Annotated in this window: 58 protein-coding genes and 2 tRNA genes (2 of these 60 running past the window's edge); 33 read left to right on the top strand and 27 right to left on the bottom strand. The window is 61.8% G+C overall.

Annotated elements, in window-relative coordinates; all coding sequences use genetic code 11:
• The 15 genes from FNU76_RS09095 to FNU76_RS09165 form a co-directional block, all read left to right on the top strand.
• Window positions 1-4 carry the final stretch of a type II secretion system F family protein gene (locus FNU76_RS09095; protein ID WP_144277906.1) on the top strand. It extends 1,199 nt beyond the left edge of the window, so the window shows 4 of its 1,203 coding nt (coding positions 1,200-1,203); its start codon lies off the left edge, out of view; the stop codon is at window positions 2-4.
• Entirely contained in the window at window positions 4-1,626 is a 1,623-nt protein-coding gene (locus FNU76_RS09100; RefSeq protein WP_144277907.1) for a hypothetical protein, read from the top strand. Before FNU76_RS09095 ends, FNU76_RS09100 begins: the two co-directional genes overlap by 1 nt.
• The gene (locus tag FNU76_RS09105) at window positions 1,623-2,237 is read left to right on the top strand and encodes a hypothetical protein (protein ID WP_144277908.1); all 615 of its coding nucleotides are present in this window, start codon (window positions 1,623-1,625) and stop codon (window positions 2,235-2,237) included. The genes FNU76_RS09100 and FNU76_RS09105 overlap by 4 nt, the downstream gene beginning before the upstream one ends.
• A gap of 9 nt (window positions 2,238-2,246) precedes the next feature.
• The gene (locus tag FNU76_RS09110) at window positions 2,247-2,786 is read left to right on the top strand and encodes a hypothetical protein (protein ID WP_144277909.1); all 540 of its coding nucleotides are present in this window, start codon (window positions 2,247-2,249) and stop codon (window positions 2,784-2,786) included.
• A 56-nt stretch (window positions 2,787-2,842) separates the two neighbouring features.
• Window positions 2,843-2,918, top strand: a tRNA-Phe gene (locus FNU76_RS09115).
• Between the two features lie 270 nt (window positions 2,919-3,188).
• On the top strand, window positions 3,189-4,238 hold the full coding sequence (locus FNU76_RS09120; RefSeq protein WP_144277910.1) for a hypothetical protein: 1,050 nt from the start codon (window positions 3,189-3,191) through the stop codon (window positions 4,236-4,238).
• A gap of 404 nt (window positions 4,239-4,642) precedes the next feature.
• Window positions 4,643-4,717: transfer RNA gene (locus FNU76_RS09125), tRNA-Thr, on the top strand.
• A 310-nt stretch (window positions 4,718-5,027) separates the two neighbouring features.
• The gene (locus FNU76_RS09130) at window positions 5,028-5,396 is read left to right on the top strand and encodes a cyanovirin (protein WP_144277911.1); all 369 of its coding nucleotides are present in this window, start codon (window positions 5,028-5,030) and stop codon (window positions 5,394-5,396) included.
• 220 nt (window positions 5,397-5,616) lie between these two features.
• Complete coding sequence (locus FNU76_RS09135; protein WP_144277912.1) at window positions 5,617-6,159, top strand: GbsR/MarR family transcriptional regulator; 543 nt, start codon at window positions 5,617-5,619, stop codon at window positions 6,157-6,159.
• Entirely contained in the window at window positions 6,156-6,548 is a 393-nt protein-coding gene (locus tag FNU76_RS09140) for a thiol-disulfide oxidoreductase DCC family protein (protein ID WP_144277913.1), read from the top strand. The genes FNU76_RS09135 and FNU76_RS09140 overlap by 4 nt, the downstream gene beginning before the upstream one ends.
• A gap of 107 nt (window positions 6,549-6,655) precedes the next feature.
• A complete protein-coding gene (locus tag FNU76_RS09145; RefSeq protein ID WP_144277914.1) occupies window positions 6,656-7,120 on the top strand; it encodes a DUF2269 family protein in 465 nt (154 codons plus the stop codon).
• Window positions 7,121-7,197: 77 nt separating this feature from the next.
• Window positions 7,198-8,649 carry a TIGR01777 family oxidoreductase gene (locus FNU76_RS09150; RefSeq protein WP_144277915.1) on the top strand — a complete coding sequence of 484 codons (1,452 nt, stop codon included), beginning with the start codon at window positions 7,198-7,200 and terminating at the stop codon, window positions 8,647-8,649.
• 8 nt (window positions 8,650-8,657) lie between these two features.
• Window positions 8,658-9,176 (top strand): DUF4166 domain-containing protein, encoded by a 519-nt coding sequence (locus FNU76_RS09155; protein ID WP_144277916.1) that lies wholly within the window; start codon window positions 8,658-8,660, stop codon window positions 9,174-9,176.
• Between the two features lie 98 nt (window positions 9,177-9,274).
• The gene (locus FNU76_RS09160) at window positions 9,275-10,534 is read left to right on the top strand and encodes a glycosyltransferase (protein ID WP_144277917.1); all 1,260 of its coding nucleotides are present in this window, start codon (window positions 9,275-9,277) and stop codon (window positions 10,532-10,534) included.
• Window positions 10,531-11,016, top strand: a complete 486-nt coding sequence (locus FNU76_RS09165; protein WP_144277918.1) for an HIT domain-containing protein — start codon at window positions 10,531-10,533, stop codon at window positions 11,014-11,016. The genes FNU76_RS09160 and FNU76_RS09165 overlap by 4 nt, the downstream gene beginning before the upstream one ends.
• An 18-nt stretch (window positions 11,017-11,034) precedes the next feature.
• On the opposite strand, the gene FNU76_RS09170 is transcribed toward FNU76_RS09165, so the two are convergent.
• Entirely contained in the window at window positions 11,035-11,796 is a 762-nt protein-coding gene (locus FNU76_RS09170; RefSeq protein ID WP_223879274.1) for an AraC family transcriptional regulator, read from the bottom strand.
• A 127-nt stretch (window positions 11,797-11,923) separates the two neighbouring features.
• Here FNU76_RS09170 and FNU76_RS09175 point away from each other — a divergent pair, with 127 nt between their 5' ends.
• The 8 genes from FNU76_RS09175 to FNU76_RS09210 all read left to right on the top strand — a co-directional run bounded on the left by FNU76_RS09175 (window position 11,924) and on the right by FNU76_RS09210 (window position 21,277).
• Window positions 11,924-12,865 (top strand): 4-hydroxyproline epimerase, encoded by a 942-nt coding sequence (locus FNU76_RS09175; RefSeq protein WP_144277919.1) that lies wholly within the window; start codon window positions 11,924-11,926, stop codon window positions 12,863-12,865.
• Complete coding sequence (locus FNU76_RS09180) at window positions 12,862-14,010, top strand: NAD(P)/FAD-dependent oxidoreductase (RefSeq protein WP_144277920.1); 1,149 nt, start codon at window positions 12,862-12,864, stop codon at window positions 14,008-14,010. The genes FNU76_RS09175 and FNU76_RS09180 overlap by 4 nt, the downstream gene beginning before the upstream one ends.
• Window positions 14,007-14,309, top strand: coding sequence for a (2Fe-2S)-binding protein (locus FNU76_RS09185; RefSeq protein ID WP_144277921.1), 303 nt, complete (start codon window positions 14,007-14,009; stop codon window positions 14,307-14,309). The genes FNU76_RS09180 and FNU76_RS09185 overlap by 4 nt, the downstream gene beginning before the upstream one ends.
• Complete coding sequence (locus FNU76_RS09190; protein WP_144277922.1) at window positions 14,299-15,585, top strand: NAD(P)/FAD-dependent oxidoreductase; 1,287 nt, start codon at window positions 14,299-14,301, stop codon at window positions 15,583-15,585. Before FNU76_RS09185 ends, FNU76_RS09190 begins: the two co-directional genes overlap by 11 nt.
• On the top strand, window positions 15,582-16,475 hold the full coding sequence (locus FNU76_RS09195; RefSeq protein WP_144277923.1) for a dihydrodipicolinate synthase family protein: 894 nt from the start codon (window positions 15,582-15,584) through the stop codon (window positions 16,473-16,475). The genes FNU76_RS09190 and FNU76_RS09195 overlap by 4 nt, the downstream gene beginning before the upstream one ends.
• Window positions 16,472-18,055 (top strand): aldehyde dehydrogenase (NADP(+)), encoded by a 1,584-nt coding sequence (locus tag FNU76_RS09200; protein WP_144277924.1) that lies wholly within the window; start codon window positions 16,472-16,474, stop codon window positions 18,053-18,055. The genes FNU76_RS09195 and FNU76_RS09200 overlap by 4 nt, the downstream gene beginning before the upstream one ends.
• Window positions 18,056-18,171: 116 nt before the next feature.
• Window positions 18,172-19,314 (top strand): branched-chain amino acid ABC transporter substrate-binding protein, encoded by a 1,143-nt coding sequence (locus FNU76_RS09205; RefSeq protein WP_144277925.1) that lies wholly within the window; start codon window positions 18,172-18,174, stop codon window positions 19,312-19,314.
• 157 nt (window positions 19,315-19,471) lie between these two features.
• Window positions 19,472-21,277 (top strand): aminopeptidase P family protein, encoded by a 1,806-nt coding sequence (locus tag FNU76_RS09210; RefSeq protein ID WP_144277926.1) that lies wholly within the window; start codon window positions 19,472-19,474, stop codon window positions 21,275-21,277.
• A gap of 105 nt (window positions 21,278-21,382) precedes the next feature.
• On the opposite strand, the gene FNU76_RS09215 is transcribed toward FNU76_RS09210, so the two are convergent.
• Complete coding sequence (locus FNU76_RS09215; protein ID WP_144277927.1) at window positions 21,383-21,763, bottom strand: Rid family detoxifying hydrolase; 381 nt, start codon at window positions 21,761-21,763, stop codon at window positions 21,383-21,385.
• A gap of 230 nt (window positions 21,764-21,993) precedes the next feature.
• Here FNU76_RS09215 and FNU76_RS09220 point away from each other — a divergent pair, with 230 nt between their 5' ends.
• Window positions 21,994-24,087, top strand: a complete 2,094-nt coding sequence (locus FNU76_RS09220) for a hypothetical protein (RefSeq protein ID WP_179958406.1) — start codon at window positions 21,994-21,996, stop codon at window positions 24,085-24,087.
• An 8-nt stretch (window positions 24,088-24,095) separates the two neighbouring features.
• Here FNU76_RS09220 and FNU76_RS09225 read toward each other — a convergent pair whose 3' ends face one another.
• The 15 genes from FNU76_RS09225 to FNU76_RS09295 form a co-directional block, all read right to left on the bottom strand.
• Entirely contained in the window at window positions 24,096-24,854 is a 759-nt protein-coding gene (locus FNU76_RS09225; protein WP_144277929.1) for a substrate-binding periplasmic protein, read from the bottom strand.
• A 47-nt stretch (window positions 24,855-24,901) separates the two neighbouring features.
• Window positions 24,902-26,125 (bottom strand): radical SAM family heme chaperone HemW, encoded by a 1,224-nt coding sequence (hemW, locus tag FNU76_RS09230; protein WP_373279719.1) that lies wholly within the window; start codon window positions 26,123-26,125, stop codon window positions 24,902-24,904.
• Window positions 26,126-26,177: 52 nt separating this feature from the next.
• Entirely contained in the window at window positions 26,178-26,390 is a 213-nt protein-coding gene (locus FNU76_RS09235) for a hypothetical protein (RefSeq protein WP_144277931.1), read from the bottom strand.
• A 49-nt stretch (window positions 26,391-26,439) separates the two neighbouring features.
• Complete coding sequence (gene rdgB, locus FNU76_RS09240; RefSeq protein ID WP_144277932.1) at window positions 26,440-27,033, bottom strand: RdgB/HAM1 family non-canonical purine NTP pyrophosphatase; 594 nt, start codon at window positions 27,031-27,033, stop codon at window positions 26,440-26,442.
• 5 nt (window positions 27,034-27,038) lie between these two features.
• On the bottom strand, window positions 27,039-27,548 hold the full coding sequence (locus FNU76_RS09245; RefSeq protein WP_144277933.1) for a hypothetical protein: 510 nt from the start codon (window positions 27,546-27,548) through the stop codon (window positions 27,039-27,041).
• A gap of 5 nt (window positions 27,549-27,553) precedes the next feature.
• Complete coding sequence (locus tag FNU76_RS09250; protein ID WP_144277934.1) at window positions 27,554-28,213, bottom strand: retropepsin-like aspartic protease family protein; 660 nt, start codon at window positions 28,211-28,213, stop codon at window positions 27,554-27,556.
• A complete protein-coding gene (gene dusA / locus FNU76_RS09255) occupies window positions 28,210-29,232 on the bottom strand; it encodes a tRNA dihydrouridine(20/20a) synthase DusA (protein WP_144277935.1) in 1,023 nt (340 codons plus the stop codon). Before dusA ends, FNU76_RS09250 begins: the two co-directional genes overlap by 4 nt.
• A 132-nt stretch (window positions 29,233-29,364) precedes the next feature.
• The gene (locus tag FNU76_RS09260) at window positions 29,365-30,069 is read right to left on the bottom strand and encodes an RES family NAD+ phosphorylase (RefSeq protein ID WP_144277936.1); all 705 of its coding nucleotides are present in this window, start codon (window positions 30,067-30,069) and stop codon (window positions 29,365-29,367) included.
• Window positions 30,047-30,421: an antitoxin Xre/MbcA/ParS toxin-binding domain-containing protein gene (locus FNU76_RS09265; RefSeq protein WP_179958407.1), complete on the bottom strand. Its 375-nt coding sequence runs from the start codon at window positions 30,419-30,421 to the stop codon at window positions 30,047-30,049. The genes FNU76_RS09260 and FNU76_RS09265 overlap by 23 nt, the downstream gene beginning before the upstream one ends.
• A gap of 95 nt (window positions 30,422-30,516) precedes the next feature.
• Complete coding sequence (locus FNU76_RS09270; RefSeq protein ID WP_144277938.1) at window positions 30,517-31,095, bottom strand: NAD(P)H-dependent oxidoreductase; 579 nt, start codon at window positions 31,093-31,095, stop codon at window positions 30,517-30,519.
• Between the two features lie 54 nt (window positions 31,096-31,149).
• Entirely contained in the window at window positions 31,150-31,557 is a 408-nt protein-coding gene (locus FNU76_RS09275) for a MerR family transcriptional regulator (RefSeq protein ID WP_144277939.1), read from the bottom strand.
• A 156-nt stretch (window positions 31,558-31,713) separates the two neighbouring features.
• Complete coding sequence (locus FNU76_RS09280) at window positions 31,714-33,309, bottom strand: hypothetical protein (protein ID WP_144277940.1); 1,596 nt, start codon at window positions 33,307-33,309, stop codon at window positions 31,714-31,716.
• 236 nt (window positions 33,310-33,545) lie between these two features.
• A complete protein-coding gene (gene rph / locus FNU76_RS09285) occupies window positions 33,546-34,262 on the bottom strand; it encodes a ribonuclease PH (protein WP_144277941.1) in 717 nt (238 codons plus the stop codon).
• Window positions 34,263-34,371: 109 nt separating this feature from the next.
• Window positions 34,372-35,289, bottom strand: coding sequence for a PP2C family protein-serine/threonine phosphatase (locus tag FNU76_RS09290; protein ID WP_144277942.1), 918 nt, complete (start codon window positions 35,287-35,289; stop codon window positions 34,372-34,374).
• On the bottom strand, window positions 35,286-36,266 hold the full coding sequence (locus FNU76_RS09295) for a serine/threonine protein kinase (protein WP_144277943.1): 981 nt from the start codon (window positions 36,264-36,266) through the stop codon (window positions 35,286-35,288). The genes FNU76_RS09290 and FNU76_RS09295 overlap by 4 nt, the downstream gene beginning before the upstream one ends.
• 144 nt (window positions 36,267-36,410) lie before the next feature.
• On the opposite strand from FNU76_RS09295, the gene FNU76_RS09300 reads away from it, so the two are divergent.
• Window positions 36,411-37,277 carry a YicC/YloC family endoribonuclease gene (locus FNU76_RS09300; protein ID WP_144277944.1) on the top strand — a complete coding sequence of 289 codons (867 nt, stop codon included), beginning with the start codon at window positions 36,411-36,413 and terminating at the stop codon, window positions 37,275-37,277.
• A 124-nt stretch (window positions 37,278-37,401) separates the two neighbouring features.
• Here FNU76_RS09300 and FNU76_RS09305 read toward each other — a convergent pair whose 3' ends face one another.
• From FNU76_RS09305 to kaiC, 3 genes are read right to left on the bottom strand one after another with little or no spacing between them, the layout of a single operon-like run.
• Window positions 37,402-40,083, bottom strand: coding sequence for an EAL domain-containing protein (locus tag FNU76_RS09305; RefSeq protein ID WP_144277945.1), 2,682 nt, complete (start codon window positions 40,081-40,083; stop codon window positions 37,402-37,404).
• Between the two features lie 29 nt (window positions 40,084-40,112).
• On the bottom strand, window positions 40,113-40,406 hold the full coding sequence (locus FNU76_RS09310) for a circadian clock KaiB family protein (protein WP_144277946.1): 294 nt from the start codon (window positions 40,404-40,406) through the stop codon (window positions 40,113-40,115).
• 12 nt (window positions 40,407-40,418) lie between these two features.
• A complete protein-coding gene (gene kaiC / locus FNU76_RS09315; RefSeq protein ID WP_144277947.1) occupies window positions 40,419-42,146 on the bottom strand; it encodes a circadian clock protein KaiC in 1,728 nt (575 codons plus the stop codon).
• A gap of 601 nt (window positions 42,147-42,747) precedes the next feature.
• On the opposite strand from kaiC, the gene gmk reads away from it, so the two are divergent.
• From gmk to trmB, 7 genes are all read left to right on the top strand, one after another.
• On the top strand, window positions 42,748-43,362 hold the full coding sequence (gene gmk, locus FNU76_RS09320) for a guanylate kinase (protein ID WP_144277948.1): 615 nt from the start codon (window positions 42,748-42,750) through the stop codon (window positions 43,360-43,362).
• 59 nt (window positions 43,363-43,421) lie between these two features.
• On the top strand, window positions 43,422-43,631 hold the full coding sequence (rpoZ, locus tag FNU76_RS09325) for a DNA-directed RNA polymerase subunit omega (RefSeq protein ID WP_144277949.1): 210 nt from the start codon (window positions 43,422-43,424) through the stop codon (window positions 43,629-43,631).
• Window positions 43,632-43,805: 174 nt separating this feature from the next.
• On the top strand, window positions 43,806-45,980 hold the full coding sequence (locus FNU76_RS09330) for a RelA/SpoT family protein (protein WP_144277950.1): 2,175 nt from the start codon (window positions 43,806-43,808) through the stop codon (window positions 45,978-45,980).
• 305 nt (window positions 45,981-46,285) lie between these two features.
• On the top strand, window positions 46,286-46,489 hold the full coding sequence (gene thiS / locus FNU76_RS09335) for a sulfur carrier protein ThiS (protein ID WP_144277951.1): 204 nt from the start codon (window positions 46,286-46,288) through the stop codon (window positions 46,487-46,489).
• A 7-nt stretch (window positions 46,490-46,496) separates the two neighbouring features.
• A complete protein-coding gene (locus FNU76_RS09340; RefSeq protein ID WP_179958408.1) occupies window positions 46,497-46,964 on the top strand; it encodes a GNAT family N-acetyltransferase in 468 nt (155 codons plus the stop codon).
• The gene (locus FNU76_RS09345; protein WP_144277953.1) at window positions 46,961-47,743 is read left to right on the top strand and encodes a thiazole synthase; all 783 of its coding nucleotides are present in this window, start codon (window positions 46,961-46,963) and stop codon (window positions 47,741-47,743) included. The genes FNU76_RS09340 and FNU76_RS09345 overlap by 4 nt, the downstream gene beginning before the upstream one ends.
• Before the next feature lie 16 nt (window positions 47,744-47,759).
• Window positions 47,760-48,437, top strand: a complete 678-nt coding sequence (trmB, locus tag FNU76_RS09350; RefSeq protein ID WP_144277954.1) for a tRNA (guanosine(46)-N7)-methyltransferase TrmB — start codon at window positions 47,760-47,762, stop codon at window positions 48,435-48,437.
• A gap of 49 nt (window positions 48,438-48,486) precedes the next feature.
• Here trmB and FNU76_RS09355 read toward each other — a convergent pair whose 3' ends face one another.
• Genes FNU76_RS09355 through wrbA form a run of 5 tightly spaced genes read right to left on the bottom strand, consistent with a single transcriptional unit; the run spans window position 48,487 to window position 51,888 of the window.
• Window positions 48,487-49,191 carry an SPOR domain-containing protein gene (locus FNU76_RS09355; protein ID WP_144277955.1) on the bottom strand — a complete coding sequence of 235 codons (705 nt, stop codon included), beginning with the start codon at window positions 49,189-49,191 and terminating at the stop codon, window positions 48,487-48,489.
• A 3-nt stretch (window positions 49,192-49,194) separates the two neighbouring features.
• Complete coding sequence (locus FNU76_RS09360) at window positions 49,195-49,941, bottom strand: type III pantothenate kinase (RefSeq protein WP_144277956.1); 747 nt, start codon at window positions 49,939-49,941, stop codon at window positions 49,195-49,197.
• Window positions 49,938-50,909, bottom strand: a complete 972-nt coding sequence (locus FNU76_RS09365) for a biotin--[acetyl-CoA-carboxylase] ligase (RefSeq protein WP_144277957.1) — start codon at window positions 50,907-50,909, stop codon at window positions 49,938-49,940. Before FNU76_RS09365 ends, FNU76_RS09360 begins: the two co-directional genes overlap by 4 nt.
• A gap of 2 nt (window positions 50,910-50,911) precedes the next feature.
• Window positions 50,912-51,292, bottom strand: a complete 381-nt coding sequence (locus FNU76_RS09370) for a DUF2069 domain-containing protein (protein ID WP_223879276.1) — start codon at window positions 51,290-51,292, stop codon at window positions 50,912-50,914.
• On the bottom strand, window positions 51,289-51,888 hold the full coding sequence (wrbA, locus tag FNU76_RS09375) for an NAD(P)H:quinone oxidoreductase (RefSeq protein WP_144277958.1): 600 nt from the start codon (window positions 51,886-51,888) through the stop codon (window positions 51,289-51,291). The genes FNU76_RS09370 and wrbA overlap by 4 nt, the downstream gene beginning before the upstream one ends.
• A 74-nt stretch (window positions 51,889-51,962) precedes the next feature.
• On the opposite strand from wrbA, the gene FNU76_RS09380 reads away from it, so the two are divergent.
• Window positions 51,963-53,231 carry a YihY family inner membrane protein gene (locus FNU76_RS09380; RefSeq protein ID WP_144277959.1) on the top strand — a complete coding sequence of 423 codons (1,269 nt, stop codon included), beginning with the start codon at window positions 51,963-51,965 and terminating at the stop codon, window positions 53,229-53,231.
• Here the strand turns inward: FNU76_RS09380 and FNU76_RS09385 are convergent.
• Together FNU76_RS09385 and bioA are read right to left on the bottom strand one after the other, a co-directional pair.
• Entirely contained in the window at window positions 53,228-54,805 is a 1,578-nt protein-coding gene (locus FNU76_RS09385; RefSeq protein WP_144277960.1) for a cyclic-di-GMP receptor FimW-related protein, read from the bottom strand. The genes FNU76_RS09380 and FNU76_RS09385 overlap by 4 nt on opposite strands.
• A 77-nt stretch (window positions 54,806-54,882) precedes the next feature.
• On the bottom strand, window positions 54,883-55,543 hold the 3' portion of the coding sequence (gene bioA, locus FNU76_RS09390) for an adenosylmethionine--8-amino-7-oxononanoate transaminase (protein ID WP_144277961.1). The gene runs 659 nt beyond the window's last position; the window shows 661 of its 1,320 coding nt (coding positions 660-1,320); its start codon lies off the right edge, out of view; it ends in the stop codon at window positions 54,883-54,885.

Below are 55,543 nucleotides of genomic sequence, written 5' to 3' on the forward strand. Positions count from 1 at the left end.
CTGATGGCCATCGAACGCTTCTATCTCTTCGTCACCGACATCGCCCTGACGCTTTGGCAGGGCGAGGCCGACAAGCTGGCCCAAGCCATCCGCTTCAGCGCCGATAGCAGCGGCGTGGCCGAGTTCGAACTGCTGATCGCCAGCCACCCCACCGTGCAATGGTTCGTGCTGCTGGACTTGCAGGAAGAAGACTACCGCATCGAGACGATCCCGCACGTCAATGCCCGCGACCACAAACTGGTCGTCCGGCGGCGGCTCGACCAGCTCTACCGCGAATCGCGCTATCGCAGTGCGACCCTGCAAGGTCGCGAGGAGGGCGGCCGGCGCGACGATCGCCTGTTGTTCGCCGCCTTGACCAACCCCATGCCGCTGGACCTGTGGCTACGACCCCTGCTCGAGCGGGACGCCAGAATCGTCGGCGTCTATTCGGTCGCGCTGCTGACCGCCCACCATATCAATCTCGTCCCGGAAATTCCCGCCCGCGCCCTGATCGTCAGCCGCCAGAGCGGCAGCGGCCTGCGCCAGACCTATCTGGCGGACGGCAATCTGCGTTTCTCGCGGCTGACCGCACTGGAAGAAAACGGTCCCGATGGCCTGGCGGCCCAACTCAGCGCCGAGGCTGCCCGCGCCCGCCAATTCCTCGCCAGCCTGCGCGCGGTGGAACGCAACGAGGCCTTGCAGGTGGTCACCCTCTGCGGCACCCAGGAACTGGCCGCCCTGCGGGCCGCCTGCCCCGATACCGAGTTGATCCAATTCAGCTTCCTCCCCCTCGAGCAGGTGGGCGCCGCCCTGGGCGTGTACACGGAAGCGGAAGTGGAGACGGTTGAACCGCTGTGGCTGCGCTTTATCGCCGCCAAGCGACCTGCCAATCAATACGCCACCGCCGACCAGCTCAAGCCCTACCAGGCCTGGCAAGCCGGCCGCGCCCTATGGGTCATGGCGGTACTGTTGCTGCTGGGCGGCGTGCTTACCGCCGCCTCGCTGAGCCAATCCGCCCATCAGTTGGACCAGCAGGCGACCGCGCTGGATCAGCGCCGCCTGAACGCCGAGCGCACATACCGCGCCAATGTGCCGCAGGTGAAGGAGGGACAACTCACCCCCACCGGCATGAAAAATGTCGTGAACGCCTACCAGCAATTGGTCGAACGCTGGCCCACGCTCGCCGCCAGCCTGATCGACATCTCGGCGGTGGTGAACCGCTATCCGATGCTGGAATTGGACGCGCTGGCCTGGCAGGTCAGCGACAACCCCAGGATCGTCCCCGCTGGCTTCGCCGGCACCGATGCCGACAAGCAAACGGTGGCCGAACCGGAACCCGCCGTGGATGCCGACGGCAACCCCGTGGCGGGTGCCGCGCCACGCTATGTGATCATTGCCATCAAGGGTCGTTTGCTCGACTACGAACACCGCTATCGCGAGGCCCTGGCCCTGGTCGATGAGTTGGCCAAGGCCTTTGTGCTGCGTCCAGGCGTCAGCGTGGAGAAATTGCAGCTACCTATCGATGTCCGCCCGGAGAGCGCGATCGATCTGGCCAATGACAAGGTCAACGACATTGCCGGCGCGCCTTTCAGCTTGAAGATCGTCCTGCCCCTCCCCGCCCGGACCACCGAGGAGGCCCCGGCATGAGCTGGCAAAAACAAGACTTGCGCAGGGTTCGCGCCCCGTTGCTGGCCGCCGGCCTCAGCGCCTTGCTGGCGCTCGCGCTGACAGGCGGGGCCTGGTGGCTGCGCGACCGGGCACAACAACGCAGCTCCCTCGCCGCCAATACCACGGGCGAGGCGGAAACACGCGCCAGCGCCGCCATGGCCGACCGTGCCAACCTGGCCGCTTACCAAGCCCGCTTCGACCAGCTCAAGCAACGGTCCGTGATAGGTATGGAGCAGCGCCTGCCATGGGTGGAGTACTTCACCAGCCGCAGCGAGAGCGGCAATCCCGCCGAGCTGGAATTGAAGATCGAACCGCGCCGCAGCCTGGAAGACCCGCCCGAATCACCCGAGCCCCTGGAAAACCTCCAGTTCTACGCCAGCAAATTGATACTCAGCGCCAAACTCCTGCACGAAGGCGATGCCATCCAACTGCTGCAGCGGCTCCATGACCTGCAGGGCGCCGCCATCATCCGCCTGTGCGAGATCAAGCGCGCCCAGGGCGCGGCCAGTGTCCGGCCCTACCTGCTGGAAATGGAATGCAGCGGCGATATCATCACCCTGGATGCCCCGCCGGCCGAAGCCGCCCAATAGAGAACCGCCATGCGCCCCCCCCTCTCCTGCTGCGCCGTTTTGCTGAGTACGCTCGCCTTTGCCGCCGAGCCGGCGGCACCCGCCACGCCCGCCCTGAACCGCCTGTTCTTCACGGCGGCGGAACGAGACGAGCTGGACCGCATAAGGGTGGGCGTGCTCGATAACAGCGACGCCAGACATGCCCGCACCCTGGAGCTCAATGGCATCGTCCAGAAAAACGGCGAACCGCCCCTGCTGTGGATCAACGGCAGCCGCTACAAGGGCCACGATATCGCCGGCGCACGGATCGCGCCGGCCGCCCTCTCCGCCAGCACCATGCTGATCAGCATGCCGGCGCCCGATCCGCGCGAGATGGTGCTGAAGGTTGGCCAGACACTGGACCCGGCGGGCGGCAATCTGCGCGAGGTCTACCAGCGCCCGCCGCAGGAACTCAACCAGCTGCTGCAACTGCTGTCGCGCCGCGGACCGCCGCCCCCGCAAAAGGCGGAAGGCAAAGACAAGGGCAAGGCCCCGCCAGACGGGAAAAACACCCCCCCGAAAAAATCTTGAGCGAAAGATACTTGACGCACTCGCGGCTTTCCGGTTTAATGCGCGCTCTTCACGAAGGCCAGTTAGCTCAGTTGGTAGAGCAGCGGATTGAAAATCCGCGTGTCCGTGGTTCGATTCCGCGACTGGCCACCAGTATCTATAAGGCCTCCCGACCGGGAGGCCTTATGCATTCCACCTTTGCGAATCGTCATTTCCTGGCGGCGGACCGCCCTCCTTTTAGCCCACCCCGGCATCGCGCGCGGCCGCTACCTGCCACGGCCAGTTCATCGAGTTTCACTTCGTCGAAAACCGAAAGTTCAGGCTATTTTCTGGTGGCGCCGCAGCATGGCAAGAAACTAGTAAGTAAGTTGCCGTATACGTGAACGCATACAGGCGCAACTCTACTGCGAAGGAGTCCTTGTCATGGGCATTTCAGCGTTCCATACCGCAACACCCAATTGCAGATCATCGGAACCCAGACCCACCGGCGGAAGACCATCCGGCAAGTCTTGTTTCAAATCGTATCCCTCCGAAATCGCAGACATAATCGCCTCGATGTTCACCCCCCCAACCATGCCCAACATCATGAACTTCGGCAAGCCAAGCAGGATTTATACGGTTTATAAGTATTTGCCGATCACGATCGGTCTTACCCCCATAGGCGTTGGCTTGGTCGGCGTGGTCCAATTTTTTAGCATCATGCGGGAAATCGTCGCCAGCAATAAGAAGTACGACACGGGCGAGAAGATCTTTATGCAGCAAGATGAGTCCCGGCATTCCCCAATAACCGCCGCCACAGGGCGCTCAACCCAATTGGCGAATAAGCAGCCACTTTCCGTCAGCACGCCCCCGGAAGCGCCCGCGCCAAGGCATCTGGATCACTTTGCCCCGATCATACTGACGCCGCTTGATCTTCGGAACGCGCTTAAGGCTCGGAACACGCTTCTGGGAATGAAAGCACCACTCCTAAAGGTCGATGCATGCCCGATCCGCTTGCAGGAGAACAGGCCTGCACCACAGCCAGGTGGGTCGTATGAAAACCTATATAAGCTGATGAAGGGGGATTCCACCAGCGCTGGCCGCTCTCGCCAACCGGCCAGTGTAGTGCAGCGTGCAGCCGGCGTCGCCAGAGAGGTGGGCGAAATTCGCAGCCAGCCCGTCAGCGGCGAAAGAATTGCGGCATTAAAGTATGGCGCCGCTCAAGCATGTAAGCGCATCTACCATCTATATGACTACACCCTTAAGCATTTGCAAGACAAGCACGATAATGCGCTCATCACACAAAGGGAACTAGATATTTGGGCGAAAATCCGTCTCGCGGTGGCTGCAATCGGTATTGCCGCCCCAGCCGTTTGCCTGGGCTTGACCGTATCCGGCGCAGGCGCAGCTGTTGGCGCGCCAATATTGGTGGGGATAGGCGCGGCGGTTGCCGGCTGGTTGGGCTACAACGCCATTAAGGGAATTCAAATTTGAAGTGCAATGCTCGCTAAATCATGCACTTGTGTACGTCCGGTCGATTGAACCGCTGCTGCCACCGTTCCTGGCGCAGCGAGCAACCCTGCTTGCTTACCTCACGGACCTGTAAGCAACAAGGCACCATGCCCTGCCATGTAGAACGCTTGGCCACACGCATCTCCTCATTAAAGAGTGGACGCTTGGGCCATGATTCGACTATGATGCGCGTCGTTCTTGGCCCAGTACGGAACTTTATCCCTCAGCAATGGGGATTTCCGTTAACTTGCGGTCCGCTGTGGTGAGGTCTACTTCACCGCCAGCATCCAGATTTTGAACGGTCTCCTGCACGGGAGGCCGTATCTTCTTCCGGGTTGTGCCACTTTGCTGTTGTCCATGCAAAATCGTGCCATGACCCGTTGGGAGCCCATGTAGCTCAGGGGTAGAGCACTCCCTTGGTAAGGGAGAGGTCGGCAGTTCGAATCTGCCCATGGGCACCATCCTTCCCCATTTTGTTCGTCATCGCCATACGTCGTTTCGGCAGTGTTCGCTGTTGGCCACTCTCTTCGTACCCACAGCGCCCAACCGGCAATGCATTGCGCCGAAGCGTTCCTCGGGCGATTAAACGCGGCGCTTCACTAAGATATCCCTACCAGATCGGGTAGCTTTCGGCAGGATTTCCATAGTCTATTGTAATTGATAATTATTTTGCCTTTTGATCCGGCTTTATTCGGTTTTTTACCATTTGTGCCGCTGGTAATTAAATTGCAATAAAAATGCGGTACTGATTATTCATTTTGGGGAATTAAAATGTCTCGATTTGTTCCAGCAGGTAGCTATCAAAAAACCGCCTCGCAGATCAATGTCAATCTGTACGGGAAATCGCAACGTCGCGATCAGTCGTGGATCGCGGCTGGCGCCAATATCACCAACCTTTCCGGCGGCCTGCAAAATCTGGATGGTTCTTTGCAGCCAGAGAACGATCCTGCCCCTACCACGGGTTTCGTACCCAATGGCAGCTACCGGCAAACCACCGAAAATGCTTCGGTGGTGCTCTCCGCTTATTGCCAAAAGCGTGACGGCAGCTGGCAATGGGCCACGCTGGACATCACCCGCTACGTCCAAGGCAGCGGTGATATCGCCAATATCAATGGCGAGCTGATGATCCAGAACGCCTGATCAGGGCAAGCCTGCCGGGACTTCAGCGCCGGGCAGGACGCCCATTGCGCGGGAGCGGTGCCTGGACCCAGGCGGCCTCTCTCGTGCCACATGCCCCTCCGGGGCATTTTTTTCGCGCAAAACCACCATCCGGCCAGACGTGTGGCCCCGCAGGAACTTGACGCATTCGCTCGTTTCGTATTTAATTTCTGTAATTACAGAAATTATCGAATGCGCCGACATGAACCTCACGCCAACCACTCAAAAATACATCCTCCACTGGGGCGAGATGGGTACCCGCTGGGGCGTGAATCGTACCGTGGCGCAGATCCATGCCCTGCTGTTTCTCAGCAACCGTCCCCTGCATGCCGAGGAAATCTGCGACACCCTCAACCTGGCCCGCTCCAATGTCAGCACCAGCCTCAAGGAGTTGCAAAGCTGGGGCCTGATCCGCGTCCATCATATGCTGGGTGACCGCCGCGACCACTTCCTGGCCCATCAGGATGCCTGGGAAATCTTCCGCATCATCATGGAAGAGCGCAAGAAACGCGAACTGGATCCGACCCTGACCGTGCTGCGCGAATGCGCATTGGAAGCCGCCCAGGATCGCGAGTTGGAAGCGGCCACCCGTGAGCGCATGGATGAAGTGCTGGCCTTCCTGGAAATCCTGATGCGTGCCTATGACGATTTCAAACACCTGCCACCCGCAACCCTGCAGCGCTTCTTGAAGACGGGCGGCAAGATCGCACGCTTTCTCGGTACTGACGACAAGGAAGACATATGACCGACCTGACCCTATTCTTCGATAGCCGCTGCCCACTCTGCGCCGCCGAGATGCGTCGCCTGGCCCAGCGCGACCGCCACGGCCGGCTCGGTTACATCGATATGCGCGGTGAAGGTTTCGATGCCGCGGCCTACGGTACGACCCTGGCCGCCATGGATGCCGAGCTGCACGGCTTACGGGCCGATGGCCGGATGCTGGTCGGCATCGATGCCGTCGCCGCCGCCTATGCCGCGGTGGGCTTGGCCTGGTTGACCTGGCCGCTGCGCTTCGGCTTGTCCCGGCCACTGATGCGCACGCTTTACCGCTGGTTCGCCCGCAACCGTTACCGCGCAAGCCAGCTTTTGGGCTATGGCTGTAAAGATGGCGTCTGTGCCGCGCGCGTCCGCTGATCGTTTTTTTAACTTATTATTTCTGTAAATTCAGAAACAACCGAATGGAAAATCATGCCCACTCTTTCCCAACTCCATTGGTTGTAACTGGATAACAGGAGCAAATCATGGACTATCTCGCGCTCAAATGGCTGCACATCCTCTCGGCCACCTTTCTATTCGGTACCGGCTTTGGCACGGCCTTCTATATGTTTGTGGCCAATCGCAGCGGTAATGTGCAAGCCATCGCGGTGGTCAGCCGCTGGGTGGTCAGGGCCGATTGGTGGTTCACCACCCCGGCGGTGATCGTCCAACCGCTGAGCGGCTATGCCCTGATCCGCCTGGCCGGGTTCCCGCTCGATGCCTACTGGATCGTAACCTCGCTGGCGCTCTACGCCCTGGCCGGCATCTGCTGGTTGCCGGTGGTATGGCTGCAATTGCGCATGCGCGATATGGCGGCGCAAGCCGCACGGGATGATACCGCCCTGCCGCCACGCTATTGGTTCTATGAACGGTGCTGGACCGCCTTGGGTTTCCCGGCCTTCGGCGCCCTGCTGGTGGTCTATTGGCTCATGGTCCATAAGCCCATGTAGTACCGCCCAAGTAGATATTTAAAAGCCGCTGCCGCAGGCGGCGGCCGTGACTCCACACGTTTTTTGAGATCGCAATCATGCTGACCACGCCGCTGGATTGGGTATTGAATCTTCTGCTGTTGCAGGGCCTTATGGGCGCCTTCGACACGCTTTACCATCATGAACTCACCGAGGGTTTGCCCCGCCGCATCGGCGCCCGCACGGAGTTGTCCATCCATGCCGTTCGCGCCATGCTGTACGGCTTGGTATTCGCCGGCATGGCCTGGTTTGAATTCCATGGTTACTGGACCCTTGCCATCGCCGCGCTGGTATTGGTGGAAATCGGCCTTACCCTGTGGGACTTTGTGCAGGAGGATGCCAGCCGCAAATTACCGGCAACCGAACGGGTGCTGCATACCGTGCTTGCCATCAATGGCGGCGCATTGTTCGGCTTGTACGCCTGGCAATTGGTCGACTGGTTCGCACTGACTTCCACCCTGCAAGTAGCACCGCATGGCTGGAAAACGGCGGTGTTGAGCCTGATGGCTGCCGGCGTGGCGGCATCGGGCCTGCGTGACGGCTGGGCCGCCTACCAATTGGGGCGGCTGCGCGAACAACTCGGCGGTGCGGCCAACCCTTTCGCCGCGCTACCGCATCAACGCATCCTGGTAACCGGTGGTACCGGTTTTATCGGCGAAGCCCTGCTCGGCCAATTGCTGGCTGCCGGTCATGCCGTAACGCTGCTGGCACGCGATCCACTTAAGGCCGCCTATCAGTTCCAAGCCCGGGTTGGCTGTGTAAACACCTTGGAACAACTGCATGCCGGCGAGCGCTTCGATGCCATCATCAACCTGGCCGGCGCGCCGGTCGTCGGACCACGCTGGAGCCCGGCACGCAAGGCAAAACTGCTGGCCAGCCGCCTGGGCTGCACCGAGGGACTGTTGGCCTGGCTAAAGCGGGCCGAGCATAAGCCGTCCGTTTGGATACAGGCTTCCGCCATCGGTTTTTATGGCGTGCGGCCTCCCGCCGAAGCCCTGGACGAAGACAGCAGCCCGGGCGAAGGGTTTATGAGCGAGCTGTGCCGCCGCTGGGAAGATTGCGCGCAAGCTGCAACCGGCCACGGGCTACGCCTGGTCACGCTGCGATTGGGCCTGGTATTCGGTCATGGTGGCGCCTTGCCGTCCTTGCTGCGGCCTTTCCGCCTGGGCCTGGGCGGGCGCATGGGAAACGGTCTGCAGATGATGAGCTGGATACATCTGGATGATGTCCTGGCCCTGGTCGCTGCCGGGCTGGGCAATGGCCAAATGCAAGGCGTCTACAACGCCGTCGCGCCGGAATCCGTCAGCCAGGCCGAATTCGCCCGGATGGCGGCACGACTGCTGCACCGCCCCAACTGGATGCCCGTGCCGGCGGCGCCAGTGCGCCTGCTGCTAGGCGAGATGGCGCAACTGTTCTTCGATGGCCAGCAGGTGCGGCCAAAACGGTTGCTGGCGGCTGGTTTCAACTACCGCCACCCCACCCTGCGCAGCGCACTCCTCGACCTGATTTGAGGCTGATCATGACATCGCTGTACCAAACGGCACTTGGCGACGATTTCGAGCGACTATCCCCACTTCTGCGCCAATTCCACCGCGAGCCGTGCGTCCCCTGGCAAGGCTGCGTCGATGTTAGCTGGCCCCGGCAGGCAATGCTGCGCATCTTGCTGGGTTTGGGGCGACTACCCCACGAGGGTCAGGATCGTAGCTTGCGGGTGGAGGTAAGGGAGAACGGAGCCGTCGAGCATTGGCAACGCAACTTTGCCGGCCGGCTGATGGCATCGCGCCAATATTTGACCCGCGACGGCTTGTGCGAACGCTTTGGTCCCTTCACCCTGCTATTGGAGAGCCGGGTCGACAATGGCGAATTGCGGCAACGGAGTGTTCGCACCCGTTTTTGCGGTATCCCTTTGCCGGCCGTCCTGGCACTACAAGTCGGCGCGCGGGAATGGCAGGAGAACGGGCGCTTCCATTTCGATGTCGCCATCGGGGTTGGAAACTCGCCACTGCTTCGCTATTTCGGCTCCCTGCTGCCAGGGTAAACGCGAAGGAGTAAAATCGGGCGCAGTTTGCCTACTTGCCATCGCCAGCCGGCTGCGGCTGATCCCATCCACTCAATGCGGCAAATCCGCCGTTCCCCATGCCTCAGCCCTTGCATATCCTGATCAATTGCGTCGGCAGCGCCGGCGATGTCCATCCCTTTATCGCCATCGGTGAAGTGTTGCAGCGGCGCGGCCACACCGTCGAACTGCTGACCTCACCCTACTTCCAGGACCGCATCGTCCGTGCCGGACTGGGTTTCGTCCCGGTCGGTACCTTGGAGGATTATCAGCGCACCGTGGCCGACCCACGCCTCTGGCAGGCAAGGCATGGCTTCAATGTGGTGTGGCAGGCATTCCAGCGCCATATGAAAGAAGGCTACCGGGCCATCGAGCGGCAGGTCCGTCCCGGCCGGACCGTGCTGGTCGGCAGCACCCTTGCCTGGCACGCCCGTATCGCCCAGGAAAAACTGGGCCTGCCGCACGCCACCGTGCATCTTTCTCCCAGCTGCCTGCTTTCCGCCACCGCACCGCCGAAACTGGCCGGGGCCACGTGGCTGTCCACTTTGCCGCCTTGGCTGCTACGGCCGCTATATGCCGCGCTTGAACGCGGCGTGCTCGACCCCATGGTCTTGCCTACCCTGAATGCCTTCCGTGCCCGCCTGGCTTTGCCGCCTACCCGCCGGGTGTTAAGCCAATGGATGAACTCGCCGGACAAGGTGATCTGCGCTTTTCCGGATTGGTTCGCCCCGCCGCAGCCGGACTGGCCGGCCGGCGCCGTCACCACGGGTTTCCCGCGCTGGTCCGCCCCGGCCGGCAGCGTGCTCGACCCCATGCTGATGCGATTTCTGCAAGCGGGTCCGCCACCGATCGCCTTTACTCCGGGCTCGGCCATGGCGCACGGCCGCGGCTTTTTTGAACGCGCCCTGGCCGCCTGCGACGCCCTGGGTCGCCGCGCCGTACTGATCAGCCCATTCAACGAGCAAATGCCGCCGCGCTTGCCGGCCTTTGCCCATCATGTCGGCTATGTGCCGTTCGATCTGCTGCTGCCGCACCTGGCCGCCATCGTGCATCACGGCGGCATTGGTACCTTGGCCCAGGCGCTGGCTGCCGGTGTGCCGCAGATGATTACCCCCTTCGCCCACGATCAGTTCGACAATGCCGCCAGGCTCGTCAAACTGGGCGTAGCAAGCACGGTCTCGCCCGATGCGGCAGCCACCCGTTGGGCCAAGGCCCTGCTACCGCTGGCAGGCAAGGCCGAGGCGTGCGCACAATTGGCCCATGCCATGGGTCGTCCCGGTGAAGCGGCCGAACGGATCGCCGATCAAATCGAAAGCCTGCACGGTGCGATCCCCGCATGAAACCGATCCAAATCGCTTCCTACCTGCTGGTCCTCGCCCTTGGCATGCTGCTGGGCGGCTATCTATTCAAGGATGTGCAGACGCGTTCCTTCATGGCGGTCAAACCCTGCAATGGCTGCTACCGCCCCAATGAACTGGCCGGCCTGCTGGCTTCGGCCGGCGTATTGCGCGCCGGCGCCGCCCTGCCCTTGGTGGTGATGGAAACGGAGCGCTGCCTGGCAATCCGCCATCCGGCCCCCTGGGCGCAATCGCACTATGTGATCTTTCCCAAGAAAGACATCAAGGATATCGGCGATATCGCCATCGATGACCAGCCATATGTGCTGGATTGCCTGGCCATGAGCCGCAAGCTGGCGCAGGAAAAGGGCTTCCGCCACTACCGCTTCTATACCAATGGGCCGGGACTGCAGGATGTGCGCTATCTGCATTTCCACCTGATCATGGCCGCGCCGGATCCCGCCCCGGCTCCCCGCAAGGACTAGACGGCCCGCCCGGGCGGCTCAACGCGGCCCCGGTTCCCGCGCCCACAGCCGATATTCGCGCGGTGTCATGCCGGTCAATTGGCGGAACTGCCGCGACAGCGCACTTTGGTCGCAGAAACCACACGCCAGCGCAATATCGGAGATGGCCAGCTCGGTCCCGGCCAGTTGCCGGGCAGCGGCGTCGATACGGGTCTTGGTCAGGAACTGGCCGGCCGACAGCTGGAAAATCTTTTTCATGCGCCGCTCGAACTGCGCCAGCGATACCCCCGCCTGCTCCGCCAGCGCCTCCAGGTGCAGCGGTTCGGCATAGGCCGCCTGTAGCCGGTCCACCGCTTCCGCCATGCGGGTATCGACGATGCCCGCACGGCTGGGCTCGATCAGATCGCGGGACAGGCAGGCCAGGCCGATGATCTTGCCCTCGCGGTTGAATAAGGGCGTCTTATTGCTCAGGCACCAGCCGGGTTCGCGATTGTTGAACAGGGTCAGATCGAGGTTGTCCACGACCGGCTGGCCGGTGCGGAACAAGTGCTCGTCCTGCTCGGTATAACGCTCGGCCATATGCGGCGGCCATAGCTCATGGGCAGTGCGGCCGATGGCTTCGCGCTTGTTGCCCAGGCCGCAGCGGTCCGCGCAGGCCTCGCTCATGCAGACGTAGCGCCCATCGCGATCCTTTACCGAAAAAACCATATCGGGCATCTGGTCGAACAGCACTTCGACGAACAGCGGCTGCGCCAAACTGCCGACAAACTGATCGCGCCAAGCTTTCGTACTTGCTTCCACACACCCTCCTTACCCAATTTGGCCAAAAACAGCCCATTCATGCGCGGATCGCACAAGATCGTCCACGGCCTTCGCCCTTAGCATGGCGGTATTGTGAACCGGGCCGCAAGCCCGCCGGAAGATGCCCATGACCCAGCTGCAGCGTATCCAGATCGTCGACTCCCATACCGGTGGCGAACCGACCCGCGTGGTGATTGCCGGCGGTCCGCCGCTGGGCCAGGGCTCCCTGGCGGAACGGCGTGAACGCTTCACCAGCGACTTCGATCATTTCCGTTCCGCCGTGGTCAATGAACCGCGCGGCGCCGACCCGGTAGTGGGCGCCTTGCTCTGCGAACCCCAGGACCCCAGCTGCGCCGCCGGGGTGATCTTCTTCAATAATATCGGCACGATCGGCATGTGCGGCCACGGCACCATCGGGCTGATCGTCACCCTGGCGCACCTGGGTCGCATCGGCCTGGGCAGCCATCGTATCGAAACCCCGGTCGGCGTGGTAGAAGCCACGCTGGAGGCGGGCAACCGGGTCAGCGTGCGCAATGTCCCGAGCTACCGCCTGGCGGCCAATGTGCTGGTGGATGTGCCCGGCTACGGCTGCCTCAGCGGCGATATCGCCTGGGGCGGCAACTGGTTCTTCCTGGTCAGCGGACATGGCCAGCGCATCGCCGCCGACAATATCGCCAAACTGACCGACTGCAGCGTACGCATCCGACAAGCCTTGATACAGCAAGGCGTACGGGGCGCCGATGGCGCCGAGATCGACCATATCGAATTGTTCGGCCCCAGCGATTTGGGCGATTCGCGCAATTTCGTGCTCTGTCCGGGCCTGGCTTATGACCGCTCGCCCTGCGGTACCGGCACCAGCGCCAAGCTGGCTTGCCTGGCGGCGGACGGCAAGTTGCCGGCCGGCCAGCCCTGGCGCCAGGAAAGCGTGATCGGCAGCCTGTTTGAAGCATCCTACCAGCTGCAGGATGGCCTGCTCTATCCGACCATCGCCGGACACGCCTATGTCAACGCCGAAGCCACCCTGTTGATCGATCCGGCCGATCCCTTCGCCTGGGGCATCCGCGGGTGACTTTCGACCTGCTGATCATCGGCGCCGGCATTATCGGCAGCGCCTTGGCGGAAAGCTGTGCCCGGCGCGGCTTGCGGGTCCTGGTGCTGGAGGCGGGCATTCCCGCCGCCGGCACCACCTCGGCCGGCATGGGCCACCTGGTGGTGCTGGACGACAATCCGGCCGAGCTGGCACTAAGCCGCGACGGCCTGCAACGCTGGCAGGCCCGCCGCGACGAGTTGCCGCCGGCGGCGGAATATCGCAATTGCGGCACGCTCTGGCTGGCACGCGACGAGGAGGAATTGGCCGAGGCCGAACGTAAGCAGGCGTGCTACCGCCAGTACGGCCTCACCGGCAATCTGCTGAATGCCCGCCAACTGCAGCAGCAGGAGCCCGCCCTTGCCAAGGATCTGGCCGGCGGCCTGCAGGTCCCGGGCGAAGCCGTCATCTATCCGCCGGCCGCCAGCGCCTACCTGCTGTCCGAGGCGTGCCGGCTGGGCGCACAGCTGGTACGCGGCTGTGCCGTCAGCCAGCTCAGCGACGAAGGCTGGCTGCGTCTGGTGGATGGCCGGGAGTTTTCGGCCCCACGTATCGTGGTCGCGGCCGGCAATCAATCGACCAGGCTACTGCCCGGCCTGCCGCTCAAGCCGCGCAAGGGCCAGTTGCTGATTACCGAGCGTTATCCCGCCACCATCAGTCATCAACTGGTCGAGTTGGGCTATATCCGCTCCGCGCACGCCAGCGACGCCGATTCGGTCGCCTTCAATCTGCAACCGCGCGCGACCGGTCAATTGTTGCTGGGCTCCTCCCGTCAATACCAGGACCAGGACAGCGAAATCGATTGGCCGCTGCTGCGGCGGATGCTGAGCCGCGCCTTCGACTACCTGCCCGGCCTGGCTGAACTGCAAGCGATTCGGGCCTGGAGCGGCTTTCGGCCGGCCACCCCGGACAAATTGCCCCTGCTCGGCCCGGTTCCCGGCAAGCAACGGCTGTGGCTGGCCACCGGCCATGAAGGCTTGGGCATCACCACCGCCTTGTCCAGCGCCGAGTTGCTGGCCGATCTGCTCTGCGACTGCGCGCCCACCCTCGACCCGCGCCCTTACGACCCGGCCCGTTTTGGCTTTCCCACGGCCGTGCAAGCCGAACTGGCGGAGCTGACACCATGACCCTTTGGCAACGTTGCAAGCGTACCGTGCTACGCCGTCGCGAGCAGGCGCCGTCCGCCGACAGCCCCTCCCTGCGCCTGATCGTCAACGGCGGTTCCTGCCATGTCCGGGCCGGCAGCAGCTTGGCCGCCGTCCTGGCACAGCACGGTTGCCGCCGCTCGGTCGAGGGCCAGCTGCGCGCCCCGCTGTGCGGTATGGGTGTGTGCTATGAATGCCGCGTCACGGTGGATGGACGGCCTCATCAACGCGCCTGCCAGATCCTGGCCCGCGACGGTATGACGGTGCGCCATGAAAGCTGACTACCACACCGATATCGCCATTGTCGGCGCGGGCCCGGCCGGCATGGCCGCCGCCATCGCGGCAGCCGAGCAGGGCAAGCACGTCAGCCTGATCGACGACAATCCTGCCCCGGGCGGACAGATCTGGCGACAGGGCGGCGCGCCCTTGCGCGGTGCGGCGCGCGCCAGCCTGCGCAGCCTGGCCGCCAGCCGCGTGCGTCTGATCAGCGGCAGCAGGGTGGTGGCCACGCCCGAGCCTGGCCTGCTACTGCTCGAAAGCGCACGCCAGGCCAGCAGCCTGCGTTACGACAAGCTGATCGTCTGCACCGGTGCGCGCGAGCGCCTGCTGCCCTTCCCCGGCTGGACCCTGCCCGGCGTCACCGGTGCCGGCGGCTTGCAAGCCTTGGTCAAATCCGGCCTGAACCCGGTCGGCCAGCGGGTCGTGCTGGCCGGCAGCGGCCCTTTGCTGCTGGCCACCGCCCAGACCTTGCAACAGGCCGGCGCCCAGGTGCTGCTGATCGCGGAGCAAGCCGACCTACGCCAACTGGCCCGCTTCGCCTGGGGACTGCGTGCCTACCCGGCCAAACTGCGCCAGGCGGCCGGTCTGGCTTGGCAATTGCGCTCTATCCCCTATTGGGCCGGCAGCCATGTGATCGAGGCCCAGGGCAAGGACAGGCTGGAAGGCGTGCGGCTGAAGCTGGCCGGCGAGGTCCGCCACATAGCCTGCGACTGGCTGGGTGTCGGCTTTGGCCTGCTGCCGAATACCGAACTGCTGGCGGCCCTGGGATGCCGCCTGGAGGACGGCCATGCGTGCGTCGATGCCGCGCAGCAGACCAGCAACCCCATGGTCTACACCGCCGGCGAATCCACCGGCGTGGGCGGCGTGGACAAAGCCGTGCTGGAAGGCCGCATCGCCGGCCTGGCCGCCAGCGGCGCGCTCGCCCATGCGCTGGCTTTGTCGCCGCGCCGCGCAAGCCATCTGCGTTTCGCCGAACTACTGGCAACCCATTTCGCGCTGCGCCCGGAGATTGCGCAGGCGGTTCGCCCCGACACCCTGGTCTGCCGCTGCGAAGACGTCAGCCATGCCCGTCTGTCGGCCTTTGATAACTGGCGTGAAGCCAAACTGCAAACCCGCTGCGGCATGGGTCCCTGCCAAGGCCGCATCTGCGGCGCCGCCTGCCAGACCCTCTATGGCTGGCAAACGGCCGCGGGCCGGCCGCCGATCTCGCCGGCCCGCCTGGCCACCCTGCTACATACCTACCCACACACCAACCAAACCGAGGCAGACCTGATATGACCGTGACCTTCAAGGGCGTGATGCCCGCCATCACCACACCGTTCAATGCCGATCTCAGCATCGATCACGGCGCCCTCGCCACCCATGTGCAATGGCTGGTGAGCAATGGTTGTACCGGCATCGTGCCCTGCGGCTCGCTGGGTGAAGGCGCTACCCTGACTTTCGACGAGAAGCTGGCCCTGATCGAGACCTGCGCCCGTGCCGTCGATGTGCCGGTCATCCCGGGGATCGCCGCGCTCTCCACCCATGAGGCGGTCGAGCTGGCCAAGGCTGCCGTCACCCACGGCGCCCGTGCCCTGATGGTCTTGCCGCCCTATGTGTACTCCAGCGACTGGCGCGAAATGAAGGCCCACGTCGCGGCGGTGATCCAGGCCACTTCGCTGCCCTGCATCGTCTACAACAATCCGGTTGCCTACCGTACCGACTTCAGCCCGGCGCAGATCATGGAGCTGGCCAACGAGTTCCAGAACGTCAAGGCCGTCAAGGAATCGTCCACCGATGTACGCCGCATCACCGCCATCAAGGCCCTCGCCGGCGACAGGCTGACCCTGGGCGTGGGCGTCGATGATGTCCTGGTGGAAGGCGTGGCCGCCGGGGCGGAGTTCTGGATCGCCGGCCTGGTCGATGCCTTGCCGAAAGAGTCGGTACGCTTGTTCGAACTGGCCCGCGACGGCAAGTGGGACGAAGCCGCCAAGCTTTACGCCTGGTTCCTGCCTTTGCTGCGCCTGGATACCGTGCCCAAGTTCGTGCAATTGATCAAACTGGTGCAGGAACAACTGGGCATCTGCCATCGCCGTGTTCGCCCGCCACGCCTGGAACTGGCCGGCGCGGAACTGGCCGAGGCACAGGCCTTGATCGAACAAGCGCTCGCGCAGCGTCCACAAGTATGAATACCGCGCCTATCCTGCAGGGCTTGTCCATGCTGGGCCGGGGTCTGGGCGAAAGCCAGGCGCATGGCTTCCACACCCGCAATCCGGCCAATGGCGAAGTCTTGCCGCAGCGCTTTTACCGCGCCGGCGCAGCGGATGTCGAACGGGCGGTCGCCCTGAGCGTGGCGGCGGCGCCCGCCTACGCCGCCCTCGGCGGCCAGCTGCATGGCGCCTTGCTGGCCGCCATCGCCGAACGCCTGGATGCGCTGGCCGAGCAACTTGTCGCCATCGTCCCGCTGGAAACCGGCCTGCCGGAAGCCCGGGTGCGGGGCGAACTGGCCCGCACCACCGGCCAGTTGCGCATGTTCGCGACACAGGCTCGGGATGGGCAATGGCTGGATGTCCGTATCGACACCCCGCAAGCCCTGCGTCAGCCACTGCCTCGCCCGGATCTACGCAGCATGCTGCAAGCCATCGGCCCGGTTGCAGTGTTCGGCGCCAGCAATTTCCCGCTGGCATTTTCGGTGGCCGGCGGCGATACCGCCTCGGCCCTGGCGGCCGGCTGCCCGGTGGTCGTCAAGGCCCACCCGGCGCATCCCGCCACCAGCGAACTGGTGGGTAGCGCCATCCGCGACGCGGTACACGCGCTCGATCTGCCGGAAGGCGTCTTTTCGCTGCTGTTCGATGACGGTATCGGCGTCGGCCAAGCCCTGGTACGCCACCCCGGCATCCGCGCAGTGGGCTTTACCGGCTCGCAGCGGGCCGGCCGCGCCTTGATGGATGCCGCCGCCGCACGTCCGGAACCCATTCCGGTCTTCGCCGAAATGGGTAGTAGCAATCCCTTTATCGTGCTGCCGCAGGCGCTGGCGCAACGGGCCGAGCAAATCGCTGACGGCCTGGCAGCCTCGATCACGCAGGGCAACGGCCAGTTCTGCACTTGCCCCGGCTTGATCCTGGCGGTGGACGGCGAAGGCTATGACCGGCTACGCAACCGCCTATCCAGCCAACTGGCCCAGGTACCGGCGGCCCCCATGCTGACTGCCGGTATTTCCAGCCAATTCCGTGACCGGGTTGCCAGCATGGCCGAGCAGCCTGGCGTCACGTATTTGCAAGCCGCCAGTGCCAGCGGCTACCGCATCGGTCCCGCCCTGCTGGAAACCGATGCCGACGCCCTGTTGCGCCAGCCCGGCCTGGCCCACGAAGCCTTCGGCCCGGCTGCGCTGCTGGTGCGTTGCGCCGATACCGCGCAATTGCTGACGGTCCTGGATGGCTTGGAAGGTCAGTTGACCGCCACCCTGCACGCGGAAAGCACCGAGCTGGCCGACTGCCCCGATCTGCCGCAACGCCTGGCCGCCAAGGCCGGCCGCGTGCTGTTCGGTGGCTACCCCACCGGCGTCGAAGTCTGCCATGCCATGGTGCATGGCGGTCCGTACCCGGCCGCGTCCGACAGCCGCAGCACCTCGGTCGGCAGCGCCGCCATGCTGCGGTTCGCCCGGCCGGTCTGCTACCAGAATTGGCCGGACAGCCTGCTGCCGCCGGCTTTGCAGCAAGCCAACCCCTTGGGCCTATGGCGCCTGGTCGATGGCGAGAGACAGCGTTAACGGACCGAATGAAAGATGCCCCGCCGACTCGCGTCGGCGGGTCCTGGAAGCTGTTTTGCGTTCTTTCATGTTTTGCGATGTTCAAGCAGTGCACGTTCACAAAAAAAGAGGATGACATGCCACACGCCACACTTCGCCGCAGCAGTCTCGTAATCGCCACCGCCTACTTGGCCCTCACCGCCCACGCGGCCCCCCCGCAGGTGGTCAAACTGGGTTTCGCCGCGCCCCTCACCGGCCCGCAAGCCCACTACGGCGCCGATATGAAGGCAGGCATCGTGCTGGCGCTTGAGGATGTCAACAAGCAGGCGCCGGTGATCGCCGGCAAGTCGGTCAAATTCGAATTGCTGGCCGAGGACGACCAGGCGGACCCCAAGACTGCCACGAGTGTGGCGCAACGCTTCGTGGACCAGAAGGTCAGCGGCGTGATCGGCCATTTCAATTCGGGCACATCCATCCCTGCCTCGCGCATCTACGCCGATGCCGGTATTCCGCAGATCGCCATGGCCACCGCGCCGGCCTTCACGGCACAGGGCTTCAAGACCACATTCCGCGCCATGACCAGCGACACCCAGCAGGGCAGCGTGATGGGTGGCTTCGTGGTAAAGAAGCTGGGTTTGAAGAAGGTCGCCATCATCGACGACCGCACCGCCTACGGCCAAGGACTGGCGGACCAGTTCGAGCTGGCGGCCAAGGCGGCCGGCGGCGTGATCGTGCAGCGCGAATACACCAACGACAAGGCAACCGATTTCGCCAGCATCCTGACCTCCATCCGGGCCAAGCAACCGGACGTGATCTTCTATGGCGGCGCCGATACCCAATCCGCCCCCCTCACCCTGCAAATGCGCCGGCTGGGCATGAAGGCCCAACTGGTCTCGGGCGAGATGACGCGCACTGACAACTACCTGAAGTTGGCCGGCAACGCCGCCGACGGCGTTATCGCCTCGCTGGCCGGCCTGCCGATGGAAAAGACCCCAGGCAGCGCCGCCCTCGTGGCACGGGTCAAGGCCCGCTTCGGCGCGGCCGACTTCTATGCGCCGTATTCCTACGACGCCACCATGGTGATGGTGCAGGCCATGCAGGCGGCCAATTCCACCGAACCGGCCAGGTACCTGCCCTTCCTGGCCAAGACTCGCTATTCCGGCGCCACTTCGGCCGAGATCGCTTACGACGCACGCGGCGATCTCAAGCATGGCGACATTACCGTCTACCGCGCCGACAAGGGCAAATGGTCGGTGATGGAAACCGTCAGCGGTATTTGATTTCTCTTCGGCGTAATACCTGGCCAGCCTCCTTTTATCCGTTTGGGGCGGCTGCCAATTACCCGGCGCGAGGACCAGCGACCTGCACGCGTCGGCTTGCCGATGCGTGGCCAAACCACCGGCCACGCTTTTTTTATTCTCTACCAGGAAGCAGTTTATGAACGCCCCGCAATCCGCCGTCCACTTCCGCCTAGCCGCGCTCCGCCAGGCCATGCAGGCCAAAGGCTTGAGTGCCGTGATCATTCCATCCGCCGATCCGCACCTATCCGAATACCTGCCTGAGCGCTGGCAAGGCCGACGTTGGCTCAGCGGTTTTCTCGGCTCGGTCGGTACCTTGATCGTCTGCGCCGACTTCGCCGGCCTGTGGGTGGATGGCCGCTACTGGGTACAAGCCGAAACCGAATTGGCCGGCAGCGGCATCAGCTTGATGAAGATCGGCGTGGCCAGTAGCCCGGCCCATATCGACTGGCTGGCGAACAAGCTGCCGGCCGGCAGCGTGGTCGCCATCGACGGCGAAGTGCTGGGCCTGGCCATGGGGCGCTCGCTGAAGGGCGCGCTCAATGAACGGCATATCGTGCTACGCACCGACCTGGACCTGCTGAACCTGATCTGGGATCAGCGGCCGGACCTGCCCGGCGTGGCCGTCCATGAGCACCCGCAACCCTTCGCTACGGTTTCCCGCGCTACCAAGCTGGCGCAACTACGTGGTGAAATCAGCCGGCTGGGGGCGGAATGGCACTTTATCTCGACCCTGGACGATATTGCCTGGCTGTTCAATTTGCGTGGCAGCGATGTGAGCTACAACCCGGTCTTCGCCGCCCACGCCCTGATCGGCCCGGAAAAGGCCACACTGTATCTCGCCGCCGGCAAGGTCTCGGAAGAGTTGGCCACCAAGCTGGCGGCCGACGGCGTCGCCATCGCCGACTACAAACAAGCCGGCCCCGCCGTACAGGCGCTGCCGGCCCAGGCCAAGCTGCTGATCGATCCGCGCCGCGTCACCCAAGGGCTACTGGGCAATCGTGCCAACGGGGCGCATTGCATCGAGGCGATCAACCCCACCACGCTGAGCAAGTCGATCAAGTCCGAAGCGGAAATGACCCATGTCCGGCGCACCATGAGCCAGGACGGGGCCGCGCTATGCGAATTCTTCTCCTGGCTGGAGCAGTCGCTGCTGGACGGCGCCCGCGTCACCGAAGTGGATATCGATACCCAGATCACCGGGGCACGGGCTCGGCGGCCGGGCTTCGTCAGCCCCAGCTTCGCCACCATCGCCGGCTTCAACGGCAATGGCGCCATGCCCCATTACAGCGCCAACCCTGTCAGCCAATCCACCATCGTCGGCGACGGCCTGCTGTTGATCGATTCAGGCGGCCAATATCTGGGCGGCACCACCGATATCACCCGTACCATCGCCATCGGCACGCCGACGGACGCGCAGCGACATGATTTCACCCTGGTGCTGAAAGGCATGATCCAGCTTTCCCTGGCGCGCTTCCCGCTCGGTACCCGCAGCCCCCAGCTCGACGCCTTGGCCCGTGCGCCGATCTGGGCAGCCAGCATCGATTACAACCATGGTACCGGCCATGGCGTCGGCTACTTCCTGAATGTGCACGAAGGCCCGCAAAGCATTTCGCCCTACACGGCGCCTGAACCGCACACCGCCATGCTGGCCGGGATGATCACCTCGAACGAACCGGGCATCTACCGCCCCGGCCAGTGGGGGGTGCGCACCGAGAACCTGATGCTGAGCGTCGCGGCAGGACAAGCGGGCTTCGGCGACTTCCTCGCCTTCGAAACCCTGACGCTTTGCCCTATCGATCGACGCTGCATCAGCACCGAGCTGCTACGGAAGGATGAGCGGGCCTGGCTGGACGGCTATCACGCCGAAGTCAGGACGCGCTTGCTGCCCCTGGTCGATGGTGCGGCCCGCGACTGGCTGATGCGCAATACCGATCCGCTGTAAGCGGCATCGGCTTTCGCCATCGCAATACCGTCACGCTTGCCTGAACAGCGGACGGCAGACCACCACGTTGTTGCAACGTGGTGGTCTATTTTTTCCTACAATCAGCTACGCCAGTACCATCACACCGTCGGCCTCGACCAGCCCACCCTTCGGTAGCGCGGCAGCCTGGATAGCGGCGCGGGCCGGGTAAGGCGCGGCGAAATACTGGCCCATGATTTCATTGAGCTTGGCGAAATTGGCCAGGTCGATCACAAACACGCCCAGCTTGACGATGTCCTGCAGATCGCCGCCGGCGGCCTGGCAGACAGCACGCAGATTCTTGAACATCTGATGGGCCTGCGCCTCGAATCCATCGGCCAGCTCGCCGGTGGCGGGGTCGATGCCCAATTGGCCCGACAGGTAGACGGTGTTGCCGGCCTTGACGGCTTGCGAGTAGGCACCGATAGCCTTGGGTGCCTGGTCGGAATGTACGATGGTCTTTTGCATGGTGGAAAGGCTCTCTTGGGTTGGGCAGCTATGGACCGGGAGGGCAAGCAACCGGCCGGTTTTATTCGTCCCGTAGTTTATCAGGCAAGCCACGAGGAATAGCGATGACAAGCGCTTTACCGGTCAATGCGCAGGCTGTCGAAACCCCTTCCAGGCGAACCTATGCCACCTCCACGCCGACCGGGGCCGCCGAACTGGATAGGCATGGGTCCTGGCCCTGCCTGCAAGCCATGGGGGAGCTGCACTACACCAGCAGCCCGCTGCAACGCCGGGCCAGCGTGCACAACGGTATCAGCGTGGGCGAAAACGCCGCGGTCGAACGCCTGAGCGGCGGCCGGGTCGATCTGCATGCGCTGGGCGCCAGCGTGCAGCGCGTTCCCGCCGGAGATCCCAGACTGCAGGCCATCGGCGCCCGCTCCTATGCCCAAGGCACGCAAGCCCTGGTCAGCAACGATGCCGATAGAGGACATGAAATCTGGCACCTGGCGCAACAAGCGATGGGGCAGGTACAAGCCGACACGGTCATTGCCGGGCGGGCCGTGAATACCGACACCACGCTGGAAAGCGAGGCGGATCGCATGGGGGCTGCCATTGCCAGGGAAGCGCCTCTCGCCCCGAGCGGGGAGGCCAGCGCCAGCAATGCACCGCCGGCAGCGGCTCCTATCCAGGGGGTATTCGGCGACGAGCGCAAGCCCGACCCTTGGGCCCATCGCAAGGCGCAGTTCAAGCGCGGCATCGATCCCGATGAAGCCCGTCGCCGCAGATTCGAACAAACCGTCGAATTACGTAAGAAGAAGCGCGAAGAGATTCTTTGGGAACGACGCAATCGCATATCCGCAACCACGAGCGAAAGTACTCAACCCAGTACATTTGGTGGGTTTGGTGGGTTTGGTGGATTCGGCGGGTTTGGTGGCTTCGGTGGCTTCGGCCAAACCAGCCCTGGTTTTACCAGCTTTGGCAGCGGATTTAATTCGCCTGGCTTTACTCCGACCGTATCCGGTTTCTCCAGCTTCGGCGCTTCGCCCTTTGGTCCAACTACCCCCAGCCCCTTCACGTTCGGCTCATCAAGCTTCGATCCTTCCAGCTTCGGCCCTTATCGCTCCGGTGGCACGGATATCGGTAGCAGCACCACGCCTTCCTGGCCCCTGCCGCTCGGTACGGTCGAACCCTCGCTGGAGCAGGAATCTGCCTGGGACGACGATATCGCAAGTTTGACTTCCGCCTTCGAGGCCTTGTCGCTTTCGTTCGTCGATAAGGAGGGCGAAAACCATCTGGTCTATCTGGACCCGAGGAGCGGAGAGGTGATCGTCCATTCCAACCCTGTTCCCCTCGATACCATTATCAAAAACAAGAAATGGGAAAAGATCGCGATCTCGGCCGCAACACTCGTCAAGCTAAAGGCAGCGCAAACCACGATCACCGCCGAGTTGAAGAACTATGGCAAAAAGCGCTCGAAAATCGCCGGCGGGGCCCTGCGACAGGCATTGGAAGATGCCAAGGATATTCTGGAAACCGTCAGTAACATCCCCATTCCCGCCGTCGATCTGAGCGGCTCGACCAATTACGGCAGCAATACCAATCCTACCGAGGGCATCTACGTCAATGCCGACCCCTTATCGATCAACGGAGTCAACCCAGGTTTCTCGCCCTCCAAGGACGGACGATTGATGACGGCGATACGGGCCGCGGCACCCGGAAAGGAAGGGAAAAATTACAAACAGATGCACCTGCTCAACGACAATGTGTTCGGTCCAGGGGAGCTGTGGAATCTCACTCCGGGGCCGGCCCAAAGCAATTCCGACATGGAACATGGCGTGGAAACCGATTTGAAGAAAGCCATCATCGACGAGGGCGTGGTTATGACTTTCGATGCCACCGTCGATTACAAGAACGATCCGATGGCTGCTACCGTCACCGAACTCAATAACAACCCCAACCTGTACCGCTTCAACAGCATTAAATTCACGGCTACTCAATGGGCTGCCGATGCGGCATCGAAGACATATAAATCCGGCGTGAATATCAATCAAACGGTCCAGGATATCGACGGAGCAAAAGTCAGATGGGATTGGGGCTCACTGACGCCGCTCGTCGCCAAGCCGCAGATCCTCACCACCACCGACGCCCAGGAATTGAAGGACGTCAATATACCTGCCGGCACCGCGAATCACATCGTGGATTTCAATACCAATGGGCCTGGATTTGCGCTCGCCGGCAAGAGCGACAAGCGTAAGCAATTTTTCGACGCGATCAGGGCCTGGCACGGTAAAACAAAAATCGTGTTATCGGACAATTGGGATGCCAATGCAGTGCTCTGGAAATAAGTGCGCCATCAAGGCGGCGCAATCCCGTAGCGCTGGCGCAAGGCAAGATCCTCGGCACTGCCCTGAAATGCCTTGAGGGCCGTGTCGAACCGTTCCACCAGTTCGGCGCTGACCGTCTTGCGCGAGAACAGCGCGTAGAAACGCGCCATTTCACCCGGCGCCGGCGCCATGGCGATGCCGTCCTGCCAGCCGGCGCGGTTGATCAGATGCTGGCCGACATGGCGCTCTTCGATCACATAATCGACCTGGCCCGCCAGCAGGCGCCGAAAATTGCTGTGCTGGTCATAGGAAACCACCGCGCGGCCATGATCGCGGATAAAGTCGTTGATGGCCGGCACATAGGCCCAGCCGTGGACCAGGCCGGCCGTCTTGCCTTCCAGATCGGCCCGGCTCTTGTAACTGGCGGCTTCGGCGCGGCGCATGAACATGCGCCAATGGGTATCGGTCAAAGGCGTGGCGGGAAAGCGTAGATAGCTGCGATCCGCTTCCAGCAAGGCCCCATTCACCGCCACATCCGCCTCGCCGGCCGCCAGCACGGCCAGCAGCCGCTTCCAGGGGATACTGCTGGTCGGCAGCACCAGCTCCACATCCATATTGCGCAAGACGGCCCGCAGTTTATCTATGCTGTAACCCTTGACCTGACCGTGCTCGACATACTCGTAGGGACGCCACTCATCGGTCACCAGCCGTAGACGAACCGGTTCGGCCGCCTGTGCGTAGAGCGCAGCGGCCATGGCCAGCCAGCCGAAAAACAGCCTTAACCCCATGGGCCATCCCCTGGCGCATACCCGATTGGTGCCGTATCGCTACGGCCTTAGCCTGGCGTACCGTCCGGCAGAAACAGCGTCTGTAGCCGATTCAGATAGCGTTGGCCCAGCAGGGACGGCGCCAGCCGCATCGGATCGGCTTCCAGCAGACCCGCCTTTACCGCCGCCTCCAGGCGGGCGGCAACGGTGGCAAGCGGCAAGCCGGTCCGTTCACTATAGAACGCGGTCGGCACGCCTTCCGTCAATCGCAAGGCATTGAGCATGAATTCAAAGGGCAGATCGTCGTGGCCGACCGTCTCTTCCGTCTGCACGGCGTTGCCGTCCGCCACGGCCTTCAGATAGGCGGCCGGCTGCTTGTAGCGCGCCTGCCGCACGATGCGGTCATGAAAACTCAGCTTGCCATGCGCACCCGCGCCGATGCCGAGATAATCACCGAATTGCCAGTAATTCAGATTGTGCCTGGCCTGATGGCCGGGCCGGGCGAAGGCCGATGTCTCGTAATGCACGAAGCCGGCCGCAGCCAGCCGCGCCTCGATGGCGTCATGCATGTCCGCCGCCGTGTCGTCGTCCGGCAAGGCCGGCGGATAGCGGTAGAAATAGGTATTGGGTTCCAGGGTCAGGTGGTAGCAGCTCAGATGCGTCGGCGAAAACGACAGCGCCGTCTCCACATCGGCCAGCGCCTGCTCGATGCTTTGTCCAGGCAGGGCAAACATCAGGTCCAGGTTGAAGGTATCGAATACCTCGCCGGCCAGCGCAGCCGCCCGGCGCGCTTCCTCGCCGTCATGGATACGGCCGATGGCGGCCAGATGTTCGGGATTGAAGCTCTGGATACCGATGGAGAGCCGGTTGATGCCCGCCGCCCGATAGCCACGGAACTTGTCCGCTTCCACCGTGCCCGGATTGGCCTCCAGGGTGATCTCCGCATCGGGCAGCAGCTTGGTACGGGCGCGAATACCCGCCAGCAGGCTATCCATGGCTTCGGCCGAGAACAGGCTGGGCGTACCGCCACCCATGAAGATGGTATGGATGGGCCGGCCCCAGATAAGCGGCAGACCCTGCTCCAGATCGGTCAACAGCGCCGCGATATAGGCGGCCTCGTCAAAGCCTCCCTTGGACTCATGCGAATTGAAATCGCAATACGGGCATTTACGCACGCACCAGGGGAAATGGATATACAGGGACAAGGGCGGCAGCGCATTGAGCTGCCATGCGCCACGGCCTGGCGGCGCCACCGCGACCGGCCGATAGCTGGTATGGGGATGAATGGGAATCATGACCGGCTCGCAGGCGGGCCGGGCTTACGCGACAACATGGCAACTTCTTTCACGGCTTGCGGTAGGGATTGTGCAGCTCATCCACCATGGCATGCAGGGCGACGCGCATCTGTGCTTCCGATACTTCCATCAGGATGCCGTCTTCCAGCGCATCTTGCGCCAGCTGGCGGATCTCGTTGAGGTTTTCTTCCATTACCTTGACCTTTTCGAAGCAGCTCACCACCGAGCCGTCATCCTTTTGCCATTTGGGCCATTTGCTCATTGCTGTCCTTTCAGAGTGGGAAACGGCGTCGCCACACATCCTCGCGGTCCTAGGCCTCGTCCTCGGTCAATTTGGCCAACAAATTGGCGAGGGCCAAACCGCGATGGCTGATGGGATTCTTTTCCGCCGGGCTCAACTCGGCGGCTGTCTTGCCCAGGGCGGGGATCAGGAACAGCGGATCGTAGCCGAAGCCGCCGTCGCCGCGTGCCTGTTCGAGAATCCTGCCATCCAGGCGTCCTTCGGCGATCAGCGGGCGGGGATCGTCGGCATGGCGCACCAGCACCAGCACCGCGTAGTAGAACGCCCGCCTATCCGCATGGCTGGCCAATTCGGCCAAGAGCTTGTCGTTATTGCGCTGGTCCGATTTCGGCTCGCCGGCATAGCGGGCCGAGTAGACGCCAGGCGCACCGCCCAGTGCCGGCACGCAGATACCGGAATCGTCTGCCAGCGCCGGCAGCCCCGTTGCCGCCGCCGCATGGCGTGCCTTCAGCAGGGCATTCTCTATGAAAGTGCAGTGCGGTTCTTCTGCTTCCGGCACACCCAACTGCCCCTGCGGAATCAGTTCAATGGCCAGCGGTGCGAACAGCCGCTGGAATTCCTTCAGCTTGCCGGCGTTATTGCTGGCGAGAACCAGTCTATTCATCGTATTCATTCCTGTCCTGCCGCCGCTTGCTGCGGCACGGTACGCGTTTCGGCGACCGCCAGCCGCAGGGCGTCGGCGAATTTTTCCGGCTGGGGCAGACCGAACCAGATCATCCGGCCGTCCTGCGTGGTCAACTTGACACCGCGATTGAGCGCCGGGGTAAAGTTGCCGCCATGTACTTCGGCACCCGCCACGCTGCGCAGCGGCCGGGTAGGCTGATCGGGCAGGCTGCCCACCTCGACGGCGGCGATCTCGGCCAGCGGGAGCCGGCGCACGATATCGTGATGCAGAAAACCCCAGCGCCAGCACAGCGCATCGCCATCCCGCCATAGCTGGTAACCCATGCGCGGCGCAAACCACCAGACCAGCACCACGCCGACCACCGCGTAACTGGCCATCAGCCAGGTGGGCGCGGCCTGACTGACCAGGTACCAGCCCGGCAGCGCCAATACCATCAGGCCCAGCAGGGCCGGCGGCCAGATCACCATCTGGCGTAAGGCATCGGTTCTTTTCATATCGCTCAATACTTCTTCTTAAGGATCATGCGATCCCCATCATTTTGAATCGTCAACTGACTGAGCATGCTCATGCCAATCAACGGCTTTTCCGGAAAATCACCGTCGCTCACCACCACGCTGACGTTGTAGAGCGTAATGCCTTCCAGTTTGATTTCGTCCGCTGTGGTCAACCAGGCTTTCTTGATACCCTGCGCCGTAGACATGCGCACCGGCCTGCTGCGGTCCTGCTTGACCCCCAGGGTCACCGCATCCGGACCGGATAGCGACAGATAGGTGGCGCCGGTATCGATGATCCCCTGCAGGGCAATGCCCCGCGAGCTGATCTGCGCCATGAAATGACCGCCGCGTCCCGCATACAGCGTAGCGGTATTGCTGGAACCGGCAGTCGCATCCTTGCCATTGCCGACGCTCGCGGCGAAGAAACCCTGTCCCAGCCGCACGGTGCTGCGCTTGCCGCCCGACTCGAACACCGCCGACTCCATCGTCACCGAAACCAGTTTGACGCCCTCACGAGTCTCCCCCACACCGAGGGTAATCGGCTTGCCGCCGAAGGAAACCGACGCCTTGCTGCCCATGGTAGCCAACAATACCGGCTCCGCCGCCAGGGCTGCCTGGCTCAGCAACAATGCAAGGACGCCAGCCATGCAGACAGCGGTTTTCATTCGGCAACCTTTATCTTGGATTCCAATTCGGCCAGCGCCAATTCGATCACTTCCGGACCGGCGCCGTTCAGTATCTTGCTGTCGGACAGCAGGCGCCGCCAATTGCGGGCGCCGTACTGGCCCTGGAACAGCCCCAGAATATGCCGCACCACATGCTTGGGCAACGTGCGGCTGGTCGCCATGCGCTCGGCGATATACGGCATCATCGCCCGCGCCACCTCGACGCGGCTGCTGACCGGCCTGCCATCGCCGTAATAGCGGGCATCCACCTCGGCGAACTGGTAGGGATCGTGATAGGCCATGCGACCTATCATCACGCCATCGACGTGCTGTAGCTGCTCATCCACCGTCTGCCAGTTATCGATGCCACCGTTGATGATGATTTCCAACCGAGGGAAGTCGCGCTTCAAGCGGTGCACGTAATCGTACTTGAGCGGCGGAATCTCGCGATTTTCCTTGGGACTCAAGCCCTTGAGAATGGCATTGCGGGCGTGGGCGATAAATACCTCGCAACCGGCATCGGCGACCGTGCCGACGAAATCGCGCAGGTACTCGTAGTGCTCTACTTCATTGATGCCAATGCGATGCTTGACCGTCACATCTATCCCCACCGCATCGCGCATGGCCTTGACGCAATCCGCCACCAGGCCGGGCTCATCCATCAGGCAAGCCCCGAAGGCCCCCGACTGCACCCGTTCCGACGGGCAGCCGACATTGATATTGACCTCGTCGTAACCCCACTGCTCCGCCAGCTTGGCGCAAGTGGCCAGGTCGGCCGGATCGCACCCGCCCAGTTGCAGCGCCACCGGTTGCTCGCAATCGGAAAAATCCAGGAAGCGGCTACGGTCGCCATGGATGATGGCGCCGGTGGTGACCATCTCGGTATAGAGAAAGGTATGGCGCGTGATCTGCCGCAGAAAGAACCGGTAGTGACGGTCCGTCCAGTCCAGCATGGGTGCCAGGCAGACGCGGCGGGGGCTGGGGGTTGCGGGTAGGTCTTGCTGTATCGCGGTATTCATGGTGCTTACTATGCCGGCAAGGGGATGGCCAAACCCACACATATCCGGCCAGTGCGAGTGAAGAAGGAGGGCGCTAGTTTACAATGAAGTTACCCAGGCGCGCGGGTCCAGAGGGGCCGCTGTCCATCGCCGCTAGTTGAAGTCGAATACTTCTCTCTGCGAACCTCGAATAAACACGGCGATACTGCCTTCCGTGTACAGATCCCATTCCTCCGTCTCGATAGGATTCGGTTCCGCAAACGCCCGCGGGTTAAATACCGCTACGCATCCGCCATGCAGAGGGGCCCTTACCGAGCTGTACTGCACCAAATCGATGGCGCCTTCAGCCCGAACCGCATCTCCTATCGCCCAAGTATCTGCATAGTCGCCAGCGCTCATCCACCTTTGCGGATCTGCATCGTAAGGGGGTTTACGTAAATCCAGTGCGGCCCCTTTTAGCACGACTTTAAATAACGTCCGCCGTAGCGCCTGACTCTTGCTCCTTAGCCCTTCCGAAGCGTGAGCAAACCGGCTGTTCCAATAACCGGTTTCAGCCATGGCCGTCTCTTTGGCGTCCGCTCCATAGAAAATCCCCGCAGAGAAGGGTCTGCCGAAACGCGTGCCATAGCGAGAGGCACAGTAGCGAAATGGGCTGAAGAGTAGATAGTGCAGCTTCTCTGCCTCTGCAAACCCTTCCGGCAACGGCGGTTTGGCCAAGTCAAGCAACTCCTCAAGCAGCTGCTGTTTCCGCAGGTCGTTTCCCACCAAGGCAAGCGTTGCTCCCTGCTGCTGGGATTCAACGGAACGCCATGACTGGAGCTGGCGATGACGAGCGTTAACAACGGCCGCGATAGGCATCCAAATACCCCCGAACTTGATGCAGCCCGGATGGGCGGAGCATGAGTTTCAATGGAACCGACGCCAAGTCGGTGTTATAGGTCGTCAGCCATGCTTTCATATGTTCCAGGTTGCTGCCAAGTATGGAAGCCAGCGAGCGATAAACGAGCACAAACGTCGCAGCCGAATCGACTACCGGCCTATCCCCTTCCAGGGTCATCTTACCAGCCGCCAAACGGCTCACGGTGGAGCTGGACACCCCCAAAATTGCAGCCAGATCAGCTTGCTTCACCGTAAGCTTTTCCGCGGCAGCAAGTGTCGCTTCCGTTAAAACTTGAGCCTTGTCTAACGCTACTTTTGCTCTTGTACTCATGTAAATGGCCCCAAAAGCGAGTGCTCGAAAATGAGCCTCCATTTCATTCACATGCAAAGAATATCATTGTCACCCGTCAAATGACACATCCCTCCCTAGATTTGCCTCGCGGCGACCGCCGCCCTTGTAAGCCAGGCATCGCGTTGCGCCGGTTTGGATTTCAATAGCGGCCCGACCGTATGCACCCGGACCGGCTTGATGCCGCAAAACTCCAGCGTGGTGCGGCGCATCTGTTCGATGGCCGGCATGCGATAGACCCACTTGAAATACCAGGGCGGCGTATCCATCGTGACCAGCATATGGGCGGTCCGCCCTTTCAGCAATTGCTCCGGGAAAGCCGAACCGGCCCGGTACCTGAAGGCGAAGCCGGGCAGCAGGACGCGGTCCAGGAAGCCTTTCAGCAAGGCAGGCACACCGCCCCACCAGATTGGATAGACCACGCATAGGTGCTGTGCCCACACGATGGCGGCCTGCGCCTCCTTTAGATCGGGTTCGAGTGCCTGTATGCGTTGATAGCCCTCGTGCAGGATGGGGTCGAATTGCAGGGCATCCAGGCGCAGCAGTCTGACCTCATGGCCGGCTTCGCTTGCCGCCGCGGCATAGGTCGCGGCCAAGGCCGCACAAAAACTCTCCTTGCCAGGATGACCCAGTACCACCAATACCCGTTTGCCCATTTGCCCTGCTCCTCGGTAAAAGCTGCAGGCTAAGCCTTGCCCCCAGGGACAGAGTCAAGCGGGTGGCTTGGGCGTGGCAGCGACGGCAGGATCGCAGTGTGCGTGGCCGGATTGGCTATCGAGACAGGCGGCGATTTCGTCGCCAATGCGGCCCAGTTGCAGATCGACGGCCTGCAAGCTGGCGATCTCGGCTGCAATCGCGCGCCGCTTGTCGGCGATCTGCCGTAAAAAGCCCTGCCAGTCGGGCGCGGGCGCCGCGTCCGAAAGCACCGTACCCAACTCGGACAGGCGAAAGCCTAGTGCCTGAGCCTGCTTGATCAGCCGTACCTGCTCGACGTTCGCGTCCGAATAGATGCGATAGACGCCGGCACGCCCCACCTTGCCGAGCAGACCGAGTGCTTCGTAGTGACGTATTGCCTTGGGCGAGGCGTCCGTCAATTTGGAGATGGCTCCAATGAACATGCTGGCTTTCGTTGTATGTCTTCCGGCTCTGGCGGGAAAGATGGTCAAGTTTCGATAGTGCGTGAGGCACCGTTTTTGGCATGCCCAGCTGCACAAAGCTTCAGCGTCAGCGTGATCGGAATGTCTCACCACCCGTGCAGCCCGAACCTGCTCGATTCAAGCAATCAAATCAAGCGATCTGACGAAGGGCGCCAAGGGTGGTGGAGCTTCGCGGTAAAATTTACTGGAGGTACATTCAACGCTTTCCGGGCCAATTATATAGCTGGCCTCGGCTTGCAACGTGCGACTAAGGTTATTTTTCGCCGCCTCCTGCAGCTTATATTCTTCGCCGTCACGGATACGATTTTCATAACTTGTTGCAACGAATATTCTTCCATCCGCCCTTACTTTTACCTTTACGCTATACGTAATACCATCGTCAGATGCCACCGTCGCGAATCTTTCATCAACATAGGAACCCGCGTCCAGCAAGATTGTCATGCCCGCCTGGCAAGCCAGAATCATCAGCATGCGTAGTTGATAATCTGTTATGCATGGACACTTCTCCAATATTTTGGTGAGAATATCTTCGGTTTTAAATTTTCCTTTATCCGAAATCAGATCTATACAGTATTTACCCGCATCCTTGTCAACCTCCCTTTTTTCCATCGCTGCTGGAGGCGAGCATTGTTGGTCCAAGCAAACTGCCAAGACGTCGGAAGCGGGGCCTGCTACCTCGCCCAATGCATTTCCTTGTTCGGCCTCCGAAAGGGACCGAAAATATTCAAATGTATCTTTTATGACCCCCTCTATTTCCAGCGCAGTGCGCGGCACATCTAATTTAAATTTCTCAATGGTATCATCCAATGATTCGGCGAAGCAGCGATTGACTTCCACAAACCTCCCCATGTACTCATTTCTTTTCTCGCAATTTTCTCCATACAATTCCTCCTGGCCAATGAACAGCCCGTGGCACTCCGACGGCCGCCCTGTTGATAAATCCTTCTCAAGAAAACCAGCGCTGAGCTTTTTGCAGATACTCTCGAAGCTTGCACCTTTCAACCCTATCTTCTTTCCTTCGCTACTTTTCACCATGACGCCACCATTTACCTCGGTGAAAGTAATTTTCTCATGATTCGCCAAACTGATTTCTACTCGGGATTTTTCATTGCATGCCGCCAGATATAAATCTTTATGGATGGATAGCGCATATTCGCAAAACACATCTTTTTGCGCTTTGGTCATGCCAGCAGATTCCGAGCACAGCCAAATTGCACCGTAGTCAATGCCAAGACTCAATATACCGATGCTTCCAAGCGCTCGCTTTTCATTTATCGAACCCGAGAAATTCACGTATGGCCCAGGCGCCCGGCTGACATCATCAAGGATTTTTTTACACACGCCCCGAAAATCGATGCCTTTTAGCTTCTCCTTGTTTTCGCCATCCGTTATCGCGATATTAGCACCTACCTGGGTGAATGTAATTTCTTTGCCATTTAGACGAATTCTTGCGACAGAGTCATTGCTTTTATATGCATCGTTCAATGCATCATGAATCAGCATTGCATTGTCGCAAAATTCATGGATCTTATCCCGAGACTTGCTGTATTCGTATAATTTTATAACGCCATACCCAATGCCAAGGGTAATAATTCCGACGATTCCCTTGACAATTTTCCTGGCGGTTGAATTTTCACAGCGCCCCGCCGCAATATGCAATTCAGCGGGGCTTTCAAATGCTCTTGCATAGGTTCTGAGCGTTGTGCAGGGCATGTCTTGACGATTTCCTATACTATTAAATTGGCCAATAATATTCCAATCTATTAGTTAAGAATAAAGCAGAGAATCCGTCTTTCGAAAAATACCTATTTATTTGTTTCTTGCACTGGAAAACGAGCCGGCTTCGAAGACATGGCGCATGCGCCGACGAGGGCCGGCAACGGCCTCGTCCAACCCGGATGGGCGGCGCATATATCCCGATGGAACCGACACCCTGGCCGGCAAAGCGCTTATGCCGCCAAGGCCTTGCGCTGCGCGGCGATCAGCTCACAGATACCGGCATCGGCCAGGTCCAACAGTGCATTCATTTCCGCACGGCTGAACGCCTCGCCTTCGGCGGTACCTTGCAGTTCGACAAAGCCGCCGGCAGCAGTCATCACGACGTTCATATCGGTATCGCAGCCGCTATCTTCGAGGTAGTCCAGGTCGAGCACCGGCTGTCCCTGCACCATGCCGACCGAGACGGCCGCGACATGTTCGCGGATAGGGTTGCTTGCCAGCTTGCCGCTGGCGATCAAACCGGCGATGGCATCTTGCAGCGCGACAAAAGCGCCCGTGATGCTGGCGCAGCGGGTGCCGCCATCCGCCTGGATCACATCGCAATCGATGCTGATCTGGCGTTCGCCCAAGGCTTTGAGATCAACCACGGCGCGCAGGCTACGGCCGATCAGGCGCTGGATTTCCTGGGTACGGCCGCTTTGCTTGCCACCGGCCGCTTCGCGCTTCATGCGGCTATTGGTGGAGCGGGGCAGCATGCCGTACTCGGCGGTCACCCAGCCTTCGCCCTTGCCCTTGAGAAAGGGCGGCACGCTTTCTTCCACCGAGGCGGTGCAAATAACCTTGGTATCGCCCATCTCGATCAGGACGGAACCCTCGGCGTGACGGGTGAAATGGCGGGTGATCACGACAGGGCGAAGTTGCTGGGGCTGGCGGCCTGATGGGCGCATGGGGTGTCCTTGTATATGGGGTGTGGTACCGAATCGGCATGGAGCGGGCCGGTCGCGAACGGGCCGGCCGGGTGGCGGGTCCGGCCGCGCGATGCGGCCGGTACTTGCCTTAACGGGAGTACTTGTTGATGGCGTTCTGGATTTCGTTGATGGCCGCTTCGATATCCGCCTCGGTCACTTCCTTGCTTTCTTTCAAGGCCTTATCGGATGCCAGGGTATTGAGACGGGTGGTGACCTCGCCGTCGGTCAGCTTGCGGGTGGAGAGGCTATCGCCGGATGCGACGTCGTCTTCCTCGTGCCAGTTGATGCCCACGCCGGTGAGATTGTCGCAATGGGTACCGCCTCGTACTTCGGCCCGGTCCAGCAATTGCGGCAAGGCATAGAGCACCGGGTAACCGGTCAGCATCTGCTCCAGCTCGCCCTGGGTGACCCCACCCCACATGCCGTCGGTGCACAGCAGCACGGTATCGCCATCCATCAACGGCATCTTGCCGCCGATTTCCACCTCGGGCGGGAACATCGAACCCAGGCAGTTGTAGATCTTGTTCTTCTCAGGGTGCCGTTCGGCCTCGGCGGCGGACAGACGCCCCATGTCCACCATCTGCTGGACCTTGGAATGATCGCGGGTACGGGCGACCACCTGGCTGTTGCGGACCAGGTACATGCGGGAATCGCCCACATGGGCCCAATACAGCACCCCGTCCTGCACGATGGCCGCCACCACGGTGGTGCGCGGCGTCTCCAGCAGGCTATGGTTGGCGGCGTAATTGAAGATCGCGTCGTGGCACTTCATGCAGCCGTCGGCGATAAACTGATGCGGATTCTGTATGGTCGGCCTGGCCTTCTTCTGGAACAGTTCGGCCAACAATTCAACGGTGATCTGTGCCGCCACTTCACCGTGCAGATGACCACCCATTCCGTCGGCCACCACCATCAGCAGCGAATCGCGGCTATAGGAATAGCACATGCGGTCTTGGTTATATTGCCGCGCGCCCTGTCGGGTTTCCTGGAATATGGTGAATTTCATTTTCTTTCTCCTTTACCACCACCCAGCTTGATTTCCATGCGGCTGAAACGTGCCAGGCTCCCCTTGATACCGGCAAAGCGGCTGGGCTTGGCTTGTGGCTCATTGGCCGTCTGGACCAGCGCCTTCTGCACATCGCGCACGCTCTGCGGGCGTGCCAGCGGGTCCAGCATCAGGCACCAGTCCACCAGCTCAAGCAGGCTTTCCGAATAGCGGCCGGCCCACATCTTCTTGACCGACTGGTACTTGTCTTCCTTGGCGCGCTGATCGGCCGCCTGCGGCGCAAGTCCGCTCATACAGGCGAAAATACTGGCGCCCACGCTGTAGATATCGCTCCACGGGCCTAGCTTGTCGCGATCGGCGTATTGCTCAGGCGAGGCGAACCCCGGCGTGTACATGGGGGTGAATTTATTGATGGAAGGGCTGAGGGCATCGCGTGCCGAGCCGAAGTCGAGCAGCACCGGCGAGCCATCGCGGCGGATATAGAGATTGGCGGGCTTGATATCGAGGTGCAGCATCTTATTCAAATGCACCTCGCGCAAGCCGTTCAACAGGTGGGCAAACACGTAGAGAATCAAATTCTCCTTCACGCCACCATCGGTCAGCTGGATTTCCTTTTGCAGGGTCCGGCCTCGCTCATACTCCATCACCATGTAGACCGTTTCATTGGCCCGGAAGAAGTTCACCACCTTGACGATATTGGGGTGGCGGATCTGCGCCAGGGTCTTCCCCTCTTCAAAGAAGCACTTCATGCCGTGCCGGAACAGGGCCAGATTGTCTGCCGAGGTCGCCATCACCCGCTCCCCCTCGCTGCGTAGTGCCAGCGCATTGGGCAGGTATTCCTTGATGGCTACCGGCTGGTCGTGCTCGTCATGGGCCAGATAGACGATCGAGAACCCACCGGCCGACAATTGCTTGACGATGGTGTAGTTGAGCAGCTGGTAACCGCGTGCTAGCGGGAAATTGCTGGGTGGTGGCATCGGGGGCGTCTTGACGCGGTGTGCTAAAATTCGGGCCTGATTTCAGCCCGTACTTGTTAATGACATGCGGGTTGTTCCACCGAATTGTGGTTTTGGGCCGCGACAAAGTCAAAGCGCGCTCGAAATCTTCTGCCTGGAGCTCCCATGATACTAAGTATGACCGGCTATGCCGTCGCCACGCGAGAACTAGCTGGCGGCCTGCTCAGCGTCGAGCTTCGCGCGGTAAACCATCGCTTCCTCGACCTCAATCTACGCCTGCCGGAAGAGCTGCGGCAAATCGAGAATCTGATCCGCGAAAAGCTGGCCGGACGGGTGTCGCGCGGCAAGCTGGACTGCCGGATCGGCTTTTCCGCCCGCAATGAAGCCCAGACCAAATTACAGCTCAACACCGAATTGCTGACCCAATTGGCGGCCCTGGCGAACCAGGCTCGCCAAATCGCTCCGCAAGCCGGCGATCTGAAAATGGGCGAACTGCTGCGCTGGCCCGGCGTGCTGGCGACCGATTCGATCACCCCGGAAACCATGCAGCAGACCGCCATGGAACTGCTCGAACTGGCGCTGGCCGATTTCTCCGCCACGCGCGGCCGCGAAGGCGGCAAGCTGGCGGAGTCCATGCTGGAGCGCATCGCCAAGATCGAGATCATTGTTGCCGAAGTACAACCGCGCCTGCCTGCCATCGTGGCCGCCTATGACGAAAAACTCAAGCAGCGCCTGCTCGAAGCCCTGGGCAGCGCCGACGATGACCGGGTACGCCAGGAAGTCGCACTGTTCGCCCAGAAGATCGACGTAGCGGAAGAACTGACCCGCCTGAGCACCCACCTGCTGGAATTGCGCCGCATCCTGAAAACCGGCGGCGCGGTAGGCAAGCGACTGGACTTCCTGATGCAGGAATTGCACCGCGAAGCCAATACCCTCGGCTCGAAGTCGGTCGCGGTGGAAACCTCGCAGGCCTCCTTGGAGCTGAAGGTCCTGATCGAACAGATGCGCGAACAGGTCCAGAATCTGGAGTAGGGTTTAAGCCATACAACATGCTTGAACTAAATCCTAGATTGACCGACCTGTAGTCGCTTGGACCCGATGAGAGCGTCTTGTAACATGGTACGGCAGACGCGGTTTACGCATACAGTCCAAACGCTCATCTTGGCTGGTGCCGTATTGCACTTCCCGGTGCTTCAATCGGCGCGTCGGGAAGGGCGCCATCAACGCCGGAAAGTACGACGTCATATAGCAGGCAGTAGTGCTGAAATGCGGCGCGCAACTCCTTGCGCAGGACATTGCTGTCCCACGGTTTGGTGAAGAAGCGGTAAATCGCGCTGTGGTTGACAGCCTGCACGATGGTTTCCAGATCGGTATAGCCGGACAGGATGATGCGGAAAGTGTCTGGATATATTTCCTTAACGCGATCGAGGAATTCGGTGCCGTTCATGTTCGGCATGCGTTGGTCGCACAGGATCACTTGCACAGCGTGCTGTGCCAACAGTTCAAAACCTTCAGCCGCCGAGCCGGCACAAAGAATGCGGTAGCCATCGGCGCGCAGCAGACGGTGCAATGACGACAGGATATTGGGGTCGTCATCGACCAGCAGCAGGGTCTTCTGTGGCAGAGGTCCAGGTGGCAGCCGAAGGCGCAAATCCTCCAGCAGCAGTTGTTCCACGGCCGACGCCGCCAATGGTCGACTGAAGAAATACCCTTGGATTTGATCGCAGTGATGGCGTATCAGAAATGCCACCTGGGCGGACGTTTCCACACCTTCAGCAACCACCTGAAGCTTCAGACTATGGGCCATGCTGAGAATGGCGAGTGCGATGGCAGCGTCATCCGGATTACTCGTTACCTCCCGGATGAACGCGATATCGATCTTTAGCATGTCAATCGGGAAGCGGCGCAGGTAGGCCAAACTCGAGTAGCCGGTTCCAAAGTCATCGATGGAAATTTTCACACCGAGCCGCTTCAGACTTTGCAAGGTGCTTATGGTCTTTTCGACGTTGGCCATCATCGAACTTTCGGTCAGTTCCAGTTCCAGCAGTTCCGCTGGCACGCCATTGACCTCTAGCGCGGTAACAACATCGGATTGAACGTCCCCCTCAAGGAACTGGCGCCCTGCAACATTGACCGACACGCTCACAGCGCCGATCGGCGATTGCAGCCACTGCCCGATCTGACGACACGCTGTGGCGATCACCCAACTCCCGACACCTACGATCAGCCCGGTCTCTTCGAGCATCGGAATGAAGAGCGCCGGCGACACGAGTCCGTGACCTGGCCGCTCCCAACGCAGCAACGCTTCGAGGCCGGTGATCCGACCACTGGCAAGCAGCACCTTTGGCTGGTAGTGCAGGACAAACTCTTCATTTTCAAACGCCTTGCGCAACGCAACTTCCAGTTCCAGCCGGTTCAGCACATCGGTATTCATCTGCGCGGTGAAGAAGCGAAAAGTATCGCGTCCGGCCTGTTTGGCCCGGTACATCGCCGTGTCCGCGTACTTGATCAGTTCGTCGGGCAACGACGCGTCGGCCGGGTACATCGTGATGCCAATACTTGCCGTCACACGCACCTCGTGCCCACCCAAGGTGAACGGCGCGCGCAACAAATCGCGAATCTTGTTCGCCACGGCCGCGGCAGTGTTTGGACCCTCCTTTATCAAGACAACCACCGCGAACTCATCCCCGCCAAGTCGTCCGACGGCGTCGCGCACACGGACGCATTCCAGCAGCCGATTGCTGAACTGGACCAGGAGCTCATCACCGAAGGAATGGCCCAAGGTATCGTTAACCGACTTGAAGTTGTCGAGATCGAGAAACAGTACGGCGATCACCCAGCCGTTCTGTTCGGCCTGCTCCAACATTTTCGTGAGAATGTCGTAAAAAAGGGTGCGGTTGGGTAGCCCGGTGAGGCCGTCGTGATGGGCCAGGTGCTGCAACTGCTGTTGTGCCTGCCTGCGCTCGGTAATGTCGCGTACGACCCCGACGATGATCCAGTCAGGACCTGACTGCAATGCCTGACGATGAATCTCGACTTGCAGCAATGAGCCATCCTTGCGGCGCAACTGGATTTCGCCGCATTCATTGCCCCCCTTTTCAGTGAGCCTGTCGTATAGGGCCGCGTGCTGGACCGGCTGGGCGGTGCTGATAGGCACCGGCCCGAGTTGCAGCAGTTCGTCGCGCGTATAGCCCAGCATGGTGCAGGCGGTCGCATTGACTTCGACGAAGCGCATGCTGGCGCGACGAATCAGAAAGATGGCATCGGCGGTGCAATCCATCGCGGTACGGAAACGACGCAACTCTTCCTCGCCGCGCTTGCGCTCGGTGATGTCCATGTGCATGACAACCGCGCCATGGCCCGACAGTGCCGCTAGAGGTGTAACCGTCAGCAAGAAGCAGAAGTGCACGTCCTGCGACATGCAAGCGTACTCGAAGCTGCAATTGGGCGTCTGGCCACGCAGCACGGCCCGAATGCCGGCCGCGATCACTTTTGCTTCAGCGGCGCCCTCCCCCCCTTCCTGTTCACACAGCTGCAGATAATTTTTTCCAACTTCGTGGCCGGGAGCTTGAACGGCTGACATCCTGGCGCAGGAGCGCCAGGCATCGTTGACGGACATGATGATGCCATCGCGGTCGAGCATCGCGATATGCGCGGGCAGCGCATTGAGCATGGCGTTGCGCTGCGCCGCCTCGTTCCGGCGCATTTGCTCCTGGGCGCGTTGCAAAAGAAAGGGCCGGCCTTGCTGATCCGTGATCGCATCGATTTGGCCACCGGTCAGCTGTTCCAGTTGCTCCACGTTTGCTTGCAGGGCTGCGATTAGCTGGCTCACATCCATCGCTTTTCTCCTGTGGCGCCGGCTCTACCTCACGGCGCGAAGGCCGGATCGACGCCCAGGGCCAGCAGCACGTCATCGGTCTGGCTGAGGGTCCCCACAATCCTGCGGGTGATTGGTGGTGCCAGTTTGAGCAAGGTCGGCGTCATGAAAACGCTGTCGTCAAGCGCCCGCTTTTGCTCGCGGAACACATCGATCACTTCGATCTCGTAACGCTTCGCCAAATGGGTTTCGCACAAGGAATGCAGATTGACCCTGGCTTGGACGGAGTTCTGCGCCTCGCCCGCCACATACAGGCGAAACTGGAAAATATCGGTGCGATTCATATTTGCCTCCTCCTATTGCGGATGGGCGGGGTCCGCCCCGCGCATCTCGGCCATTCGGCCGCGTCCGAGCGCCAGTTCGCGCTCCTGGCTTTCGCTCGTGCGCGTCAGCAACGCTTTCTCAACCTGCTTGGCGACCAGTTCCGTCTGCAAGGACTTGAGGCGCACCTCCAGTTCGGCCTCTTCGGCGTCGAGCCTGACGTGCTTGAGCTTGGCAGCCATTTCCGCCAATTCGATAGACACCCGCTCGGCACTCTCTTTTTCCCAGCGCAAAGTGCCCATCAAGACCTCGCCACCTGCCGTATAGGCGTCGGCCAGGGTAACGCCGGTATCGCTGAGCATAAGTTCGCGCACCTGGTTCGAGTGCGCAGTGCCACGCGACTTGATGATCGAAATACCGCGGTTGCGCTCGCCGGCCTGGACCAGGTAGTTGAGATGGATCCAGGTGTCGGCCAGGGTTGAAATCTGCAGCGGAGAGCCACCCTCGGACTGGCTGCCCATATCAGCGAGCAAACTGGTGCACACAAGCGTCGTGCCCCGTGACTTGGACCAGTCGATCAGGCGCTCGGCCACGCTGTGCGCCGTCAGTTCATTGCCCGTTTTAGACAGTGTCGAAACCGGATCGATGACCAGGCAGCGTGCCTGGTGTTCTTCCGCCAAAACCTTGATGCGCACGAGGTAAGTCTCCGCACTGCCGGAGATGGTGCGGGCCGAGATAATGCTCAGGGTACCGTTATCGACGTAGGGCTGCAGCCGGATGCCGACCGATGAGAGATTGCGAACCACCTCCGAGCCGTCCGAATCAAAGCTGAGGAACATGGTGCGTTCGCCACGACGACAAGCCTCTTCCGCGAATGCGCCGCTTAGCGTGGTCTTGGCTGTGCCTGGGAAACCCGTGATAAGTACGCTGGCGCCGCGGAAGTAGCCGCCGCCAAGCATGGCATCGAGCCGCGCAACGCCACTCGAGACGCGTTCGTTGGTGACATTGGCATCGACGCGCCCCAGCGTGCGCGCGACGGCCACCTCGAAGCCGCGCTTGCTGATCAAAAATGGCGCCTCGTCTTCGTCGAAGGCCGAACCGCGGAATTTCTGCACCCGCAGATTGCGTTGCGAGACGCCCATTACCACGCTGTGGTTCAAAAGGATGGAGCAATCCACCATGAATTGCATGAAACCGAATGACTGCGGCATCAAGCTACCCGCTTCGTAGCCGCCGCTCTTGGCCGTTAAAATTGCCGTCAATTCATGTTGGATAAGCCAATCGTGCAACCGGCAAATTTCGCGTCGCCTCGAGACGTCGTCCGGCAACAGCGCAAGCACGATGTCGATCGCGTCGATGACGATGCGTTTCGCCTTCATGGCCTCGGCCTGCCCCTCCAGTGCGGCGAGCATGCCGCTCAGGTCGAAGGCCCCGGCGAGCACCAGATCGGGGGGAGGCTGCGCGTCGACAAAATAAAGTTTGTTCTCTGCCTGTAACTGCGTCAGTTTCCAGCCAAATCCGTCGGCGTTGGCAAGAATGCGCGACGATGCTTCCTCGTAAGCGACGAATATGCCTGGTTCGTCACAATGGCGGGCGCCATGCACCAGGAACTGCAAGGACAAGATCGTTTTTCCGGAACCGGGCCCGCCTGCGAGCAAGGTCGTTCGTCCGCTCGGCAATCCGCCCCCAGTCATTTCATTCAGGCCAGTGACGCCAGTCAATGCCTTTGCGACTATCGGGGGCGACGAAGACGCTCGCTTCATGGCAGATCCTTCTCTGGTGAACCGCAACAGCCGCCGGCATCTTTGGCGCGAACACGCTACAGCGATTTCAATGGGGTGCCAGATGAATTCCCCCCAAATGGATAGGCAGAGAGGATGCAGAAACACCAACGAGGAATATAGCGATGCGCCAATATTCCCTGAATATAATTATCACATGCGTTTTTACCACTATAGATCACCAAATTAGACATTGTGCATTTCCGCGCGATTGCGCACGAAGGCGCAGGATCTCTGGTCTCGCCTCGATCAGGTCTACCGCCTGCTTCTCGCTGTTGGCGGATGTCACGGCCCCAACCCACTTGCAAAGGCTGCGTCCCGAGACGCTGGAGCCGGGCTGCAACTTCGGCGACCCGTGCCAGATGCCTACCGTTCACGGGGAAGTCCACCCTCACGGCAGACCATGTATTTCTCGGGGAAAATCGTGAGGCGAATTCACGGACACTCCACAATTTTCCATATAAATCTAATACTTACGCGACCAATGTAGTATTCAAGTACAGAACATCGAATAATCCGCCGCTGATATACGGCGGCCAATGTGTTACGCTGCCGTGAAATCGTTTGAGAACGAGATATACCCATGAGCAAAGGCAAGCTTTTCGTCGTCGCCGGCCCCTCGGGCGCCGGCAAGGCCACATTGGTGCATGCCCTGCTGGCGGCCGACGCAAAGGTACAGCTGTCGGTTTCCTTCACCAGCCGCGCCCCGCGCGAAGGTGAGCAGGACGGCCGTGACTACCATTTCGTCAGCCGCGAGGATTTCCTCGCCAGGGTGAACCGTGGCGAGTTCCTCGAACACGCCGAGGTACACGGCAATCTGTACGGTACGTCGCAGAAATGGATTACCGATTCCATGGCCAGCGGCCTCGATATCCTGTTGGAGATCGATGTGCAGGGCGCCCAGCAGGTGCGGCGGCTGTTCAAGGAAGCCGTCGGCATCTTTATCCTGCCGCCCTCGGGCGACATCCTGGAGCAGCGCCTGCGTAACCGCGGTACCGAGAGCGAAGACGCCATCGTTCGGCGCCTGGCCAACGCCCGCGAAGAAATCTCGCGGGTCGAGGAATTCGACTATGTGATCGTCAATGAACATATCGACCAGGCCGTCCGCGACATTATCGGCATCGTCCGCGCCGAACGCTGCCGCTTGGCGGCGCAGAGCGAGCGCCACCAGGCACTGATCACCAGCCTCAAGGGCTGAGTTACCCAACCCTATGCGCGCCGGCTGCCATGCCGGCCGTTACACCGGAGTAAATGACCATGGCCCGTATCACCGTAGAAGACATCATTGAACGTATCCCCAACCGCTTCGACCTGACCCTGGCGGCCGCCTACCGCGCCCGCCAACTGGCCAACGGCTCCTCGCCGCTGGTGGAAACCGCCGGCCGCGACAAACCCACGGTACTGGCCCTGCGCGAAATGGCGGCGGGCAAGGTCGGCGTCGAAATCCTGCACCGCGCCCGCAGCTAGGCTGGCGATTGCAGAACAGAAAGCGGGCTCAGCCCGCTTTTTTGCCTCTGGCCGTATCGAAATATCGCGCGTACCCACTCCGGGGCTCGATCGCGCGTTAAATCCCGCCTTCACGAGGGGGCCCCTGTTTTTTCGGTGGGGCTAGCCAAGTGTTTTTCATGTTATACCCACACCATGCTCGACGCCGCCGACCTCCCCGTTCCCGATGAATACGCCGTGCAATTGGCGCGGGACGCGAACACCCTGTTCGCCAAGGTGGCCGGCTACCTGAAACCGGAAGACCTGCCGCAGCTGCTGGCCGCCTTCAAGTTCAGCGCCGAATGCCATAAATCCCAGTTCCGCAAGAGCGGCGAGCCTTATATCACCCACCCCTTGGCGGTGGCCGATATCCTGGCCGATCACCATCTCGACGCCCAGGCGCTGATGGCTGCCTTCCTGCACGACACCATGGAAGACACCGGCGTGACCAAGCTGGAGCTGACCGACCGCTTCGGCAAGCCGATCGCCGAACTGGTGGACGGCCTTTCCAAGCTGGAAAAACTGGAGTTCCAGAGCAAGGAAGAAGCGCAGGCGGAAAACTTCCGCAAGATGCTGATGGCCATGGCGCGCGATGTCCGCGTTATCCTGGTCAAGCTGGCGGACCGTTTGCACAATATGCGCACGCTGGACCATATGCGCGAGGACAAGCAAAAGCGCATTGCCGCCGAAACGCTGGAGATCTACGCGCCCATCGCCAACCGCATCGGCCTGCACGCCATCTACCAGGAGCTGGAAGACTGGAGCTTCCGCTACCTGCATCCGATGCGCTACGAGGTATTGGGCAAGGCGCTCAAATCGGCCCGCGGCAATCGGCGCGAGGTGGTCAGCAAGATCCTGGAAGCGATCAAGCACAAGCTGGCCGATACGCAGATCGAAGCCACGGTCTATGGCCGCGAGAAACACCTGGCCAGCATCTATCGCAAAATGCAGGAAAAGCACCTGAGCTTCTCCGAGGTACTGGATATCTACGGCTTCCGCGTGATCGTCCGCGACGTCTCGACCTGCTACCTGGTGCTAGGCGCGCTGCACGGCCTCTACAAGCCCCGCCCCGGCACTTTCAAGGACTACATCGCCATACCCAAGCCTAACGGCTACCAAAGCCTGCATACGGCGCTTTCCGGCCCGTACGGCACGCCGATCGAGGTGCAGGTGCGCACCCACGATATGCACAAGGTGGCGCAGGCGGGGGTGGCCTCGCACTGGATGTACAAATCGGGCGACGACGGCGTCAGCGACGTGCAGAGCAAGACGCACCAGTGGCTGCAGTCGCTGCTCGAGATCCAATCCATGTCGGGCGATTCCATCGAATTCCTGGAACATATCAAGGTCGACCTGTTTCCCGGCGAAGTATATGTCTTTACCCCCAAGGGCAAGATCTTCACCTTGCCGCAGGGCGCCACCGCGGTCGATTTCGCCTATGCCGTACACTCCGACGTGGGCAATTGCTGCATCGCCGCCCGCATCAACTACGATTTGATGCCCTTGCGCACGGCCTTGAAGACCGGCGACCAGGTCGAAATCATTACCGCGACCACGGCTCGCCCCAATCCGAATTGGCTCAATTTCGTGGTGACCGGCAAGGCCCGCTCGCATATCCGCCACTTCCTCAAGACCATGCGCTACGAGGAATCGGTGCAGCTGGGCGAGCGTATGCTGAACCAGGCGGTGCGGGCATTGATCAACCAGAGCACCGAGGTGCCGGCCGAAGGCTGGGAACGCTATCTGCGCGAAAACGCGCCATCGCGGCGCGACGAGATCCTGTCCGACATTGGCCTGGGCAAGCGCCTGGGCGTCGTGGTGGGACAGCGCCTGCTGATCCTGTCCGGCCTTCTGGCCGAAGGCGAGGCCAAGAGCGGTCCCATCCTCATCCGTGGCACCGAAGGCGTGGCGGTGCAATTCTCGCGCTGCTGCAATCCCATCCCCGGCGACCCCATCATCGGCATCATCAAGCAGGGGCAAGGCCTGGTCATCCATACCCACGACTGCCCGCAGGCGGTCGGCCGGCAGGGCCGGGTCGATCCCGACAAGCTGCTGGAAGTGGAATGGGATGTGCCGGCCGGCAAATTGTTCGATGTCCAGATCAAGGTACTGGCCATGCACGAGCGCGGCGTGCTGGCCCAGGTCGCCGCCGCCATCTCGGATGCCGCCGCCAATATCGAAAACGTCCGAATGGACAGCGAAGCGGAAGGCGATCGCTATATCGAGATCAGCTTTACCGTGCAGGTGGAAAACCGCCAGCACCTGGCCCAGGTAATGCAGACACTGCGCTCGCTGGAAAGCGTGGTCCGCATTACCCGCCTCAAATCCTGACGGGGAAGCTCTGAGCAAGGGTGAAGCCTGGATGTTTGTATCAGCACCCGGCGGAGCCGGGTGTTCACGGACCGTGGTAAATCGACGATTCCTCGCTGTTTTATCCCACTCCCCCGCCCTCGCACCCGTAAAGAGTAGGCCGTGGTTGTATGCCCCTAAAGGGGCAACAACCACGCACCCGCCGCGAGGGAGCCTCGCTATCGCTCGTTAGTGGGTTTCTGCAGAGCTTCCTAACGGTGCGTTGCCATATATCCGTCGCTGCGCAATGGTAGAATTGCCGTCAGCTTCTTATCCGCAGACCTGCCGTGATCACCATCATCCTGAACGGCGAGTCTCGCCAGCTGCCGGCTGGCTTGAACCTTGCCCAATTGATAGAACAGCTCGGCCACCAAGGCCGGCGTATCGCCATCGAGCAGAATGGCGCCATCGTTCCGCGCAGCCAGCACGCGCAAACGCCCTTGGCGGCTGGCGACAAATTGGAAATCGTCGTTGCGGTGGGCGGAGGGTAGATCCAGCATGGAAGCCAAGCTGCAAAGCCGTCGCGCCACCCCTTTCGACGCCGAGGTACTGACCGAGCTAAATCTGGAATTGTTACGCGATGACGCCAGCGGCGGTGCCACCACGCCGGCCAAGATCAAGGCACGCATGCTGGATTGGCTGAGCAGCGGCGAATATGCGGCGGTACTTTTCGAGCATGAGGGCGAGGTCGTCGCCTATGCGCTGTATCGGGAACAGAACGCATCGATCTATCTGCGCCAGTTCTTTGTCGCCAAGAACCGCCGCCGGCTGGGCCTGGGACGGCGTGCCCTGGCGGTGCTGTTCGAAGAGTACTGGCCGGACGGCAAGCGGCTCAGCGTCGATGTGCTGACCAGTAATGAACGGGCGCTCGCTTTCTGGCGCTCGGTCGGCTTTCTCGATTACTGCACCACCCTGATCATGGCGCCCAAACAGCGCCCCACTCTTTCGCCACGGACAAGCTTATGAACTCGCCCCTTTCCATCGCCGGCCGCGACTTTGGCTCCCGACTGCTGGTAGGCACCGGTAAATATCGCGATTTCCAACAAACCCGCGCCGCTATCGATGCGGCCGGCGCCGAGATCGTCACCGTTGCCATTCGGCGGGTCAATCTGGGCCAGGATGCCAGCCAGCCCAGCCTGCTCGACTACCTGCCCGCCAGCGAATTCACCTATCTGCCCAATACCGCCGGCTGCTATACCGCCGACGATGCCATTCGCACCTTGCGCCTGGCGCGCGAACTGCTGGATGGCCACAAGCTGGTGAAGCTGGAAGTGCTGGGCGATCCGCACAGCCTCTACCCCAATGTGCTCGATACCCTCAAGGCGGCCGAGGTGCTGGTCAAGGATGGCTTCGACGTGATGGTCTATACCTCCGACGACCCCATCGTGGCACGTCAGCTGGAAGAAATCGGCTGTTGCGCCATCATGCCGCTGGCCAGCCTGATCGGTTCGGGCATGGGCATCCTGAACCCCTGGAACCTCAAGCTGATCATTGAGCAGAGCAAGGTACCCGTCATTGTCGATGCCGGTGTCGGCACCGCCTCCGATGCGGCCATCGCCATGGAACTGGGCTGTGATGGCGTATTGATGAATACCGCCATCGCCCTGGCGCAGGACCCTATCCTGATGGCCAGCGCAATGAAAAAGGGCGTGGAAGCCGGCCGCGAAGCCTTCCTGGCCGGCCGTATGCCGCGCAAGTTCTATAGCGCCAGCCCCAGCTCCCCTACCAGCGGCATGATCGCCTGACAGAAAGTTTTTAAGTATGGAAAATCCGCAACACCGCCATATCCGCAGCTTTGTGCTGCGCCAGGGGCATTTTTCCGAGGCGCAGACGCGAGCCATGGAAGACGGCATGCCGCGCTGGGGTGTCGAATATCGCCATGAACGGCTGGACCTGGCAGCCGCCTTCGGCCGTGAAGCACCCAAGGTGCTGGAAATCGGCTTCGGCATGGGCGGCGCCACCGCCGAGATCGCCGCCGCGCGGCCGGATACCGACTTCCTCGGCATCGAGGTTCATGGTCCGGGCGTGGGTAATATGCTCAAGCTGATAGAAGAAAAGCAGCTGAACAATATACGCATTGTCCGCCACGACGCAGTCGAGGTGCTGGCCCATATGCTGGGCGAGAACAGCCTGGACGGCTTCCACCTCTACTTCCCCGATCCCTGGCCGAAAAAGCGCCATCACAAGCGCCGCCTGGTGCAGCCGGCCTTCCTCGCCCATATCGTCAGCCGCCTCAAGCCAGGCGCCTATATCCATATGGCGACCGACTGGGAAGATTACGCGGCACAGATGCTGGAGGTGCTGAGCGCCAACCCGGACCTGCGCAACAGCGCGGACGGCTATGCTCCGCGCCCGGAATGGCGGCCGCTGACCAAGTTCGAGCAGCGTGGCCTGAACCTGGGCCATGGCGTGTGGGATTTGATGTTTATCAAGCGCTGAGTACCGGCATGCAAAAAGGGCGAGTGCCTCGTATACTCGCCCTTTGCTATTAACAGCCGGTTTCCACCACGGTACTGCCCTTGAAACCGGTAGCGGCTTCGCTCAGCGGCATGCGGGCCTGCTTGCCGATATGGCGCAGCACCAGGTTGCGGGTGGCGCTTGCTTCGTTCCGCTCACGGCTGATGGCGGTGCGTACCCCCTTCTGCCGCACACCTTCCAGCCGCCGTTCCGCCGCCTCCTGGCTGGAGAACAGCCCCAGCGAAATCGCATGGTTCCAACGGGATCCATCGCTGACCACGAAGAAATCCTCCACCCCGATCGCCTTCAGTTGTTCGGCTTTCTTTTGCGCGTCCTCGGCCGACGGACGTGGCGGAATAAACACCCAGTAACGCTTGGGCGTGTCGGGCTCGCTGGTTTCGACCTTCACTTCGCCACCCAGCTTGAGTGCAGCCAGTTTCTTGCGGGCATTGGGCATATCCTCGGGCAGGATGCCGCGCCAGACAAAACAGCTCAGCGCCTGCTTGCCCGTGCTGTCGGCCGGTTTTTCCGGCGGGGCCACCGGCGCAGCGGCAGCTTCCGTCGCATCGGCCTCCGACTGGGCGACCACCGGCTTGGGTTCGCTACCGACGGTCTTCAAGGCATCCGCCTTGACTTCGCGCGCCTTCCAATCGATGGGCGCGGGCGGCTCGGCCAGTTTGGTGTAGCCATAGAAGAGCAGATTGGCGATGACCAGCAGAATAAACAGCCACTTCATGGTTCAGGGTTCCAATTCGGCAAAGGCGAGCCTGGCCAGGCCGCGCAGCACCAGATTATCAACGGCCACCAGCCGCTCCGCCAGCGTATCGGCCAATAAGGGCGCCAGCCGCGCCGCATCACCGCCTGACAGCAACACCGTGGCCGGCCTGCCGGTGTGCGCTTCCAGGCGGCGCAACATCGATTCGACCGTGCCGGCGAGCGCCAGCAGCGCACCATTGACGATGGCCTGGCCGGTCGCGCGGGGAAAAGCGACCGCCTCGCCGTCGGGCAGCCCCAGGTCGGCGGTGCCCTGGGCCAGGGCCGTTCGCATCAGACCAAAGCCCGGCACGATGACGCCACCGAGGAAGTCGCCCTCGGCGGTCAGCGCATCGACCGTCATGGCGGTCCCTGCCATGACCACGATGGCATCCCCTTGGCAAAGGGCGCGCGCGCCCAACATCGCGGCCCACCGGTCCGCACCCAACTGGCCGGGCTGCAGATAGCCGTTACGCAGTCCCGCCAGCTCCGCGGTGGGCTTTAGCCAGCGGACGGCCGGCGCGACCCGCTCCGCCAATTGTTCGGCAATGGCCGGTCCGGCCACATTGCACCCCAAAACCCGAAGCGGCGCCGGCCAGCCGGCCAAGTCCGCCACCCATGCCGCCAGATCGGTGTAGTACGCCATCCCTTGCGCGATAGGTCCGTCCGGTAGCTGCAAAGCCCACTTGAGCCGGCTATTGCCGGCATCCAGCAACAGGATCGGGGCGTTCACTGCGCTCTCCGCAGGCTGACTTCGCCGGCATGCACCTGCCGCTCGCCCGCCCGGGTCTGGAAACGCAAGGCACCATCGTTGGCCACGCCCAGCGCCAGGCCATCGAGCTGTTCGCCATTCGGCATCAGCAAGCGGGCGGGCACGCCCTGCATGGCGTGGCGGCTTTCCCACTCCGGCAGCAAAGGGGCAAAACCGGTTTGTTCGAAGGCCGGCAGCAGCACGGCCAGTTCCGCCAGCACCGCCGCCAGCAAGCGGTTGCGATCGCCGCTGTAGCCCAGCAGCGCCAAGGATTCGGCCGGTTGATCCAGACCGAGGCGCACCGACTCGGACAGCCGCATATTGAGGCCGATGCCGATCACCACGCTGGATGGCCCATGCGCCTCGCCGGCCAGCTCGATCAGGATCCCGCCCAGCTTGGCGCCGGTAGCGGTCACGATATCGTTCGGCCACTTCAGCAGCGCCTCCGGCACGCCCAATACGGCCAATGCCCGCGCCACCGCCAGGCCCACCGCCAGACTGAGGCCGGACAAGTCGGCCACGCCCAGATTGAAGCGCCACAGCAACGAGAACATCAAGGCATCGCCGGGTTCCCCCTGCCAGCGCCGCCCCCGCCTGCCGCGACCGGCATGTTGCCGCTCGGCGGCATAGACTAGGCCGGCCGGGGCGCCCTGGGTGGCGGCGGCCATCAGCTCGGTGTTGGTGGAACCGATTTCGTCGAATACGCGTAGATCGAAGAAGCGCGCCCGCTCGCCCAGATGGCCGGCCACCGTCGCTTCGTCCAGCCAGGCGATCGGCCGCGCCAGCCGGTAGCCGCGTCCCTTGACGGTGTGGACTTCCACGCCCAGCTCGGCGGCCCCCTTCATGGCCAGCGACACGCTGGCGCGGGATATCCCCAAGGCTTCGGCCAGCTCGGGACCGGGACGGAAGTGTTCGTGATCGAGCAGGCGCAAGCAGACGAAGGGATTCATCGTCAGTCCGCCGCTACCCGGGTAAAGCGCGCGAATACCACGGTGCAGACAAATATCCAGACGCTCAAGGCCACTTCCAGCGAGGCCAGGTAGCGTATCGCGCCATGATCCGCCCACGCGCGCATGACCCCTTCGATAAACCAGGCCAGGATAAACATGCTCAGCCACTGGTACGTATAACGGCGGCCCCGCAGAACCCCCGCCAGCGGCAATAGCAAGGGCAGCGCCTTGACCCACAGCAGCGAGCCGGGCCGCAGCGGCGCCAGGACGGCCTCCCACAGCAGGCACAGCGCGAACAGCGCCAGCAGGCCTGCCAAGGTACCGTTGCGGCTTTGCCTGACCAGTTGATCCATCCCCGCCTGGGTAGAAAAGTAGGCCTTCATAGCGGCCTCGCCAGTTGCAGTGCCGTCACCGCCAGGCGCTTGCCCAGGGCGATCGCCAGCGCTTTTTCATGCGCATCGATGGGGCGGCGCCCGTCCGCACCGGCGACGTGGCTGGCGCCGTAAGGGGTACCGCCGCCTTCGGTCAGGGTCAGCCCTGCTTCGCTGTAGGGTATGCCGACCAGGGTCATGCCGTGGTGCAGCAAGGGCAGCATCATGGTGAGTAGGGTGGCTTCATTGCCGCCATGCGGGCTGGCGGTACTGGTGAATACCGCCGCCGGCTTCCCGACCAGGGTACCCGCCAGCCAATCGGCACTGCTGCCGTCAAGAAAATACTTGAGCGGCGCCGCCATATTGCCGAAGCGGGTAGGACTGCCCAGCGCCAGGCCGATGCATTCCTTGAAGTCGCTCAGTTCGGCATAGGGTGCGCCCTCGTCCGGGATGGCGGGCGCGGTGGCTTCCGCCACGGTCGATACCGCCGGCACGGTACGCAGGCGGGCTTGGCAGCCGGGCACGGATTCGATTCCGCGCGCAAGCATCTGTGCCAGCTGCCGGGTGGCGCCATGGCGTGAATAATAGAGGACTAGCAAGTCGGCCATCGGACGGGCTCGTGGATGAGGGTGCGCTATTATAGGGCCTTGCCCACTCCGGCTTAAGCCGTACGCACCATTCGATGCCTTCTCTCTCGGATTATCGCCGCAACGTCATCAGCCGCCTGCCCGCGCCGCTGGATTTCGCCCTATTCGTCGTGCGCCGGCTGCGCGACGACCGCTGCCTGGATGCGGCCGGCAGCCTGACCTTCACCACCTTGCTGGCCTTGGTGCCTTTCCTGACCATTGCGCTGATGGTGGTATCGGCCTTTCCGATGTTCGAGGACTTCTCCAGCAGCTTCAAGCTCTTCCTGCTGAGCAACCTGGTCCCGGACTCGGCCAGCCGTGTCATCACCGTCTATATGCGGCAGTTCACCGAGAACACCGGCAAGCTGACCACCCTGGGGATGGCCTCGCTCGGCATCACGGCGCTGGCCATGATGAGCACCATGGACCGCACATTCAACCGCATCTGGCGCATCCACCGGCAACGGCCCTGGATGATCAAGATGCTGACCTACTGGAGCGTGCTGACCCTGGGTCCGCTGTTGCTGGGCCTGGCCCTGACCTTGACCAGCTGGTTGGCCGACAGCGCCGGCAACGGCGCCTTGGCGGTGGTATTGAGCGGCAGCGGCATCCTGCTGGCGCTCGCCGGCTTCACCTTGTTGTACCGGGTGGTGCCCAACTGCCCGGTGCCGAATTCGCACGCCCTGATCGCCGCGACCTTCAGCACCCTGGCTTTGACCCTGCTGAAAGGCTTGTTCGGCCTTTATGTGAAGAAATTCGCCACTTTCAAGCTGATCTACGGCGCCTTTGCCAGCTTTCCCATCTTCCTGCTGTGGCTCTACCTGATGTGGCTGGTGGTGCTGGCCGGCGCCGTGCTGACCGCCAGCCTCTCCTACTGGCATGGCGAAGCCTGGCGCCGGCGGGTCCACCCCGGCCAGCGCCTGTATGACGCCGTGCGCCTGCTGCTGAAACTGGATGATGCCCGCCGCGAGGGCGCCACGCTCTCGCTGGGCAAGCTGCGCAACACGCTGGCGCTGGGACAGGACGAACTGCATGAATTGCTGGAACGGCTATCGCAGCGCGGCTGGACGCAGCCCACCCGCAGCAATGGCTGGCTGCTGGCTACCGCGCTGGAACGCATCACCTTGCGCGAGCTCTATCACCTGCTGGTCACCCGCCCGGTGGCGCCACCACGGGCGATCGACGGCTTGCACCATATCCTGAACGAGCGTTTCGGCCAGATCGACGCCAGTCTGGACATCAGTCTGGCGGACCTGGCCCGCCAGTTGCGGCATGCGGACGCTACCGAGGAAAAACCGCCGGGCCAGGGTGCCGTGAGGAATTAACTGTTTACGTATTCAAACAGTTCAAACCCCACCGCCTGCTCATGCAGGCGTACCGAGCGCACCATGCGTTCGCCGTGATCGGTGTAGATCGCCAGTTCGCGCATGGGAGAAAAGCTGCCGCGCGGCGCCACGATCAGCGGCGGCTGCTTGAGCGCGGAGACTTCGGGCAGGATCACGCAGGGTTGGAAACTGGCGCCGGCATGGGAGATCGTGGGCCGGAGCATGGCCGGCTCGCCCTTGGGCGCCAGCACCTGCACACCGATCTCGACGGCTTCGCCATCGTCCGGCGCCTGCAGCCAGCGCACGCAAGCCACCATCCATTCATCGCCCGGCTTGGCACGCAAGCCGACCATATCACCCACCCGGTAGACGCAATTCTGCGGTACCGGCTCCATCCGCAGCGCAAAACCGCCAGGGCTTTCGTTGATGACCAGCCAATCGTCGGCCGGGCTATAGCCGGCGCCGGATACGCTCAGCGGCCCCTCGCCGTCGACCACCACCGTATCGTCCAGCACCACCGGTTGCAGCAAGGGCTTGCCATCGTTCAGATAGAAGGCGGTCATGCGCAGGCCCACCACCATATTGACGCGCGTGTTGGCCCGTATACGCTGGAAGACGCGCTTGGGGGTGATGCTCCACTGCCGGGTAACCCGCCGCAGTAAATCTATCCAGGCCTGCGCCTTGGACCGGTCGCTGGCGCCCGGCAGCTTCTGTTCGACCGAGTGCAGGGCTTTGTGCAGGTGTTTAGCCATCTCCATGGTATCGAGCAGGATGGCGCTGCTGGGTTCGACATCCAGCGGGCGTTGGCCCAGAAAAGCCGGCGCTACGTCGGCGTCCAGCCGCACCAGGAAGAATCCGGCCGGATTGGGGGTGTTGCCCAAAGGCTGGAACAGCGCCGCCGCGCCATAGTTCTTGATCAGGTCCTGGATCTTGTCGTGCTCGACCGGGTGATAGCGATAAGGATCGGCCAGCGACAACAGCAGAATCTGCTTGTAGTAGCCGCCTATGGTCTTGATCGGATGGTCCACCCCTTCCGGCAGGTCGATCTGCTTATGCTGGATCGCATAGCGGAACAGCGTGTGCGCCTCCTGCCAGACGCCGGCGGGTATTTGCGCGTAGCTCTTGCAACATACCCACATCAGCTTCTGATAGGTGATCAGCAGCTTCTGGATCAGTTCGGGAATATGCCGGTTGCCCAGGCTGAAGCGGGCGTTGAGCCGTTCCGACAGGACCAGCTTGTAGCCATTGGCCAGTTCCAATTGCAGATTGCGCGCCAGCGCCATGGATTGCTTGTTCTTTTCCTTGGCCGGCACCGCCGCCGAGGTATAGGCCGCCTCCAAGGGCGCATCCAGCATATCGACGGCCAGCTGGTAATGCTCCAGCAGCTTGAGGCGGACATCCGCATCGAGCTTGATGCGGTTGAGCGTGGTCAGCGCGTCGAAAATCGCTCGCGCGCTTTCCATCAGATTGCCGGGCGGCAGTGAAATCAACCAGGCACGCAAGGCTTTCGGGTTGGTTTCGACACTGAGCGAATAGCCGGTAATCGGTTCCGGGAGGTTGAGAACGAGCGACATGTGCTTTCGCGTGCTTGGCTGTGATTTTTGTATAGGCGATATTCGCACCCGCTGCGACCATCGCCTCCCGCTCGCCGCTACGCGACTCCCTCATCCAGCAAGGCGCGCAGCGTCGCGAATACCTGTTGCAGTTCCTCCACGCTGATGACGTACGGCGGCATCAGGTAGACCGTATTGTTCACCGGCCGAAGCAGCAGCCCCTTGGCCAGCGCCGCGCTGAAGAAGCGGCTGGAAAACCCTGCCGCCGCCTCCTTCACCTCGAACGCCCAGATCATGCCCAGCTGACGGGCGTCCGCTACCCGGGGATGGGCGGCAAGCAGGGCGAAGTCGGCTGCGACGGCCTCCACCTTGGCGCGATTGCCCGCCAATACCTTGTCGTCGCGGAAAATCGCCAGCACCTCCAGCGCCGCCCGGCAAGCCAGGGCGTTGCCGGTATAGCTGTGGGAATGCAGGAAACCCCGCGTTACGTCTTCATCATAGAAGGCCGCATAGATTTCGTCGCTGCTGAGCACCACCGACAAGGGCAGATAGCCGCCGGTAATGCCTTTGGACAGGCAGATAAAGTCCGGCCGGATACCGGCCTGCTCGCAGGCGAACATGCTACCGGTGCGGCCGAAGCCCATGGCGATCTCGTCGGCGATCAGGTGTACGCCATACTGGTCGCAAAGGGCGCGGGCCCGCCGTAGATAGGCCGGGTGGTACATGGCCATGCCGGCGGCGCCCTGGCATAAGGGCTCG

Source organism: Chitinimonas arctica (genome assembly GCF_007431345.1).
GTDB classification, from domain to species: Bacteria; Pseudomonadota; Gammaproteobacteria; order Burkholderiales; family Chitinimonadaceae; genus Chitinimonas; species Chitinimonas arctica.

What these genes read in the sequence shown, in the direction of transcription:
- FNU76_RS09100 (WP_144277907.1), top strand. Translation starts at nt 4, where the DNA reads ATGGCCATCGAACGCTTCTATCTCTTCGTCACCGACATCGCCCTGACG.
- FNU76_RS09105 (WP_144277908.1), top strand. Translation starts at nt 1,623, where the DNA reads ATGAGCTGGCAAAAACAAGACTTGCGCAGGGTTCGCGCCCCGTTGCTG.
- FNU76_RS09110 (WP_144277909.1), top strand. Translation starts at nt 2,247, where the DNA reads ATGCGCCCCCCCCTCTCCTGCTGCGCCGTTTTGCTGAGTACGCTCGCC.
- FNU76_RS09120 (WP_144277910.1), top strand. Translation starts at nt 3,189, where the DNA reads ATGGGCATTTCAGCGTTCCATACCGCAACACCCAATTGCAGATCATCG.
- FNU76_RS09130 (WP_144277911.1), top strand. Translation starts at nt 5,028, where the DNA reads ATGTCTCGATTTGTTCCAGCAGGTAGCTATCAAAAAACCGCCTCGCAG.
- FNU76_RS09135 (WP_144277912.1), top strand. Translation starts at nt 5,617, where the DNA reads ATGAACCTCACGCCAACCACTCAAAAATACATCCTCCACTGGGGCGAG.
- FNU76_RS09140 (WP_144277913.1), top strand. Translation starts at nt 6,156, where the DNA reads ATGACCGACCTGACCCTATTCTTCGATAGCCGCTGCCCACTCTGCGCC.
- FNU76_RS09145 (WP_144277914.1), top strand. Translation starts at nt 6,656, where the DNA reads ATGGACTATCTCGCGCTCAAATGGCTGCACATCCTCTCGGCCACCTTT.
- FNU76_RS09150 (WP_144277915.1), top strand. Translation starts at nt 7,198, where the DNA reads ATGCTGACCACGCCGCTGGATTGGGTATTGAATCTTCTGCTGTTGCAG.
- FNU76_RS09155 (WP_144277916.1), top strand. Translation starts at nt 8,658, where the DNA reads ATGACATCGCTGTACCAAACGGCACTTGGCGACGATTTCGAGCGACTA.
- FNU76_RS09160 (WP_144277917.1), top strand. Translation starts at nt 9,275, where the DNA reads ATGCCTCAGCCCTTGCATATCCTGATCAATTGCGTCGGCAGCGCCGGC.
- FNU76_RS09165 (WP_144277918.1), top strand. Translation starts at nt 10,531, where the DNA reads ATGAAACCGATCCAAATCGCTTCCTACCTGCTGGTCCTCGCCCTTGGC.
- FNU76_RS09175 (WP_144277919.1), top strand. Translation starts at nt 11,924, where the DNA reads ATGACCCAGCTGCAGCGTATCCAGATCGTCGACTCCCATACCGGTGGC.
- FNU76_RS09185 (WP_144277921.1), top strand. Translation starts at nt 14,007, where the DNA reads ATGACCCTTTGGCAACGTTGCAAGCGTACCGTGCTACGCCGTCGCGAG.
- FNU76_RS09190 (WP_144277922.1), top strand. Translation starts at nt 14,299, where the DNA reads ATGAAAGCTGACTACCACACCGATATCGCCATTGTCGGCGCGGGCCCG.
- FNU76_RS09195 (WP_144277923.1), top strand. Translation starts at nt 15,582, where the DNA reads ATGACCGTGACCTTCAAGGGCGTGATGCCCGCCATCACCACACCGTTC.
- FNU76_RS09200 (WP_144277924.1), top strand. Translation starts at nt 16,472, where the DNA reads ATGAATACCGCGCCTATCCTGCAGGGCTTGTCCATGCTGGGCCGGGGT.
- FNU76_RS09205 (WP_144277925.1), top strand. Translation starts at nt 18,172, where the DNA reads ATGCCACACGCCACACTTCGCCGCAGCAGTCTCGTAATCGCCACCGCC.
- FNU76_RS09210 (WP_144277926.1), top strand. Translation starts at nt 19,472, where the DNA reads ATGAACGCCCCGCAATCCGCCGTCCACTTCCGCCTAGCCGCGCTCCGC.
- FNU76_RS09215 (WP_144277927.1), bottom strand. Translation starts at nt 21,763, where the DNA reads ATGCAAAAGACCATCGTACATTCCGACCAGGCACCCAAGGCTATCGGT.
- FNU76_RS09220 (WP_179958406.1), top strand. Translation starts at nt 21,994, where the DNA reads ATGGGGGAGCTGCACTACACCAGCAGCCCGCTGCAACGCCGGGCCAGC.
- FNU76_RS09225 (WP_144277929.1), bottom strand. Translation starts at nt 24,854, where the DNA reads ATGGGGTTAAGGCTGTTTTTCGGCTGGCTGGCCATGGCCGCTGCGCTC.
- FNU76_RS09235 (WP_144277931.1), bottom strand. Translation starts at nt 26,390, where the DNA reads ATGAGCAAATGGCCCAAATGGCAAAAGGATGACGGCTCGGTGGTGAGC.
- rdgB (WP_144277932.1), bottom strand. Translation starts at nt 27,033, where the DNA reads ATGAATAGACTGGTTCTCGCCAGCAATAACGCCGGCAAGCTGAAGGAA.
- FNU76_RS09245 (WP_144277933.1), bottom strand. Translation starts at nt 27,548, where the DNA reads ATGAAAAGAACCGATGCCTTACGCCAGATGGTGATCTGGCCGCCGGCC.
- FNU76_RS09250 (WP_144277934.1), bottom strand. Translation starts at nt 28,213, where the DNA reads ATGAAAACCGCTGTCTGCATGGCTGGCGTCCTTGCATTGTTGCTGAGC.
- dusA (WP_144277935.1), bottom strand. Translation starts at nt 29,232, where the DNA reads ATGAATACCGCGATACAGCAAGACCTACCCGCAACCCCCAGCCCCCGC.
- FNU76_RS09260 (WP_144277936.1), bottom strand. Translation starts at nt 30,069, where the DNA reads ATGCCTATCGCGGCCGTTGTTAACGCTCGTCATCGCCAGCTCCAGTCA.
- FNU76_RS09265 (WP_179958407.1), bottom strand. Translation starts at nt 30,421, where the DNA reads ATGAGTACAAGAGCAAAAGTAGCGTTAGACAAGGCTCAAGTTTTAACG.
- FNU76_RS09270 (WP_144277938.1), bottom strand. Translation starts at nt 31,095, where the DNA reads ATGGGCAAACGGGTATTGGTGGTACTGGGTCATCCTGGCAAGGAGAGT.
- FNU76_RS09275 (WP_144277939.1), bottom strand. Translation starts at nt 31,557, where the DNA reads ATGTTCATTGGAGCCATCTCCAAATTGACGGACGCCTCGCCCAAGGCA.
- FNU76_RS09280 (WP_144277940.1), bottom strand. Translation starts at nt 33,309, where the DNA reads ATGCCCTGCACAACGCTCAGAACCTATGCAAGAGCATTTGAAAGCCCC.
- rph (WP_144277941.1), bottom strand. Translation starts at nt 34,262, where the DNA reads ATGCGCCCATCAGGCCGCCAGCCCCAGCAACTTCGCCCTGTCGTGATC.
- FNU76_RS09290 (WP_144277942.1), bottom strand. Translation starts at nt 35,289, where the DNA reads ATGAAATTCACCATATTCCAGGAAACCCGACAGGGCGCGCGGCAATAT.
- FNU76_RS09295 (WP_144277943.1), bottom strand. Translation starts at nt 36,266, where the DNA reads ATGCCACCACCCAGCAATTTCCCGCTAGCACGCGGTTACCAGCTGCTC.
- FNU76_RS09300 (WP_144277944.1), top strand. Translation starts at nt 36,411, where the DNA reads ATGATACTAAGTATGACCGGCTATGCCGTCGCCACGCGAGAACTAGCT.
- FNU76_RS09305 (WP_144277945.1), bottom strand. Translation starts at nt 40,083, where the DNA reads ATGGATGTGAGCCAGCTAATCGCAGCCCTGCAAGCAAACGTGGAGCAA.
- FNU76_RS09310 (WP_144277946.1), bottom strand. Translation starts at nt 40,406, where the DNA reads ATGAATCGCACCGATATTTTCCAGTTTCGCCTGTATGTGGCGGGCGAG.
- kaiC (WP_144277947.1), bottom strand. Translation starts at nt 42,146, where the DNA reads ATGAAGCGAGCGTCTTCGTCGCCCCCGATAGTCGCAAAGGCATTGACT.
- gmk (WP_144277948.1), top strand. Translation starts at nt 42,748, where the DNA reads ATGAGCAAAGGCAAGCTTTTCGTCGTCGCCGGCCCCTCGGGCGCCGGC.
- rpoZ (WP_144277949.1), top strand. Translation starts at nt 43,422, where the DNA reads ATGGCCCGTATCACCGTAGAAGACATCATTGAACGTATCCCCAACCGC.
- FNU76_RS09330 (WP_144277950.1), top strand. Translation starts at nt 43,806, where the DNA reads ATGCTCGACGCCGCCGACCTCCCCGTTCCCGATGAATACGCCGTGCAA.
- FNU76_RS09340 (WP_179958408.1), top strand. Translation starts at nt 46,497, where the DNA reads ATGGAAGCCAAGCTGCAAAGCCGTCGCGCCACCCCTTTCGACGCCGAG.
- FNU76_RS09345 (WP_144277953.1), top strand. Translation starts at nt 46,961, where the DNA reads ATGAACTCGCCCCTTTCCATCGCCGGCCGCGACTTTGGCTCCCGACTG.
- trmB (WP_144277954.1), top strand. Translation starts at nt 47,760, where the DNA reads ATGGAAAATCCGCAACACCGCCATATCCGCAGCTTTGTGCTGCGCCAG.
- FNU76_RS09355 (WP_144277955.1), bottom strand. Translation starts at nt 49,191, where the DNA reads ATGAAGTGGCTGTTTATTCTGCTGGTCATCGCCAATCTGCTCTTCTAT.
- FNU76_RS09365 (WP_144277957.1), bottom strand. Translation starts at nt 50,909, where the DNA reads ATGAATCCCTTCGTCTGCTTGCGCCTGCTCGATCACGAACACTTCCGT.
- FNU76_RS09370 (WP_223879276.1), bottom strand. Translation starts at nt 51,292, where the DNA reads ATGAAGGCCTACTTTTCTACCCAGGCGGGGATGGATCAACTGGTCAGG.
- wrbA (WP_144277958.1), bottom strand. Translation starts at nt 51,888, where the DNA reads ATGGCCGACTTGCTAGTCCTCTATTATTCACGCCATGGCGCCACCCGG.
- FNU76_RS09380 (WP_144277959.1), top strand. Translation starts at nt 51,963, where the DNA reads ATGCCTTCTCTCTCGGATTATCGCCGCAACGTCATCAGCCGCCTGCCC.
- FNU76_RS09385 (WP_144277960.1), bottom strand. Translation starts at nt 54,805, where the DNA reads ATGTCGCTCGTTCTCAACCTCCCGGAACCGATTACCGGCTATTCGCTC.